Source organism: Streptomyces sp. TAA204 (assembly GCF_000424965.1).
The window spans coordinates 1-56,656 of record NZ_AUKW01000023.1; the positions used below are offsets into that span (position 1 = coordinate 1).

Below are 56,656 nucleotides of genomic sequence, written 5' to 3' on the forward strand. Positions count from 1 at the left end.
ACGAGGGCGGACGCGGCCTCTTCCTCGTCGCACAGTTCGCGGAACGCTGGGGCACCCGCTACACCGCCGAAGGCAAGGTCATCTGGACCGAACAGCCGCTTCCCGCCACGGCGGGCGTCTGACTCCGGCGGCCCGGGAGATGCCGGTGAGAGTGAGCGGCGTTCCGCTCAGCCCACATGGCCGAGGAACGCGCGCCACGCGGAGGGGCTGAACCGGAGCACGGGCCCGTCCGCGCGCTTGCTGTCCCGCACGGGAACGAGCCGGGGAACGTTGCGGGCGACCTCGACGCAGTTGCCTTGCCCTCCGCTGTAACTGCTTGCCTGCCACGCTGCGTTCGCGGAAGCGAGCGGTATGTACGGGTCACGTGTCATGTTCGTGCTCCTTGGCAATGCGACGGATCAGTGCGAGCGATTCCGTGGGCGGCAACGCCGAGGTGCGCGCGTCGTCGAAGAGTTCTCGGTAGTAGGCGACCTCGGGCTCCCGCTCCATCCAGATGTTGCCGGTGGGGGTTTCGGTCAGCACGAGATCGAGTGACGTCACCTGCGGGAAACTGAGCAGCACATACGGGCCGAACATACCGGAATGCGCTCCACGGGAGAACGGCAATACCTGGAGGGTGACATTGGGGAGATCCGCCATCGAGACCAAGTGATCGAGCTGCGCACCCATCACGGCAGGGCCACCGACTCGCTGTCGCAGCACACCCTCGGCAAGAACAGCCCAGAGGGACAGAGGCGCTTCACCGGTGAGCCGCTGCTGCCTGGTGATCCGCACCTGGACGAACTGATCGATCTGCTCAGGTGTTTGCCAGGCTCGGGACGCCACCGTCACTGCCCGTCCGTACTCCGCCGTTTGCAACAGCCCTGGTACAAGCTGTGACTCGTACGTCCGAACCCGGTCGCAGATCGCTTCCAGTTCGATCTGGTCGCGGTACGCGTCACCGAGTACAGAGCCGTAGTCGTGCCACCAGCCGTCCCGGCGACGACGGTTGGCGCGGCGCGCCAAGGCACTGAGACGTTCGCGCGTCTCGGTGTCCTCGATGCGGTACCTGTGCATCAGAGCAGTCAGATCCGGTGCCCGGACCGGCACATGACCGTTTTCGAGGCGGCTGATCTTGCCCTTGGTGCAGTCCAGCACGCCAGCGGCTTCCGTCATGGAGACCCCTGCCGCTTCGCGGAACCTCTTGAGTTCTTCGCCGAGTTGGCGGCCGAGCACAGTGGACGGTTTCACAGAAGGCATGTGCAACTGCCTACCAGGTGTCCGACGAAATGAGAGCGGCCAATACTCGAAAGGATGAAGCAGCCCGCGACAGCTCCATGCAATTTTGCATCGATGCCTATGCTGCGAGGAGCTGGCTGTGACGGGCACCCTCAAGTCCCGTCGCAGCAGCCGGTATTCGCATCTGTCACATGAACTTCAGGGGTCGCCATGACCACGCCACCCGAGCAGCCCGTTAATCACGAGTTCGCCTGTCGACTGCCCCGCCGCCGCGGCAGCGTGCCCAGGGCGCGGGCACTCCTGCACGCGGCTCTCGGATGGTGGGGAGCGGACCAAGACGTCATGGAGGCCGCAGAGTTGGTGCTCTCCGAGCTCGTGACCAACGCCCTCCGCGTACGCGTGCCGCACGACCGTCAGGTGGGGGTGCGGATCTCGCGTTCGGTGGGGGAGGGGGTGCTGCGTCTGGAGGTGAGCGACGCGGGCGGCGGCAGGCCCGAGATCCGAACGCCCGGTGACGAAGAGACCGGTGGGCGCGGACTGCTGCTCGTCGAGGCACTGGTCCAGCGCTGGGGCGTACAGGAACGGGACGGCGGGACCGGCAAGACGGTCTGGGCCGAACTCAAGGCCCCGGCCCTCTCTCCTGCCGCCGAGGAGGAGATCGCTGCGGTGGCCGTCCGTTCGGGACAGTACGTACGGGCCTGGGGTGCCTGGCACTTGGTCCGCAGCGTGCGTGGTGAGCACGACGCGTCGGAGGGCCCCGTGGTCGTGCTCGGTCTCGCCGAGGGGCCGCCGCTCCGTGTGCCCGCCTCCGACCCGCTGACGGTGTACTGCGGGGGGCCGGAGGACGGGCGGGAAGGTGGGCGGACGTGACATGCGCCGGTGCCTGGCATGGGGAACCGGCCGCGAGCGTGACCGCCTGCGTTCACGGGGAACCGGTCCCCGGACGGCTCAGAAGGCGAAGACGCTTCCTTCGGTCTTGTTCAGGGTGCAGGGGTTGGCGAAGGTGTGCTCGAACGAGACCCGCTTCCCCTCCCACACGCCGCTCGCGGTCACGACGACCGGGTCCCAGATCCTGGTGCACACCCGTCCCTGCGCATCCGTGGTCGCCACCAGCTGCTGGAACCGGCCGTCGACGGAGCGCAGTCGGTCGCAGGCCCGGCCGGCGGACGGGTGGGTGCCGCCGGGTCTCGGTGCGCAGGTCAGCACCACGGCCCGCTGGACGCCGGCGGTGGCCGCGTTCTCGCCCTTGCCGACGGTCATGACCAACGCCGACGGCGCGTACAGGCTCTTGGTCCCGGTGGAGTCGGCGTGCGCGACACCCGCTCCCAGGCCCGTCACACATCCGAGGACCAGCGCCGCCGATGTGCCCAACACCTTGACTGCGTACCGCATTTCGAACACTCCTTGCTCTGTCTTTTCAAATATCGGACAGGCAGGACTCTTGCGCAGATCGGGCGCGAACGCACGCCGAGCGGTCACTTCCGGTCGTGAAGTACTGACTCACCGTCGGCCGATTGGGGAAGTGCCAGTTCGGGGCGTGGGTCAGGTTGTCCGCAAGGATTTCGGAACGCGGACAAAATGGTTGTAGTTCAACCAGAAACCTCTTTCTGACCTGCGAAGACATGTCGCGCAGCGCGTCCCCGTCGCCCCATCTCGACCGGAAAGCGCCGGTTCGGACGGGAAGGCGGACGCCTCAAGGGGCTGCCCGCGCCCCTGTTGTGACGCGAGGTCGGCCGGGCCGGACGGATCAGACGGGGCTCCACTTCTGGCTGTCGTCCCCGGAGCACTGCTCCAGCACCAGCCAGACGCCGCTCTGGATGCGGCCGTCCTGCACCGAAACGCACTTGTCCGCCTGGGGGTTGACCAGATCGCTGCCCTCGCTCAGCCGGAACTGCTGGGCCGGGTTGCCGCTGCAGTGGGCAAGCTGGATCAGGGTGCCGTCCTTCGTCGAGCCGCCCGCCACGTCCATGCACAGTCCGAGGGCGCGTACGGTGCCGTCGCTCGCGAACTTCCACTGCTGCGACTGTGCGCCCGAGCACTTGAAGATCTGCAACGGCGTCCCGTCCCTGCCCTCGCCGCCGGGGACGTTGACGCACTGGTCCGAGTTGTGGTTCCAGATCCGGTCGGTGCCGGGGGAGCCGTTCCCGCCGTCGCCGGGCGGGCGTCCCTCCGGCGGGGCGTCGTCGTCGCCGTCCTGCGGCGGGCGTTCCTTCCCGTCGTCCTTGTCGTCCGACGGGCCGCTGTGCGAAGGGGGCTTGCTCTCGTCCTCGTCCTTGTCGTCCTCCTCGTCCGAGGACGACTCGCTCGGCGCCGGAAGGGCGGGCTCGGGCAGCGCGCCGCCCTGGGCGCCTTCCCACTCCGGTCCGGGGGTGGCGTCCGACCCGGCTCTCTCCGTCCCGCCCCCGCCGCCGAAGAGCATGAACGCCCCCACCAGCAGGGCGACGAGGGCCAGCGCGGTCACCGAGACGAGCATCGCCCTGCGGGTCGGGCCGGACGGCTCGCCGGACGCCGGTGTCCTCGAACCCGCCGGGACGATACGGGGGTTGACCACCGTGACGACCTCCCCGGCGCTGTCGCCGCCGGTGCCCGTGCCGCTGTCCCCGGTGTCGTCCGGGTCGCCGAACACGTCCGAGCCCGCGGGGAATCCCCGCTCCTCCTGGTCCTGCCCCGCGAAGGGAGCATGCGGCTCCTGGGCCGCATGCGCGGAACCGGCGGCTTCCCGGTCCTCGGAAGCGGCCTGAGGCTGCTGCTCGTCACGGGAGGCGGTCATCGAGTCCTCTCGGTGTGGACGTCCTGAAAGGAAGGGGCCGGGCGCCGGACTCCGCCGAGTCGGTCCGCACGTTCCGTTCTCCGCGCCCGTACGTCCCGCATGCCTGTGGCGTTCCGGGTCTTCCGGGCCTGTCAGGGGCGCAGGTCCCGGTGTCCCGGGGCATCGCGCCAACGGGGCGTGGGATCGCCCGCCCCGAGCCAGTCAACAGCGAACGGCCGTGCGTGTGGAACCACTTCACCGAAGAAACAGCCGGAACGAGGAGTCACTGTTGCTGAAATTCCGGGCGTCAACTGTGCATTCCGCGCACAGGGTTGTCTGCCCGTACATGTCCGGGAACTCCGGACGCGGTGCCGCCGACGTCACCGTCCGGCCCAGCCGTCTCCCGGGGGAAGCCCGAGACGAGGCCGGCCTCCCGGGGGCTCCGGAGCGGGCCAGAACGTGGTGGGCCCCGCGGGTACGGCCCGTGGCCCGTAACCGCCGGCGGGTGGTGCGGCACGGCTCGGGGCGAGCAGTGCGTAGAGGACGGTGTCCCGCCATGTACCGTCCGGGCGTCGCAGGTGCCTCCGCAGCAGCCCCTCGCGCACCGCCCCGATCTGGAGCATCGTGTCGTGGCCCGCGCGGTCGAGGTCGTCCAGCTCCCACTGCACCCGTGTGAAACCCAGGTCGTCGAAGGCGTGCTGCACCAGCAGCAGATGCATCTCGACCCTGGCGTACGTGCCGGACAGCGAGTCCCCGAGCCAGTGCCATCCGATGTCCAGCCGCTGGTCGATGACGCCGATGTCGAGGTAGGCGATCCAGCCCACGGGCCGGAAGGTACGGGCGTGCAGCACGGCGAAGAGGAAGGCCGCGCCCGCGGCCTGCTGGGCGAGACGCTGCTCCACGATCAGGCGCATCTCGGCCTGCGAGCGCGGTGCGAGGACCGGCAGCCAGCCCCAGTCGGTCTCCAGGCCGCCCTGGGCCGCGAAGAGGTCGGGGACGTGATCGATCCTGAGGGGCTCCAGCACGACGTACCGGCCTCGCAGGGCCACGGGAGCGGGGGGCCGCGCTGTCATGGCGGCACGGTAGCGGGCGTTCACCCTCCCGTGGGAGGGATACGCACCATCACGTCAATCCGGAAGCCGGCCCGGCACACCGGTCCGGCACATGGCCCGGCACACCGGCCCGGCACTCCGCTCCGGTTCAGCCGCGGCGACGGGCGAGGCGGCGCGCCCGCTTCCCGGGAGTACGCTCCGCCCCTCCTCTCTCGGCCGCGAGGGGGATCAGCGCGATGGCGGCGAAGGGGAAGAGCGCCGCCACGGCGAACGTGGTGCTGTACCCGACCGCGACGATCATGCTGCCCAGGACCGGCGGTACCGCGGCGGCGAAGGCGTTCTGCACGGTGTTCTGTATGCCCATGGCGCGCCCCGCCCACGAGTGGCCGGCGTGCTCGGCGACCGCGGTGAAGGCGAGGCCGTTGGGACTGACCGTCACCACCGCGGCTGTGAGCACGGCGAGCGCCGCCAGGCCCGGGCCGGCCGCCGAACTCGCAGCGACCGCCAGCAGGATCGTCCCGATCGCGAGCGTCACGAGGCGGAGCGGACGCAGCCGGCTCCGTACGCGGTCCGACCAGTAGCCGGCGGCGAGCCGGGCAGCGGCCCCGCCGACGGCGGCGATCGCCAGCGCGCGGCCTGCCGCGGCCGCGTTCCACCCCTGCTCGTCGACGAGGTGGGTGAGGCCGAACGTGGCGATGCCGAACTGCGGCACGACAAGCAGCGCGCTCACCGCGTGTATGCGCCACAGCGTGCCGGAACGGTAGGGAGAGCCGGTCAAGGCCGAGGTGCCGGCGGCCTCGCGCGCGGGATCGGTGACGGCGACGGCGACGAGCACGGCCGCGAAGAGGGACAGTGCGGCGAGAAAGCCGAACGCCGGCGCGAGCCCGCGCGTGGCGAGAGAGGGCAGCGTCAGAGCCGCGACGGCGATGCCGATCGGCTGTGACGTCTGCCTGACGGCCATCGCCAGGCCGCGCTCGTGCTCGGCGAACCAGCCGAGCACCAGCCGGCCGCTCGCCGCGTGCACCGAGGCGCTGCCCACTCCGGCCAGTACCAGCGCCACCCCGATCGTGCGGTAGTCCTGGGCGAAGACGGCCCCGGTCAGGGCCGTCCCGGACAGCGCCAGACCGCTGCCGAGGATGACGCGCTCCCCCCAGCGGTCCGCCGCCGCGCCCCATGCCACGAGGGTCAGCAGCAGACCCGCGACCGGTGCCGCGACGACCAGGCCGGCCTGCGAAAGGGTCAGGCCGTCCTCGCGCAGGGCCGGTATCAGGAAGGGCAGTCCGTACTGGGCGCTGCACGCGGTGGTCATCGCCACGAAGCCCACGACGAGTACGACCCAGCGCCGGCGGTTCGAGGGCGCGGCTGACGAATCCATCGAATGACCTCTCCCGTGGCCGAAGCCCTCGGCCGTCCAGCGTGTCGCGGCGGGCAACGGCCCCCTCAGGCCGGGAAGTTCCCCGCCCTGCCGAGAAGCGCCGGCACCTCCTTGCCGAGGTGCGTGCCGATCCAGGTGCCGGTACGCGCGGTCGCCTCCGGGTCGAGACCCGTGCCGACGCCCGTGCCGGTGAGCAGGTACGCGAGGTCCTCGGTGGCGATGTTGCCGGTCGCGGCGGGCGCGAACGGGCAGCCGCCGATACCGCCGCAGCTCGAATCCAGCGTGTACACACCCGAGTTCAGTGCCGCCGCGGCGTTCGCGTATCCGGTGTTGCGCGTGTTGTGGAAATGGAAGCGCAGGGACGCGTCCGTGACCTCCCGCGCTCTGCGGACCAGTTCGGTGACCTGGGTGGGCACGCCCACCCCGACGGTGTCGGCCAGCGCGATCTCGGCCGGCCCCGCCTCGGAGACCCGGCGCACCAGTTCCTGGACGTGATCCGCGCTCACCACGCCTTCGAAGGGACAGCCGAAGGCGACGGCGATCGTCACCGTCGCCCGGATTCCCGCCTCGTGGGCGAGCGAGGCGATTCCGGACCAGAGCCGCACACCCTCCTCGGTGGTGGTCCCCTGGTTGCGCTTGCTGAAGGTGTCGGTCGCGACGACGGCGACATTGACCTCGTCCACCCCCGCCTCGACGGCGCGTTCGAAGCCGCGGCGGTTGAGGACGAGACCCGAGTAGGAGACGCCCCCGCCGCGGGGCACGCTGCGCATCACCTCCTCCGCGTCCGCCATCTGCGGTACGCGCCGAGGATGCACGAACGAGACCGCCTCGATGCGCCGTGCACCGGCTGCGATCAGCCTTTCGACGAAGTCCACCTTCGTCGCGGCCGACAGCAGCGTGCTCTCGTTCTGCAGACCGTCGCGGGGGCCCACCTCGATGATGTCCGCACGGGGCTGCTCACTCATCGCCGACCACCTTTCGTACACAATCTTTCCGAGCAGCATTCTGCTGTCCTGGACTTTTGCTGTCCAGGCCCTTGTCCGGCCGTCCATCGATCTCTATGTTGTACACAATCTTGAGAGGAGTGAGGTTTGTGTCACAGGCAGCGGTGAGGGCGTACACCGATCTCCGGTCGGCGATCATGAACGGTGCGCACCCCGCCGGCACGCGGCTGACCGAGTCGCGGCTGGCGGAGACACTCGGCCTCAGCCGCACCCCGGTGCGGGACGCCCTGCGCCGCCTGGAGGCCGACGGACTGGTCAAGGTGACCCCGAACCGCGGGGCCGAAGTGGTGCTGCCGAGCGCGGCGGACTTCGACGAGATCTTCGACGTGCGCAGCGTGCTGGAGGGTCACGCCGCCCGGCGGGCCGCGGAGCGGGGCACCGCCGACGTGGAAGAACTCCGCGCGCTGTGCGAGGCGATGGAGCGGCAGCTGAACTCGCTGGACGAGGGCGGATACGACGAGATCACCCGGCTGAACCTGCGGTTCCACCGGGCCGTGCACCAGGTCGCCGGCCGTCTCATGCCCGACCTGCTGCAGCGGGTGATCGAAGTGCCGCTGGTGCGCCGCACCTTCCACCAGTACACCGCCGCCGAGTTCGAGCGCAGCTTCCTCCAGCACAGGGAGCTGGTGGACGCCGTCGAGGCGGGCGACGGCGACTGGGCGCAAGCCGTCATGCAGTCCCACGTACGTGCGGCGCGGGCCGCGCTGCACCGTGTCGTGCGGGCGCACACCCGGGAGCAGCCGCAGCACCCGCAGGAACTCCGGCACCCGTGAGACCTCCGGCACCACCCGCAAGACCCGCACCACCCGCACCACCCGCACGAGGAGGAATGACCGCTGTGAGTTCGCCGACTGCCCGCGGCCCGCTCTCGGACGTACGCGTCATCGAGACCGGGACGCTGATCGCCGGACCGTTCTGCGGCCAGCTGCTGGCCGACTTCGGAGCCGAAGTCATCAAGGTCGAGGACCCCGAAGCGGGCGACCCCATGCGCAAGTGGGGCCAGAAGCGCGACGGCGTGGCGATGTCCTGGCCGGTCATCGCGCGGAACAAGAAGTCGGTCACCTGCAATCTGCGCGGCGCGGAGGGGCAGGGCATCCTGCGTGAACTCGCCGCGTCCGCGGACGTGCTGGTGGAGAACTTCCGTCCGGGCACTCTCGAGCGGTGGGGGCTGGGCTACGAGTCACTGCGGGAGCTCAACCCCCGGCTCGTGCTCGTCCGCGTCACCGGCTACGGACAGGACGGCCCGTACTCGCAACGGGCCGGGTTCGGTTCGATCGGTGAGGCGATGGGCGGGGTCCGCCACGTGACCGGTGACCCCGACCGGCCGCCGAGCCGTGTGGGCGTCTCCCTCGGCGACTCGCTGGCGGGCACGTTCTCCGCGCTGGGCGCCGTGATGGCGCTGCACGCCCGGCACCGGACGGGCCGCGGCCAGGTCGTCGACACCGCGATCTACGAAGCGGTGCTGGCCCTCATGGAATCCCTGATCCCGGAGTGGGAGGTCGCCGGATTCCGCAGGGAGCGCAGCGGTTCGACGCTGCCGGGTGTGGCCCCGAGCAACTCCTACCCGACCGCCGACGACGCGGAGATCATCATCGGTGCGAACCGTGACACCGTCTTCGCCCGGCTGTGCGAGGTCATGGGGGAGCCGGAGCTGGCGTCCCCCGAGCGGTTCGGCACGCATGACGCCCGCGGCGAGCACCAGGAGGAGCTCGACAGGCTCATCTCCTCCTGGACGCGGCGCCACCCCTCCGAGGAGGTGCTCGGCAGGCTCCACGAGGGCGGTGTTCCCGCCGGGCGCGTGTACACCGCCCAGGACATGCTGCGGGACCCGCATTTCGCGGCGCGGCAGGCGATCGTCAGGCTGATGCATCCCGAACTCGGTGAGTTCCCCGTGCAGAACGTCGTTCCCAAGCTTTCCGACACCCCCGGCGACGTCCGGTCGCTCGGACCGTCTCTTGGCCAGCACAACGACGAGGTCTACGGGGAGATCCTGGGAGCCGACGGCGAACGGCTGCGCAAGTGGCGGGCGGAGGGGGTCATATGAGCCGGAACCTCTGCCGTCCGCGGCCGTGGAAGCCCACCCCGCCCTTATCGGCCGTGGTGTGAACGCTCTTCACCGATGACGCCCGGGCACGCCGCGACGCCGCGACGCCGCGACGCCGCGACACCGCGACACCGCGAGAGCCGCACCGGGCCGGTCGGTACTGCCTCGCGACCCGGGACAGCGGGTCGCCATACGGGTGCGGACGGAACTGGACGAATCCGTGCCCGCCAGGAAGGAACGTGCACCAACCGAACCGACTCTCTGGAGCCTCACCATGGTCCACCGGCCATACCGAAGCCGTCCCCTCAGGGAACCCGTACGCAGCCCCTGGGTGTGGGTGACGATGGTCCTGATCATCCTCGGCGGTGTTCCGCTCTATCTGCCCGCCGGAGCGATCGAGCCGCTCGTCCTCGGGATTCCCTACTGGATGGCGCTGTCCGTCCTCTTCACGCTCCTGTTCGCCGCCTTCACCAGCTGGCTGTGCCTGCGCTGGTGGAATCTGGTGGAGCCGGAGGAGGAGGGCGCCGCAGGCCCTTCCCCCGCTGACGCTCCCGCTCCCGCCGCCCGGCCGGCCGAGGGCGGTGCGCCATGGACGACCTGAAGTTCTCCGGCACCACCGGGATCGTCGTTCTGATCGCGTATGCGGTGATGATGCTCGCTCTGGGCTACCTCGCCGGACGGCAGCAGTCCGGCGCGACGAAGAGCCTGCGGGGCTACTTCCTCGCGGGGCGCGGCCTGGGCTTCGTCGCTCTGTTCTTCACGCTCTACGCCACCCAGTACAGCGGGAATTCGGTCGTCGGCTACGCGCCCGAGGCGTACCGCTCCGGCTTCGTGTGGTGGCAGTCGGTCATGTTCATGATCGCAGTGATCACCGTGTACCTGCTGTTCGCGCCCCGTCTGTACGTCATCGCCAAGCGGAACTCCTTCCTGACGCCGACCGACTGGGTCCGCCACCGCTTCAAGTCGACGCCGGTGTCCATGCTCGTCGCGGTGCTGATGCTCTGGGGCCTGGCCAACTACCTCCTCGAACAACTCGTGGCCATGGGGCAGGGCATCTCAGGACTGACCGGGAACACCGTCCCCTACCAGATCGGTGTCATCGCCTTCGTGCTCGTGATGCTCATCTACTCCTGGATGGGCGGGATGCGCGCCGTGGCCCTCACCGACGTCATGCAGGGCATCGCGCTCCTGGTCGGCATCGTCGTCCTTCTCATCGGCGCGCTGTACCTCGTCGGCGGTGACCTCTCAGGCATCACCGGGTACCTGGCGGCCAACGAACCGGAGAAGGTGGGAGTCCCCCAGGGCGCCGACTCCGTCAACTGGCTGTCCATGGTCCTTCTCGTCGGCTTCGGAGCCGCCGTGTACCCGCACGCGATCCAGCGCGTGTACGCGGCCAGGAGCGAGCGCACGCTCAAGCGTTCGCTGGGCATCATGGCCTGGATGCCGCTGGCGACGACTGGAGTGGTCTTCGTCGTCGGCATCGTGGGGATCAAGATGTTCCCGGGGCTGTCGGAGGCGGACTCCGAGCAGTTGGTGGGGATGATCGCCAACGAGGTGGCGGGCATCAACATCTTCTTCTACGTGCTGATGATCCTGCTGTTCGGCGGAGTCGTGGCCGCGATCGTCTCCACGGCCGACTCGGCCCTGCTGAGCCTCTCGTCCGTGGTCTCCCACGATCTCTACGGCCGCCACATCAACCCCCGGGCGTCCGAGGCGAAGCAGGTCCTCGTGGGGAAGATCGCCGGGATCGCGGTCGTCGCGGTGCTCCTGGTCATCGCCTGGAATCCGCCGACCACCCTGTACAACATCTTCGTGCTCAAGTTCGAGCTGATCGTGCAGATCGCGCCCGCGTTCATCCTGGGGCTCTACTGGCGGCGGCTGCACGCGAAACCGCTGTTCTGGGGCATGCTCGCCGGCGCGGTCCTCTCGGGCGGCTGGACGCTGGCCGGTGCCGAGGTGCTCTACGGCATACCCGCCGGTGTGCTGGGACTCGGCCTGAACCTCGTCGTCTGCGTGCTCGGCTCGCTGATGATCCCGGCGCGGGACGAGGACGAACAGCCGCCGGCCCCCCTCGTGGAGACGGGGGAGGCCCGGTCGGCGCAGTGAGCCGTCCCCGGTCGTTCCCGGTCGTCTCCGTCCGCCGCCGGACGGAGACGACCGGGAACCCTCGCCCCGGACCGTCCGCCCGGGAAGCCGGAACCCGGTGTGCTCCCCTCTCAGACACCCGCCAGCAGGCCAGCGAGGTGTGTGACCGTCCTGTCGCCCAGATAGGGGCCGATGAGCTGAACACCGAGCGGGAGGCCGCCGGCGGTGACACCCAGCGGGACGGTGGCGGCGGGCAGCCGTACCGGGCCGGCGAGGTTGAGCCACGTGGTCTGGTCCCAGTAGGAGCGCCGTTCGCCGTCCACGGTGATGTACCGCTCCGGCAGGGGCACGTCGGGCAGACTCTCGACGGCGGCGGACGGAGCCGCGGGCGTGATCAGGACGTCGACTCCGCGGAAGTACTCCGCCCACCGCCTGCGCATGCGCTGACGTTCCTCGTCGGCGAGCAGCCAGTCCCGGTGCCGGATCGTGCGGGCCAGCAGATAGTCCGCGCCCGGGGACCGCTCCCCGGACGTCAGGCCCCCGGCTGCCTCCACCTCCCCGGCGAACGCCTCCGCGGAGGCACCGGCGGAGGTCCCGGAGAACATCAGGGTGCGGAAGAGCTGGTCCGACGCGGCCATCTCCACCGGTCGGGCAGTGGCGTCCACGTCCGCACCGGCGTCGTGGAGCGCCTTGGTGACCCGTTCGAGCAGAGCGCCCGTGGCGGTGTCCACCGGGCAGTACGGGTCGTCCGCCCAGATGCCGATCCTGTAGTCCCCGAGGCTCTCCCGGCGGGGGGCGGGCAGCGCCAGGCGCCAGGCCGCGCCGTCCTCGGGCGAGGGCCCCGCCAGAACGCTCAGCGCGAGGTCGAGATCGGCCGCGCTGCGCGCGAGGGGTCCGATACTGAGCATGTCCGAGGTCGCCAGCCAGCCGGGCGGGCGGGGGATGTGCCCCCTCGCGGGGACGGTGCCGTGGCTGGGGCGCAGGGTGTGGACACCGCAGTAGTGGCCTGGCAGCCGCAGCGACCCCGCGAGGTCGCTGCCGATGTCCAGAGGGCTCAGACGGGCCGCCACCGCCGCGGCCGGCCCCCCGGAGGAACCGCCGGCCGTACGACGCGGATCGTGGGGGTTCGGGGTGGTGCCGAAGAGCGCGTTGCCGGTCTGGAGGTCCTGGCACATCGCCGGAGTGTTGGTCTTGCCGAGGAGAACGGCACCCGCCTCGCGAAGGCGCGCCACGGCGTCGGCGTCCTGATCCGGGACGTGCTCCGCGAGATGGTCGGCGCCGCACGTGGTGCGCAGGCACTCGGTCTCCAGCGCGTCCTTGACCGTGACCGGCAGCCCGAGAAGCGGTCCGGCGGCATCGCCGCGGGCTCGTCGTGCGTCCGCTTCACCGGCCGCGGCCAGCGCCCCCTCGCTGTCCAGGGTGACCACCGCGTTGTACTCGGGACGGCGCGTGATCCGGTCCAGATGTGCTTCGGTCAGCTCGCGGCTGGAGACCTCTCCCCGCTCCAGGGCGTGCAGTTGGCCGTTGGCCGTGAGGTCGGTCAGATCCATGGGGCCGGGGTGTCCTGTTCGGTCGGTGATGTGTCGAAGTGGGCGGCGACACGCACCAGTTCGCGGACATCGTCGTCCGGGGTGCGTACGGCCTCCCGCATGTGCGCGTCGGCGTACCGGGTGGGGAACCGCGCGGTCTCCCCGCCGCGCCGGAAGGCGGCGAGCGCCGCGCGGATCTGGTCGGCGGTGACGGCCGACGCCAGTTCGGAGCCCGTGAGGCCGACGCTGCGGTGGCGTTCCTCGGAAGCCTCGCGGACGGAGTCCTCCAGGCATGCCTGCAGGGCCCATTGGCCGTCCCGGATCTCCACAGCTCTGCGGTAGAGATGCCACGTGATGGCGCGGACACGCATCCGTGAACCGGTGACGGTACGGGTGGAGTGCAGTGCGATCGAGGGAACGGCCTCGTGCACCGCCTCCCAGAGCGGCGTGAGACTCCGGTAGTCGCGGTGCGCGCGCAGCCGGGACCGTACGTACGGAACGGCGTGCAGCGCCACGGTCGGCACGAAGAAACCGACCAGGCACAGGGCGGTACCGCCGTCGGCGCATATCCAGGCCAGCTCCTCGGCGGCGGCCGACGGTCGAGGCAGCCCCCACAGTGCGGCGCCGACATGCCCGAGCCGTACGGCGCTGTACCCGAAGGTGATCACCGCGCCGATGCCGACGATGCGCAGCCCACGGGCGATCCAGACCTCGCCGGTGCGGTGGGCGGCCTTCCAGCAGCCCACCGCGAGCACGGCCTCGCCGACCGTGTAGGCGACGATGTAGAGCGCCAGATACGCCTGATAGGCGCCGGTGTGCACATAGTTGACGGTGAAGCCCTGCGGTGTCGTCCGGCCGGTCGGGGTCAGCTGGAAGAACAGCAGGACCAGGGCGGCGACGACCACCGATCCCGCCGTCAGGCACAGGCGGGTCCGCTTCCGCGCCTGCCGCGGCGGCAGCGCCCAGTGGGCGAGTACGACCGGCTGCAGGGCCAGCAGCGCGACGACCGAGCCGAAGGCGGCGAGGATGCCCGTGGAGGGACGTCCGGTGGCTTCGTCGAGTGCCTTCCACACCGGTTCCAGCGACACCAGGAACGACAGTGCCGAAAAGCCGTACACACCGGCGAGTGCGGCCAGCGCGTGGTCCCGCCGCAGGTGCCGGGGCGGCCAGAGGAGCAGCAGGAAACCGGTCACAGCCAGCGCCAGGCATATCGGGTGGAGGAGCTGTTGCACGGTCCCTACTTCCTGTGACGCAGCAAGGTCTCGGCTATGCGGTCCCCGTCGGTGTGCCGGCGGGGGCGGTGGATGTGCCGCTGCAGATGAGAGGCGATCAACTCGGCCTCCCTCTCGTCCCGGTACTCGTAGTCGCTGCGGCCCAGCATCACCTTCACCACCTCCGGATCGAGGGTGGTGACCATGCGCTCGGTCACCGGGTTCACGTCGCCCAGCGCCCGGCCGCCACGGTGGTCGCGCAGAATATGGGCCGCCTCGTGCGCGATGATGTGGTCCTGATGCGCACGGCTGGTCTCCTGGTGGACGAATATGTAGTCGATGCCCTCGGCGGTGCGGATCCACATGCCGCACAGGCCCGGCCCGCTGTCCACCGGGGCGTTCTCCAGCCGGATCGAGTAGCCCGTCCGCGCCTCCACCACGGGCAGCAGCTCCCTGATGTTCCCGGCCGGGGGAAGACCGAGACCACGGACGAAGCGACGGCATTCCTGTCGCAGGCCGCGCCGTCGCATCAAGCGGACCCCTCGCCGCTCGAACCGGAGTCCAGACCCTCCTGCCGGCGTATGTGCTCGATGGTGGCCAGGAGCTGTTCGACGCTCTGCGGGGACAGTCCGACTGCGCGCGCGGCCACTCGCTGCACGCCGCTGTCGCGCATGCGCCTGATGATCTCCAGCTCCTCCGAGACCTTGGCGGCGGTCTCGTCGTCGAAGAAGTAGGCCACGGGGACGCCGAAGAACCCTGCCAGGCCCTCGAGATGGCGGCGGGTGGGGTTGTCGCGCCGGCCCGTTCGCAACTGCCACAGATAGACGTGGGAGAGAGTCGGTCCGCCGCGTTCGCGCAGCAGCGCGGCGACTTCCTGGTTCGTGTACGGACCCCGGTCAGGGGGGTGCACCACCTCGAAGAGCCTGTTCAGGCGTTCGCCGAAGGCGTCGGCCGGCATACGGTCCCCCAGGGTGCCGCGATTAACGTGAGTTGACACTGTGTTGCGGAGTGTGCCAGATTGCTCGTCAGTTCGATCAACTGAGGTTAATCGAACCTTGGTTGGCGTGCGTCCGCAGGAACACTACCGACACGTGCCGACCGGTGCGGAGCCGCCCGGCTCGCCGGGAGCACGCGCGCCTGAACGCCCGTCGGCGGACGCATGAGCCGACGCGGCACGGCACGGCGGCCGGACCGGAGCAACCGCGCGGAGGGGGCCGCGCGCGTCACCGGCCAGGTTCCCCGCACCTCATCTCTCCGGCCCGCTCGAGCGGCCCGGTGCGCCAGGTACGTCCCGGCCCGGGCCCGGGGGCCGTCCGCGATTCACGGGGGAATTCGCGGACGGCCCCCGGAGGGGAGAAGTTCAACAGCCCGTCGTGCGCGGGGTACTGACGAGTAAGCCGCTCTGCGCTGAAATACCCCGCATGACGACACACGACCACCCCCACACGCCCAGCCGGCGGTCCCTGCTCGCCGGTGCGAGCGGCCTCCTCGTGCTCGCCTCGGCCCCGGGCACCGCGAGTGCGGCGACCACCCGGACCGCGAGATCGTCCGACGTGCCGGTCAAGCGCACCGGAGCAGCCCGGGCCTCCCGCCTCACCCAGGGCACCACGCTCGTCCACGCGGACCTGCACAACCACACCGCCATGTCCGACGGCGACGGCGACCCCGAACTCGCCTTCGCCTCGATGCGCGACGCGGGCCTGGACGTCGCGGCCCTCACCGACCACGCCACACTGCTGTCGATCGGGGGTCTCAGTTCCGCCGAGTGGGACCGGACCGGGCAACTCGCGGACGCCGCCGACACCCCGGGGACCTACACCGCCATCCGCGGCTTCGAGTGGTCCCACCCTCTGCAGGGCCACGCCAACGTCTGGTTCACCGACGACTGGGTCGACCTCGGCGGCGCGGGCAGCCCGGACTCGCTCTACAGCTGGCTGCAGGGCCGCGAGGCCGTCGCCGGCTTCAACCATCCGGGGCGCGAGGCCGGGATGTTCGACAACTTCAGCTACTCCGCGGAGGCGTTGGAGAAGATGGTCGGCCTGGAGATGTTCAACCGCGGCGACGACTATCTCTTCGACGGCTGGGCCGGCACGGGCCTCTCGCCCCTCGTCGCCTGCCTCAACGCCGGCTGGCGCACCGGCCTGACGGGCGTGACCGACGAACACGGCACCGACTGGGGCTTCCCCGAGGGCAAGGGCCGCAGCGGACTGTGGGTCACCGAGAACACCCGTGCGGGCGTCTTCGAGGCGATGCGGGCCCGGCGGTTCTTCGCAACGCGCGTGTCGGGCCTGCGACTCGACGCGACGGCCGACGGCGTCCGGATGGGCGGCACCCTCGGTCTGGCATCGGGAGACGTCCAGTTCACCCTCGACCTCGACCGCGGCCCCGAGTGGGAGGGCAAACCCCTCAACGTCCAGGTACTGCGGCCGGGTTCACACGCGCCGACCGTCGTGGACGTCATAGAGACCCGGTCGAACCGGCTGACGAAGTTCACCGTGCCCCTGAACGCGGCCGACGGCGACTGGATCGTCCTGCGCATCTCCGACCCGGCCCGGGCCAACCCCTCCCCGGGCCCCGACGGCCACCCGTGCAACGACTGGGGCGTGGCGTACTCGAGCCCGTGGTGGCTCCAGGCGTGACCCGCACGCCGGGTGGCCGGCACTGACGGGGCCGGTCACCCGGCGAGGGCGGGGCGCCGGCCACTCGACCTCTCACCGGTACCTCGTTCATGCGCAAGAGGGCGGCGCACCGACGGTGCTGCCCTCGGGCCTGCGTCAGGGGACGCCGGTGCGGCCGAGCCGCCGATGTCCGCTGTACGGTGCCGGTCCCGCACAGCGGACGGGACGCTGGTTCCACTGCTCCAGAACAAGCCGGGCCCCGGGGCGAGGTGGGTCGGGCCCGTGCGTCGCCGTGCCTGTGAGCCGCCGCCCCCGGGCGGAAATTCCCTGGCCCGGTGGCCGCGGGGGGTGGAGACTCCAGTCATGGCCGACATGGGGGCGTTCCGGGAGGCGGTGACCGCGTGGGTTGCCGGCGGCACCGGAGACCCCGCGCGTGAGCTGGCCGCGCGGCTGCCCGTCCGGGCGGCCGTTCTGCTCGAAGGGCCGAGTGACGCCGCCGCGGTCAGCGCCCTGGCGGCGAGCCGCGGCCGGGACCTGGCGGCCGAAGGGGTCTGCGTCCTGCCGATGGGCGGTGCGATGAGCGTCGGGCGCTTCGCCCGGCTCCTCGGGCCACCCGGCCTCGGGCTCCGTCTCACGGGACTGTGCGACCAGGCGGAGCGTCCCTACTACGCTCGCGCGCTGGAGCGGACCGGTGCGGCGCAGGAAGGGATCTTCGTCTGCGCGGCGGATCTGGAGGACGAACTCATCCGCGCGCTGGGTGTGAGCCGCGTGGAGGAACTCGTACGGGCCGAGGGCGAACTGCGGGCCCTTCGGGCCTTCCTGAGCCAGCCCGCACAGCGGGACCGCACCTCGCAGCAGCAGCTGCGCCGCTTCCTCGGCACGAAGAAGGGCCGCAAGATCCACTACGGCCGCGTCCTCGTCGAGGCCCTCGACCCCGGCCGTACGCCCGCGCCACTCGACGGCCTGCTGGCCGGCCTCTGACGGAGCCTGGGAGAGGTGGTTCTCCGATTCGGCCTGCCTCGGCTCCTACAGCGACGCGGCTCCTTCGGGTCCGGCGCGTACCGATCGAGCGCCGGGCCGCAATGATCGTTGCGCGCCTCTTCCCCGGCCACGGCATCGGCGCACGGGCAACCGCTTCCAGCGGGTCACGTGTGCTACTGCCCCACCCGGCCGTCGATGCGTTCGCGCAGCAGGTCGGCGTGCCCGCAGTGGCGGGCGTACTCCTCGATCCGGTGAACCAGGAGCTCCCGGACGGCGATGTTGTCCCGACCCACCCGCGCGCCCGGATCCGGATACCCGGCCAGCACCGCGTCGGTCGCCGCCTGTTCGCGGGCGAGGTCGGCGAACGCGCCCTCGACCAGCGCTTCTTCCGCGGCGGCTCCCTCGAAGTCGGCATCATCCGCTCCGTACAGCTTCGGTGCGGGCTCTCCCGGCAGCACCCAGTTGCGCCAGTCCCGCTCCACCTCGGCGAGGTGGCGGACCAGGCCCAGCAGGGACATCGTCGACGGCGGCACCGACCGGCGCGCCAGACCCTCCGGGTCCAGTCCCTCGCACTTCATCCGCAGGGTCAGCCGGTAGCCACTCAGGTAGTCGTGCAGAGTCGCCAACTCGCCGTCCGGGCTGGGTCCGTCACTGTTACGGGGATCGTCGTCGGGGTCCGCCCACATGTCGGGGTGGACGTCGGCCCGGCTCCACCGCTCGGGTATGTCGCTCACCGTGTTCACGATGCTGAGCAGCGGCCCGGCACGCAAGCGAGTATTCAGGCGTGCGTGCGTGCGTGCGGGCGGTTGTGCGGGCCTGCGGGCGCGGGCCCGTTCTCAGCGTTCTCACAGGAATGGCACAGGAAGCTCTCAGGGAAGACGCACAGGCTGTGCACATGAACGATCACGCCGCCTCCCGGCACTCCGCCTGCCGGGTCCTCGTCGTCGACGACGAGGCTCCGCTGACCGATCTGCTGTCCATGGCGCTGCGCTATGAGGGATGGGAGACCCGCTCCGCGGGCGACGGGACTTCGGCGCTGCGCACGGCACGTGAGTGGCGTCCGGACGCGGTGGTCCTGGACGTGATGCTGCCCGACATGGACGGGCTGGCCGTGCTCGGGGCACTGCGACGTGAAGCGCCGCGGATTCCGGTGCTGTTCCTGACCGCCAAGGACGCGCTGGAGGAACGTCTCGCCGGGCTGACCGCGGGCGGCGACGACTACGTCACCAAGCCTTTCTCCCTCGAGGAGCTCGTCGCGCGCCTGCGTGGGCTGCTTCGCCGCTCGGGCGCGCTGACCGTCCGGCAGGAGTCCGTGCTCGTCGTCGGTGATCTCGCGCTGGACGAGGAGAGCCACGAAGTGACCAGGGGCGGCAGCGAGATCGAGCTGACGGCGACGGAGTTCGAGCTGCTGCGGTACCTGATGCGGAATCCGCGCCGGGTCCTGAGCAAGACGCAGATTCTGGACCGGGTCTGGAGCTACGACTTCGGGGGCCGGTCCAACGTCGTCGAGCTGTACATCTCGTATCTGCGCCGGAAGATCGACAACGGTCGCACCCCGATGATCCACACCCGTCGGGGCGCCGGATACTTCCTCAAGGCCCCGCCCGAAGACCGCGCCGGACACTCCGCATCCGGGGAGGGCCCGTGAGGTGGTGGCGGCGGCGCGGCCGACCGCCTCGGCGCTGGTCGCTGCGTACCCAGCTCGTCGTCTCGGCGGTCGCCCTGCTCGCAGTCGTCTGCGCGGTGATCGGCACGGTCACCGCGATAGCCGTGAGTTCCTCCCTCGAGTCCCGTCTGGACGAGGAGCTCGGTGCTTCCGTGCAGCGTTCGTACGGCCCTCCCCGCGGACCTGAACCGCGCGCGGACGACGTGCGGTTCGTCGCCGTACCCGGACAGCCGATCGGCACAGTCGGGGCCCGTACGGACGGCAGCGGCGAACTGACCGGAGCCGCACGCAGCACCGATGCGGACGGCGGTCCCGGCATGGATCTCTCCGACCGGCTGACGGGACTGACGGGCGCCCAGCGTCACGCGCTCGAGGCGGTGCCCCTCGACGGCCGTCCGCACACCGTGACGCTGCCGGGACTGGGCGACTACCGCGTCCAGTCCGGCTCCCTGCCCGGGGAGGCGGGGGGCCTTCTGGTCGGTCTGCCGATGAGCGGCGTCCAGTCCACGCTCGAGACGCTCATCGTGGTCGAGGTCTGCGTCTCCACCGCCGGTCTGGTGGCGGCGGGAATCGCGGGCACCGCGATGGTCCGGATCGCGCTGCGCCCGCTGCGGCGCGTCGCCGCGACCGCTGCGCGGGTGGCGCAACTTCCGCTGCACAGCGGCGATGTGGAGCTCCCGCACCGGGTGTCCGAGCGTGATACGGACGCGCGCACCGAGGTCGGCCAGGTGGGAGCGGCCCTGAACGGGATGCTGGGACACGTCGGTGCCGCACTGGCGGCACGGCAGGAGAGCGAGACGCGTGTGCGCCAGTTCGTGGCGGACGCCAGCCACGAACTGCGTACGCCCCTCGCGTCGATCCGCGGCTACGCGGAGCTGACCCGCCGGGCCCCCGGCGGCCCAGGGGGCGGGCTTCCGGACACCCGGTACGCCCTCGACCGGATCGAGGCGGAGGCGGCACGGATGACGGGACTGGTGGAGGATCTTCTCCTGCTGGCCCGGCTGGACGCGGGGAGACCGCTGGAGCGGGCGGAGGTGGAACTGTCCTCCCTCGTCGTGGACGCGGTGAGCGACGCACGCGCTGCCGGTCCCGGCCACATGTGGCGGCTGGAGGCACCCGCCGAGCCCGTCGAGGTGCGGGGCGACGGCAGGAGGCTGCACCAGGTGCTGGTGAACCTGCTCGCCAACGCCCGTACGCACACGCCGCGCGGTTCGACGGTGACGGCGCGGGTGCGGGACGAGCCCGCCGCGGGCCACATCGTCATCGAGATCGAGGACGACGGTCCGGGCATCCCGCCGGAAGTGCTGCCGCACATCTTCGAACGCTTCGCCCGCGGAGACGCCGCACGGTCACGCGCACACGGCAGCACCGGGCTCGGGCTGGCCATCGTGGAGGCCGTCGTCACCGCGCACGACGGCCGGGTCACGGTGGACAGCGTGCCGGGCCGTACGGTCGTCGCCGTGCGGCTTCCGACCGCGGCGCACCAGGGACGCAGGGCGCACACGGAACGCACGGCGCGGACGGCTCCGAAGACGCAGGAGGAACCGGTGCCGCAGAACGGTTCACAGGCCACGCACAGCCTCAGCAAACCCTCCTGACAGGGCAGTTGACGAGTGTTCGGCACATGCGAACACACTCCCCGCCGACAGAAGCCCTGCCCGCCCGGCGGCCGCTGCACACCGCGGCGCCGGACGAGGGCCCCGGGCCGGCCGTTCTCGACATCGTCGTGCCCGTGTACAACGAGGAGAGCACCCTCGAGACCTCGGTACGGCGACTGCACGAATACCTCGGGGACCATTTCCCGTACCCCTTCCGCATCACCGTCGCCGACAACGCCAGCACCGACCGGACGCAACGGATCGCCTCCCGGCTGGCCGTCGAACTGAGCGACGTCGTGGCCGTACGCCTGGAGAAGAAGGGACGCGGCCGTGCCCTGCACACGGTGTGGAGCCGCTCGGACGCCCCGGTACGCGCCTATCTGGACGTCGACCTCTCCACGGACCTCAACGCCCTGCTGCCGCTGGTGGCGCCGCTGGTCTCCGGGCACTCCGACATCGCCGTCGGAACACGGCTGGCGGGCGGTTCGAGGGTGGTGCGCGGCCCGAAGAGGGAGCTGATCTCCCGTGCGTACAACCTGATCCTGCGCGGCTCGCTCGCCGCACGCTTCTCCGACGCGCAGTGCGGATTCAAGGCGATCCGCGGCGAGGTGGCGGACCGGCTGCTGCCCATGGTGGAGGACACCGGGTGGTTCTTCGACACGGAGCTGCTCGTGCTCGCCGAGCGCGCCGGGCTGCGCATCCACGAGGTCCCTGTCGACTGGGTGGACGACCCCGACAGCCGGGTCGACCTCCTGCGTACGGCAGCGGCCGATCTGCGCGGCGTGTGGCGCGTGGGCAGGGCGCTGGCCACCGGTGCGCTGCCGCTCGCCCGCCTGCGGCGTCCCTTCGGTGACGACCCCCGCGACCGCCGGGTGCCCGGGGTGCCGACGGGACTGGCCCGCCAGTTGGCCGGCTTCTGCGTGGTCGGTGCCCTCAGTACGCTCGCATACCTCGCGCTCTACTCGCTGCTGCGCCTGGGACTGGGCCCGCAGTACGCCAACGCGCTGGCGCTGCTGCTCACCGCTCTCGGCAACACGGCCGCCAACCGCCGGCACACCTTCCGGGTCCGCGGGCGTGCGGGCATCGTCCGGCATCAGGCTCAGGGGCTGGTCGTCTTCGCCATCGGGCTCGCACTGACCAGCGGTTCACTCGCTGCCCTCGAAGCCGCCGGCCCGCATCCCGCGCACAGTGCCGAACTCGCGGTGCTCATCGTCGCCAACCTGGCCGCGACCCTGCTGCGCTTCCTGCTCTTCCGCACCTGGGTCTTCGCCGCGGAAGGCGAGGACCCGTCCCCGCAGGCGCAGGAGCAGGAGCACGCGCACGCGTTGGCCCGGACGGGCGGTGCCGACGGTCCGCCCGGCCACGCCCCACAGAGCGAAGGCGCCGCCGACGGCCGCGACAGCCGGAACCACCACGACGAGCCCTCCACCGAACGGACCACGGCATGACCGCCTTCACCCGCTCCCTGTCCTTCCGCCCGCTCGCCCGGCCCACGGCCCCCGGCGCGGATTCCGGCCGTCCCCGCTGGGAGCGGCCCTCCTACTGGGCGCTGCTGGCGCTCACGGCCGTCCTCTTCCTGTACGGACTGGGCGCTTCGGGCTACGCCAACTCCTTCTACTCCGCCGCGGCCCAGGCGGGCAGCGAGAGCTGGAAGGCGTTCCTCTTCGGCTCACTGGACGCGGCCAACGTGATCACCGTCGACAAGCCGCCGGCTGCCCTGTGGCCGATGGCCCTGTCCGTGCGGCTGTTCGGCCTGGGCGGCTGGCAGATCCTGGTGCCGCAGGCCCTGATGGGCGTCGGAACCGTCGCTGTGCTGTACGCGTCCGTGCGGCGCTGGTTCGGACCGGCTGCCGGACTGCTGGCGGGCGGCCTGATGGCTGTGACTCCGGTCGCGGCGCTGATGTTCCGCTTCAACAACCCGGACGCGCTGCTGTGCCTGCTGACGGTGTGCGCGGTGTACTGCCTGCTGCGCGCCGTCGAGGACACCGGCAGCAGGTGGCTGCTTCTGTGCGGGGTCTGCCTCGGATTCGCCTTTCTCGCCAAGACACTTCAGGCGTGGCTGATCGTCCCGCCGCTGGCGTCGGTCCATCTCGTGTGCGCCCGGCCGCCGTTGCTGCGCCGGGTCGGGCAACTGCTGCTCGGGGGAGTCGCGATGGTGGCAAGCTGCGGCTGGTGGGTCGCGCTCGCCGAGCTGTGGCCTGCCGGATCGCGCCCGTACATCGGGGGCTCGCAGAACAACAGCTTTCTGGAACTGACCCTCGGTTACAACGGGTTGGGCCGCATCACCGGCGACGAGCCCGGAAGCGTCGGGCCTGGGGCCGGCCGCGGCGGCGGTCCGGGAGGCGCGGGAGGCGGCCCGTTCGGCGGCAGCGGCATCGGCCGGATGTTCGACCAGGCGGTCGGCGGTCAGATCTCCTGGCTGCTGCCCGCCGCGCTCGTCCTCCTCGTCGCAGGGCTGGTCGTGACGCGCAAGGCCGCCCGTACGGACGTACAGCGCGCGGCACTTCTGGCATGGGGCGGCTCGCTGCTGATCACCGGCGCGGTCTTCAGCCTGATGTCCGGGATCTTCCACGAGTACTACACCGTTGCCCTCGCCCCTTACCTGTGTGCGGTCGTCGCCATGGGCACCGTGCTGCTGTGGCGGCGGCGTACGCAGCGGGCGGCGTCGGTGGCACTGGCAGGTGTCGTGGCGATCACGGCTGTGTGGTCGTACGTGCTTCTGGGGCGCGCCGCGGAGTGGCTGCCGTGGCTCAAGTGGGCCGTCCTCGCGACGGGGTCGGCGGCGGCGCTGGGACTCGTGCTGAGGTCCGTCCTGCCGCGCCGGGCTGTACTCGGGCTGGCAGGACTGGGTCTCGCGGCGTCGGTGGCCGGGCCCGTGGCCTACACCCTGAGCACCGTGCACACACCGCACTCCGGCGCCATCGTGACGGCCGGCCCGGCAGTGGCACGCTCCGGTCCGGGCGGCGGGCCTGGCGGCACAGAAGGCCGGCCCGGCGGGCCGGAACGGACGGACGGCCCGGGGCAACAGGACGGCCGCCGGGGGCAGTTCCCTCCAGGGATGCCCGCACCCGGCGGGCAGGGCGGCCAGGGCGGGCAGGGCGGGCAGGGCGGCCAGGGCGGCCGGGGCGGGCAAGGGATGCCCGGCGGTCCCCCACCCGGAGACGGCGCCGGCACCGAGGGGGCGGGGCGAACGCTCCCCGGCGGCGGCCCCATGTCAGGACTCCTCAACGGCCGGCAGGTCGGCGACGCCGCCAGGGCAAAGCTGACGGAGGACGCTGAGGACTACACGTGGACGGCTGCCACCGTCGGTGCGATGAACGGCGCCGGCTACCAGCTCGCCACCCGGCAGCCCGTGATGTCCATCGGCGGCTTCAACGGCACCGACCCGGCTCCCACCCTCGCGCAGTTCAAGCAGTACGTGCGCGAGGGCCGGATCCACTACTTCATCGACGGCGGCAGCATGCCCGGCCGCGACGGCAGGGGCGGCTCCTCCGGCATCGCTGCCTGGGTCGAAGAGCACTTCACCAAGACGACGGTCGGCAGGACCACCCTCTATGACCTGACGGAGAAGAAGCGGTAGCGGCACACTCGCGGCGTCCCGGCGTCCCGGCGCCGGCGCGGCGCCGGTCCCCTCTCACCGGTCATCCGTCCCCTGCCGGCCAGAACTGCAGAAGATACTGCTCGACGCCGTGGGGAACGCCCTCAGGCGCCAGACGGGCAACCTGCCGGCGGCCCGCGCTGCAGATCCGCAAGCCCCAGCGCCGACCGGGAACACCCAGTTCCAGTGTTTCGGGCTGGGGCCCGCCGACGACGACGAAGGACAACGTCCCGGAGCCCGAGCAGATCTCCGTCTCCCCCTGCTCCTCCCAGGCGATGCCGGTGTCCTCGGCAGGCCGCTCGTCCCATATCTGCGCTGTCAGCGTGGCCGTGTGGGTGTGGCCTGCGCTACTCACATCGACGCGGCACTCGTGAGCCGTCAGGAACCGGCCGTCCGGTGCCGTGCCGTCCGGGTACGGCACCGGAACCAGATCATCGTCGGCTTCCTGAACACAGAAGTGGTGGAACTCCACTCGCACATCCATCGTGTGCTCCGCCAGCATTTCCGGCATCACGCCCTCGCCTCTCGACATGCGTCCCACAGCCGGATCACCTGTTGCCTCCCCGTGCCGGTGAAGAGCTGAGCAGCGTCGCCATGGACACCGTGACACTGTGGCGCCATGACCATAGACATCCGCCCGGCCTCCGACTTCGGGGACGTCCGTACCCTGCTCGGCCCGAAGTCACCGACGGCCAACGTCTGCTGGTGTCTGAGCTACCGGATCCCGTCCAAGCTCAACAAGGAGCTTCGCGGGCCGTCCCGGGGTGAGTACGTGGCCGAGCTGTGCCGTACGGAACCCCCGCCGGGGGTGCTGGCCTACGACGCCGACGAGCCGGTCGGCTGGGCCGCCGTGGCACCGCGCTCGGACACCTCCTTCGCGCGCAACCGTAAGATCCCGCACGTCGACGACCTGCCGGTCTGGTCCCTGTGGTGCATCCGTGTACGCCCCGGCCACCGGAAGACGGGGATCTCGCACGCTCTCATCGCCGGGGCGGCCGAGTTCGCCCGCGCCCACGGCGCCCCGGCCATCGAGGCGTATCCCCTCGACAACGGTGACGCGAAGGTCGACCTGACGATGGCCTACGCCGGGCTCCGGATGAACTTCGAGCGTGCCGGATTCACTCACGCAGCCGACACCACCTCCGTGCTGGCCGGCCATCCACGCGTCCTGATGCGGCTCGACCTGCACTGACACGGCTCCGGGGCCTCGGCATCGGGTGCGTCGGCACGACCTCGGGGCCGTGGTCCGGCGACGCCGGAGAGGCCTCCGGTGATCACCGCTGTCGTGGTGGAGGGCCGCTTCGGGGCCGAGGCCGCGTGGGGACGCTTCGGGCCCGAGCTCTTCACGGGCTGACGGCCTGGCCGGCCCCGTCCGGGCTGCCGGACGCTCCCTGGCCGGACGTCCCCTGGCCGGACGAACCGATCGCCGCGTCCGGTCCGCTCGGAACCCCTGGTCCGCCGGGTGCCTCCGGACCGCCGGGCCGGTCCGGCGATGACGTCCGCCCCTCCGCTGCCAGGGCCTTCATCCGCTTGCTCGCGCGCCGGCCTGCCCACAGGACCACCAGCAGCGCCAGCGCGAGGAGCGGGTAGCCCATCACGATCCGGGCGACGGCGAGCCAGCCGGTGCGGTCGTCGTCGTAGAGCCACTGCCAGACGGTCCACCGGGCGGCGAACACGCCGACCAGCGTGAGCGTGGCGATGTCGTAGTAGCGCCGTGCGGTCTTGTCCCGCAGCCACGCGGTGCCGGTGCCGTCGAGCGCGCCCCAGACGATCCCGGCCAGCGGTCGGCGGACGAGGACCGAGAGCAGGAAGAGGACGCCGAGGGCCAGGTTGCTCCAGATCCCCGTGAGGAAGAAGCCCTTGGCCGATCCGGTCTGCCAGGCGACGAACGAGGCGACCGCGACACCGAACACGCCGGAGAGCGCGGGCTGGAGCGACTCCTTGCGCAGCAGCCGCAGCCCGGCCGTCGCCAGCGCGACGGCGAGGGCGGCGCCGATGGCCGCCGTCAGTCCGAACGTGGCGTTGACGATCACGAAAGCCGTGATCGGCAGCATCGTGTACACGAGCCCCGTGGTGCCGCCCATGTGGTCCAGCGGTGTCTGCTTCGCGGGGCGTGCGGGGGCCGCGGGCTCCTCCGTCCGGCCGGTGCCGGCCGTGGTGCCGGAGGGATGCAGGGGTTCCGTCATGCGGATCAACCCATCAGGTAGTCGGTGCTGTTGCGAGTGCGAGTGCGAGTGCGAGTGCGACTGTGTGTATGAGCGCGGGCGGGTGCGGGTCGTGGTGTGCCGGGCCGCCCGGCTATCGCGGGGCTGCGCCCGGGGCCCGGGGCGGTTCCGGTTCCGGTCCCGGTCCCGGTTCCGGTTCCGGTTCCGGTTCCGGTCCCGGGCCCGCCCGCAGGCCCAGGTGGCGGGTGAGGAAGCGGTCGGCCGCGCGGTAGACATCGAGGATGTTCTCCGGGTTCACGAAGCCGTGGCCCTCGTCGTCCTTGACCAGGTACTCGACCTCGACGTCGCGTTCACGCAGCGCCTCGACGATCCGGTCGGACTCGGCCTTGACGACGCGTACGTCGTTGCCGCCCTGGACAACCATCAGCGGCGCGCGGATGCTCTCGACGCGGCTGATCGGCGACCGCGCCCGCAGCTCGGCCTCCTGCTCCGGGTCGTCGGGATCGCCCGCGTACAGATGCCAGTTGGAGGTCAGGTGCCGGCGCGTGAACTCCGGGACGGACCGCAGGAACGTGACGAGATCGGAGACGCCGCAGAAATCGACGGCGGCGGCGAAGACCTGGGGGGTGAAGCTGACGCCGACCAGGGCGGCGTAACCCCCGTACGAGCCGCCGAAGACGGCGACGCGGCCGCGGTCGGCGTACCCCTCTGCGACCGCCCACTCCACGGCGTCGACGAGGTCGTCGTGCATCTTCCCGGCCAGCTGACCGATCCCGGCCTTCATCAGCGCCTTGCCGAAGCCGGACGAGCCGCGGAAGTTGACCTGGAGCACCGCGCAGCCGCGGTTGGCCAGCAGTTGCACCAGCGGATTGCAGCCCCAGCTGTCGCGTGACCAGGGCCCGCCGTGCACGAGCAGCACCAGCGGCAGCCCGGCCGGTTCCGTCCCGACGGGGAGTGTCAGGTACGAGGGAAGGGCCAGCCCGTCGCGTGCGGTGACGGTGACCGGCGTCATCGGGGCCAGGTCCTCGGGATCCAGGTGCGGGAACGGGCGGAAGAGCAGCCGTCCCGCTCCGGTGGAGTGGTCGTAGAACCAGGTGTGTCCCGGTGCGCGGTCGTGGGTGAAGGAGACCACCCAGCGCTGCCCGCTCGCGTCGCCGGAGACGGCGGCGAGATCACCGTCCGAGAGCCGCTCCAGGTTCTTCAGCACCTCGGCGAAGTGCGCGTCCAGCGGGTGGATCACCTGGCGCTCACCGAGGTAGCGGACGCCGAGCAGTTCACCGGTGCGCCGGTGGCGGATCAGCGGCGAGGGCAGCATGGGGAAGACCGTGGAACGTGTGTCCAGGTCGTACTCCGGGTGACCGTCGACGGTGGTCTCCGCCCCGGTGGCCAGGTCGAGCCGGGCCAGCCGCGTCCGGTCGCAGTCCCGGTTGGACCCGTACCACACGCCGGTGCCGTCCGGTGTGAGCTGGAACGGCTGGACGCCGAGCGGGTAGTCGGAGCCGTCGAACACCGTGACCGGGCGCCGTTCGCCCGACTCCGCGTGCCACTCGGCGAGTTCGATGTCGCCGTCGGCTGTCGGGGTGTGGACGTAGAGGCGGCCGTCGGGGGTGCGAAGCCAGTCGGCGACCTCGCCGGGGTTCTGCGCCAGCATCGTCAACCCGCCCGTGGCGATGTCCAGTTCGTACAGATCGAACTCGGCGCGCACGCGGTGGTTCAGACGCAGCAGTACAGTGCCCGGCCGTGCGCCCGCCGTCTCCAGACCGGTGGCGGTGACCCCGGGGAAGGGAGTGAGATCGACCGCGCGGGCCTCCGGGTCCTCCAGGTCGACCCGGAGGACGTGCCAGTTCTCGTCGCCGTCGCCGTCCTGCTCGTAGAGCAGCCAGCGGGGGTCGTCCGTCCAGTGGTACATGTGCACGCTGCGATTGCCGTCTGCGGTGACGCAGCGCGGCTCGCCCGGCGAACCGACGCTCTCCACCCAGACGTTGAGGCGGTCTTTCCGGGGAGCCAGGTACGCGATCCTGGTGCCGTCGGGCGAGATCGACGCGGCCGTGCGGACGGGTGGGCCGAAGAAGTCCTCGATGGGTATGTACGGGGCCCCGCCCGGAACAACAGCGGACGCGGACATAGGAAACCTCCTCTGCGGTACGGAAGTTGCGGGGACGGGCGTCAGCGGGGTCACTCGGCGGGGTCACCGACGGCGCCGCCGGTGGCGGTGCGGATCGCCTGCGCGTAGCGGCGGGAGACGGACGCCACGTCCCCGAACTCCCCGCGTCCGGCGCCGGCGAGGAGGGCCGCGCCGATGTGCTCGTCCAGCACCCGTACGACCGCTGCCGCCGCGGCGGCGTGCATGCGCACCTCCACATCGCTCTCGGGGCGTCTGAGGCGGTCGGCGATGATGGTGCGCATCTGCTGCTCGGTCCGGTCGCAGGCCATCAACCAGGCCGTGCGCAGGGCCGGTTCGGAGTCGGCGAGCCGGATCATCTTCACCCCGAGCATCTCGTCGGCGAGATCGACGGGCGGCGGCTCGTGCCGGAACCTGCTCAGCTCCCCGGTGAGGTGGTCCTCCAGGGAACTTGTCCGCGGCCAGGCGCCCAGCACGCTCATCAGGGTGGCCACGCCGCGCATGACGACCGGCTCGGCGCAGCTTTCCTTGCTGCGGAAGTGGCGCCAGATCGTGCGCGTCGAGAGGCCGACTGCCTCGGCGATCTGGTCGCCGCTCGTGGCCGCCACCCCCTGCTCCCAGAACAGCCGTGCCGCCTCCCGGGAGATCTCCAGCCGCAGCCGCTCCCGCCGCTGCTCGCTCATGCCTCCTCCGCTGCGCTTCTCCGCCGCCACGGGCACCTCTCCGACCAGTCGCCACTCGATGTCGCCAAGCGACACTATGTCACTTAGTGACGGAGTGTGCCACCCCGGTACGCCTCGGCCCGCGCCTCTCCCCGGTCGCCCGCCTGGGGGACGTGGGCCGTTCGGCCAGGCGCTGCTGGAACTACTGGCCGCGCTGGGCGGTACGGCGATGGCGGTCAGCTGCATCTTCGAGTACGTACGCGGGACGCACGGGACGCACGGGACGCACGGGACGCACGGGGCGGCCACGCGGCGCCGTACCGGCTCACATCCGTGAGCGGATTGCGACTGCCAGCAGCGCCACCAGGAAGGCGAGAACCACAAGCCAGGTGCCATCCCCGTCGAGCTTGTCGACGGGGATGTAGATGCCGGTGTGCGGCATGGTTGAAGACCTCTTCATTTTCGCATCCTCTTCAGGCGGATCACGAGAAGGATGTCGATGCCCGCGAGGACTGCGGCAACGGTGTGGAGCAACAGTGACGCCCCGGGATTGCTCACCCCGAGAATGACGAGGCCGCATGCGCAGCAGAGAGAAATGATGATGCCCGCTCTTACGGTGGTCGGCACGAAATCTCCTCGGACGGGCGCGGCGGCAGCTGTGTACGGCGCTGCCCGCGCCCTCGGACGTTCACCCATCTCGCCTCGATCAGCGCCGCGTTCGGCCTCGACCGCACCCTGGGCTGACGGTCTCGGGGGCTCCAACGCTCAGGACGCCCGGGCCGGACGCACTGGCCCTCGCCCCGTGCAGCGGTGCTGCTCACCGGCCACCCGGGCGACGTCAGGCCGCCAAGTGCGCCATGACACCTCTTCGCATTTCAGCGGGGAGTGCCGCCGCCAGTTCGGTGAAGCTCCGGGCCGGGAGGGGCCTCAGGGGGAGAATCGCGCAAGGAGAGGCGAGGATAGTTCTACTGTTTTCGCCGTTCAGAGCGATTGAATGGAAGAAGAGCAATTCGCGGAGCAGGAATTAGTCAGTCCCTCCGCGAATCCATCCAGATATCGCAGGAGTCATGTCATGAAGACCGTTCTGATCACCGGTACCTCGTCCGGATACGGCCGGGAGACCGCCCGCTACTTCCACGAGCAGGGGTGGAACGTCATCGCGACGATGCGCACCCCGCGTCCCGGAATCCTTCCCGAGTCGGACCGGCTCCGAGTCCTCGAACTCGATGTGACCAAGCCCGAAACCATCACCGGCGCGATCGAGGCGGCAGGGCCCGTCGACGTCCTCGTCAACAACGCCGGCATCCCCTCGATCGGCGTGTTCGAAGCGACCCCGATGGCCCGGGTACGGGAGGTCTTCGAGACCAACACATTCGGCGTGATGGCGATGACCCAAGCCGTGCTGCCCCAGTTCCGCGAGCGCGGCTCAGGCGTGGTCGTCAATGTGACCTCCAGCGTGGTGCTGGGCCACATGCCGCTCACCGCCGTCTACAAGGCGAGCAAGGCGGCCATCGAGGGCTTCACCGCCTCCCTCGCGCTCGAACTCGCGGACTTCGGAGTGCAGGCCAAGACCGTCGAGCCGGGTGCCTGTCTGACCACGAACTTCGGCGAGACCGCGCTGGACGGGGGGTCTCTGGAAGAGGCCATTCCGGAGCCCTACCTCTCGTGGGCGGAGAAGGTCATGGGCGGTTTCATGAACCAGGATCTGTACACCGAGGAGAGCGACGTCGCCGAGACCGTGTGGCGTGCCGTGCACGACACGACCGGCCAGCTCCGGTTCCCCGCCGGCCCCGACGCGGTCTCGCTCGCCCAGGCCAAGTGACGGAACGGAGACTTCACAGTCCACGCGGCGCGCTGTCCGTCGTCGCAGCCGCCGCCTTGATCCTCAACGGCCGGCGTGCCGACAACCTTTCGGCAGTCCTCGGCTTCCTCATGAGCGCACTTGCTCTGGTGTCTGCCATTCACGGATGGGTCGCGCTACGCCCGGATCACAAGGCGACTGCGGCCTTGCCGGGACGTGCATTCCTTGACAGCTGACGGCCGCCTCGATCTTTCGTGACCGTCTGCCGATCGTCGGCGGACGGTCACGCTTTCTGTGTTCGACGGCCTGGGCAGGGTGTGGGCTCGGGCGGGGTGCCGGGCGGGGTGCCGGGCGGGGTGTCGGGTACCACCGCTCCGGCCTGGGCCTGTCCTGCCTCGCTCGTCGTCGCCGACAAGTGCCCCCGTCGGCCTGCCCCATGAGAAGGCCGCCCGCGGTCGGGGAGGCGCCGACGCCATTCTTGTCAATCTGACAGTAGTCGGATACGGTCAATCCGTGAACGATGAGTCCTGGTCGCCGCCGCAGGTCCTGCTCACGGTTGATCTCGTGATCCTGACGTTGCGTCAGGGGCGGCTGTGTGTCCTGCTCGTGGAGCGGGGCGAGGAGCCCTTTCCGGGAATGCAGGCGCTTCCGGGTGGCTTCCTCAACCACGACGGTGAGGCGATCCTGGACGCTGCGCGCCGTGAGCTGGGGGAGGAGACCGCCCTGGACGCCGGCCGGTTGCACCTGGAGCAGCTGGCCACCTACGGAGACGCGGGACGTGATCCGCGGGGGCGGGTCGTCTCCGTGGCACATCTGGCGATCGCGCCGGGCCTCCCCGAGCCGGTCGCCGGAACGGATGCCGCGGATGCCTCGTGGGTCCCCGTGGACGGCCTCCTGTCCGGACATCGGCGACTGGCTTTCGATCACACCCGCATCGTGACGGATGGGGTCGAACGGGCACGTACGAAGCTCGAGTTCTCGGCGCTGGCCACGGCGTTCTGCGGGGATCTGTTCACCATCGCCGAACTGCAGCAGGTGTACGAGGCGGTGTGGGGGGTCGAGCTCGACACCCGGAATTTCTACCGGAAAGTCCAAGCCGTGAAGGGGTTCATCGTCCCGGCCGGATCGGGCCGCAAGGCCGCGGTGGGGCGCCCGGCGAGGTTGTTCCGCGCCGGGCCGAGGGCGGTGCTGTCTCCGCCGCTGGTCCGGCCCTTGCCGCCGCCGGCGGAAGAATAGGGGGAAACAGATGACGAAAGACCTGGTGGTGATTCTCACCGCCCTCAACCTGGAATATGAGGCCGTGCGCCGGAAGCTGACCGGCCCGCGGGTGCACCGTCATGAGCGGGGCACGCGGTTCGAGGTCGGGACCGTGCGGGGCACGTCGTGCCGCGTGGCGCTCGGTCTGACAAGCAAGGGAAATCATCCCGCCGCGGTGCTCGCGGAGCGCGCGATCCAGCATTTCTCACCGGCGGCCGTGATGTTCGTGGGTGTGGCAGGCGCGTTATGGGACGGCACCCCGCTGGGGGATGTGGTGATGGCCACTCATGTGTACGCGTACCAGGGCGGGACCAGCGAGGACGACGGACTCAAGTCGCGTCCCCGAGTGTGGGAGGCGGGGCACGGCATCAGCCAGCTCGGCTTCCATCTGGCACGCGTGAACGACTGGGCCGACGACGAGCCCGGTGAAACGGACGCGCCACAGGTGCATTTCGGTGCCGTCGCCGCCGGTGAGGTGGTGCAGAATTCGCGGATCTCAGCCGAGGCGACGTGGATCCGGCAGCACTACAACGACGCGCTCGCGATCGAGATGGAAGCCGCCGGTGTGGCGCAGGCCGGTCATCTCAACGGCTCACCGGTTGCCGTCATCCGCGGCATCAGCGACCGGGCGGACGGCACGAAAAGCAGCGCGGAGGACCGCAACTGGCAGCCACGGGCCGCAGCGAACGCGGCGGCCTTCGCCACGCGACTGGCCGCGGAACTGATCGACGAACAGGAACAGGTCGCGATGTCCCAGGAAAGCAGCTCCGGTACGCCCTTAGGAAATGTCAGCAACACCGCCAGTTCCAGCACTGTGGGAATCATGGCCGGCTCGGTCTCCGGCAGCACCGTCCACATGAGCGCGGTTCCGAAGGCATCCGGCCCGGCGGGCCTGGTTCCGGAACTGGAGCGCTTCCGTGAGCAGTTGCAGCGCCACCACGCCGAGGGCGTCCTCGACGAGGACATCTGCAGTGCGGCGCAGGCTGAACTGGACGTGGCAGTCCGAGCGGTGAAGGAGGAAACGCAGGAATCACCGAAAGGGGCCACTCTGGCACTCAAGAGGTTACGCGGCCTGATCGCCGACGTTCCCGGGCTGACGGCCGGGCTCGCGCCTCTGATCGTGGCGGCGGGTGAGTTGCCGTGACTGAAGGCCTCGGTTTCACACACAACTCGGCCGCACACGGCTCCACCGTCGGTATCCAGGCCGAAGCCGTGCACAACTCGAACGTGTACATCGTCCCTCCGGAAGCATCGCCCGAGGACAAGTACAAGATCGGTCTGCGATTCCTGAAGAACGGCGTGCCGAGCCGTGCCCGCGACCTGATCACCGAAGCGATAGCCAACGGACACGTCGACGACGCGGAGGTTCGTTTCCACTGGGCGCTCGCCGTGCTCAGCAAACGCACCCATCACGACCTCGGTGCCGAGGAACGCGAGCAACTGCGCCAGGTCTCGGAAGCGTTGGGAAGCTACGGGGACGGCGTGTGGAAAACCGCCCTGCAGGTCGTCTTCGACCTGCTGGAGCCTCTCGGCGAGCCGGACGGCGCAGCCGGGTCAGCGCTCAAGCGGTTGCAGGACCTGCCGCGGTCGCAGCGTGACCTGATCATCCGCCACCTCGACCTCGTGCTCACCGGCGGAGTGAAAGACAGCTTGTGGGCCCAGACCCGCGAGCAGGCCGAGAACGACCGTCACAGCAACGATCGCGCTCAGCGTGTCTGGGCCTACTTCGAGCCCGTACCCATCGGCCCACGGTCCGAGCTGCCCCGGGCGAACGACGCCTACGGCGCCCGGGACCGCATCGGCGCCCTGATCGCTGTGTTCGTCGTCACCGCCGGGTTCCTCTGGATCCCGGCCGTCATGGCGCAACCGGTGGCATCGGTGGTCGAGTTGCTGACAGCGCTCGGTGCCGGAGCCACCGCCGCACACCACGGCCGGCAATGGTGGTATCAGGAACACCGGCTGAGGACCAAGGACGAGTACTTCTCCTGGTACGCGAATAATCCACCCTCAGCGGGAGACGGGTTCACCAACCGGGTTCACCTTTCCTTCCTCTTCCATTTCAGTGCCTTCCTGCCTGCCGGGTACGACGCCCAGCATTGGCTCGCCCACACCGCGGGCATCCGTAACAGCCTCGTGGCCGAGATCGCGTTTCTCTACCGCGAGAGCAGAATCAACGTGGGCCGGGTCGACTGGCTGATCCGGTACCTGGCCGAAGACGTACGGGACCGCCACAACAACGGCACCTTGTTCGCCTACCGCCGGCAGCACCGGACATCGGCGAAGACCAAGGCCATATGCGTGATCGCCCTCACTGTCCTGGGCATTACCGCCATCGGTGCGGTCATTTCCGCAGTCGGCAACTCGCCCAACGTTCTGCTCTCCCTCTTCGCCGTGTTCGGAGCCTTCTGGAGCGGACGCAAAGCCACGTCCGTATGGCTGCACATGCGCGGCGAAGAGCAACGAGTCGCCGAAGATACCCAGGAGCACAAGGAGCGTCTGAGCGCGAGGCAGGCGGAGTACCAGCGCTGGAAGACCTTCCTGGACACCATGCGGCCCAGCGAAACTCAAATGGAGACGTGGCTCACCTGTGACAAGACCTTGTTCGTCGACGAGGTGCTCCGTCACTACCAGCTCTCCTGGCGCGACATCATCACCCACACCATGCTGATGACGCCGGCACGTCCCTACGATCGAGCGCGGGAGAGGGGAGGCCCCTGGCGCTACTCGCGTTACAGCCTGCGTCTGTTCCTGGTGACACGGGACGGTGTCCGGGAAGTGAACGCCGTGTTCGACTTCACCGAATCCACACGTACGAACGAGCAACGGAGCAACTACCGTTTCGACGCGCTCTCCTCCGTGCAGGTCACCGAACGCGACAACGTCGGATACGACCTGGAACTGGTTCTCTCCAACGGGCCTGCCAGAGAGATCCGTGTCAAGGACGCCGACACGCATCAGCTCGCTCCGGACGAGAATGCCCAGGAACTGACCGACATCAACCTCGACGCGGCTGGTTTCGTTCACGCCTTCCGTCTCCTGGAAGGCATCGCGGCCGACGGAAAGGGCTGGGTCGAACGGAACAATCCCAACCGTCCGCCACACTTCACCGACCCCGACTGATGGCAGCATGCCGGGCTTCGCAGCCCTCCCGGGGCGTGCGGGCGCGCGCACCGGGGCATGCCGGCCGGTCCCCGTGCGTGCCGCGAAACGGAGGTGGTGTTCATGACCGCTGGTGACGCAGAAGCCGGTGCGAGCACCGTACTGCTCGCTGAGTACGCACAACTCAAGGAGGAACAGCGAGCACGTATCGGGTTCCGGGACAATCTGCTGTACGTGACACTCGGAGCGGTGACAGCCGTGACGGCCGTCGCCGCGCAGACGAAACTCGTGCAACTGATCCTGGCCCTGCCAGTGGTCTGTGTCGTGCTCGGATGGACCTATCTGGTCAACGACGAGAAGATCTCAGCCATCGGACGTTACACGCGCACCGAACTCGCAACCCGCCTCGCAAACGCCACAAGCGTTCACGAGCCGCTCTTCGGATGGGAGACCTACCACCGCAGCGATGCCAAGCGGGTCTCCCGCAAGACCACACAGGCGATCGTCGACCTCGTGGCCTTCCTCGCGGCGCCCTTCGCCGCACTCATCGGTTTCTGGTGCTACGGCACGAACAGCGCACTCTTGGTCTCGGTCTCGATCGTGGAAGCCGCCGGACTCGTCGTCCTTGGCGGCCTGTTCCTGTGGTACGCCGAGAGATGACGTCCGTTCCCGGAACGCTCAGGGGGTGCGACGCGGCTCAGTCCAGCGGCGGAAGCCGCAGCGCCCCCCGCCCTTCCCGTACGTTCTCGACCACCGCCGGTTCGCCCGTCAGACGCCCCTTCGCGTCGACCGTCACCGCCAGCGCGTGGTTCCCCAGGCAGCGCTTCTCCTGCTCCTCGGGGCCCTTGCAGAACAGCACCCAACCGCGCATGCGGTCCACTCTGCCGGGCCGCAGAGTCCATGCGCCGCCGTAGACCCGGGACACCTTCGCGTCCGGGTGCTTGCTCCTCAGCCACTCCGAAGTGGACGCATGCACCCGGTCGTTGAACTTCTGGCGCTCTTCGAAAGGCAGCACGATCCGCGCCGTCCCGGTCTCCGGCCGCACCACGCCCTCGCGCCACGCGTACGTCACCGCGTAGGAGGCACGGCCCGCGAGGGCCGCGCCCAGTTTGCGACGGGTCTTGCGTACGAGCGTCGGTTCGTCCTCCCGGCCGGCCGGGAGGCCACGGACCGTGGACGGGTGCGCGATGTGCACCGTCATGCTCGTGCGACCTGCCGTCTGCCCGGCCGGCAGTGAGCGCGAGTAGCTCTCCAGGCAGTCGCCGATGCGTGCGAGGACGTCCGTCACGTTGTCGTCGGTCAGCGCATGGGCGATCCACGGATCGGTGACCGCGCCGCGTGAGACGGTCGCGGCGTGCACCTCGTACCCGCAGTCTGCGAACTCGGCCTTCATCGCCCGCCACTCGGCCGCCGCGGCTTCGCCCTGTCTTCTGGCGTCCCGCAGCGCCTGTGCGCACGGCAGGCCGCCGCACCGGTCGTCTCCCGCGTCCACGCGCAGGCGCACGAACGCGTCGGGATCGCCGCGGAGCGCGAAGGTGACCTCTGATCCCGTGGTCTCGGGGAAGAGCTTCCGCGCGCCGACGACCCTCAGCTCCCCCGGGTGGACTGCGTCGGCCAGTTCCTGCGCCCGCTGCCGGTCCGCCTTCGACGACAGCACACCGCAGCCGCTCACCAGCAGAGCGAGCACCGTCACCACCGTGCCGCGTTTCCACGTCATGTCGCCCCCCACCCCCGGGTACCTCTCCTCCGAGTGAGAGTAGGGAGCGCGGGACGGCCCGGGATGAGTACGCGTACCCGAGCCGCCTACTCAGCTGTCGCGCCCCGCCACGCGCGCACCGTGCGCAACCCCGTGCCGGCCGTCCCGCCCTCGGCGTTCATTCCGCGGCGGCCACGCCCCTGCCGCGAGCGGGTTTGCGGTCGTGGACGTAGAGCTTGCGGCGGTCGCCGACGTCGGTGCGCGGCGGCAGGGGCAGCTCGTACCGGACCGGCCGGTAATGGTCCGCGAGCTGACGCTCGGGGTTGTAGACGGTGTTGAATCGCCACAGCATGCGCGCGAAATTGGTCTGGCCCCGCATCAGGTTGCCGCCCAGTACGCGCAGCGCGCCGAACGCGGTGCGCAGGCCCAGGTGTTTGCGATTGATGACGGCCTGGGTGCGGACGAGTTCCCTGTAGAAGACATCCAGCGGCAGGGTGGTCGGCACGACGGCGTGCTGGATGTCGAACAACCGGTAGTCCCGGCTGGTCAGCCGCCGCGACTCGGTGTGCCACACCTCGGTGCCCGGGTAGGGCGTCATGACCGTGAGGTGCACGATCTCCGGCACCGAGAGGGCGAACTCGCGGACCACGCGGAACCGTTCCTCGTCCCAGGCCGGATCGACGATCAGGTTGATCGCAACGCTGATGCCCATCTTCCGGGCGAGTTCCAGAGCCTTGAAGTTGTCGTCGGGGCTGACGCGTTTGCGGTACAGATCCAGACCCTCGGCGTCCAGCGCTTCCATCCCGAGGAACATGTACTGGAGTCCCAGTCGCGCCCAGCGCTCGAAGATCTCCGGGTGGCGCAGGAGGACGTCCGCGCGGGTCTCCAGGTAGTAGCGCTTCCGGATGCGGCGGCGTTCGATCTCGGCGGCGATGGCGTCACCGTGCTCGGGGCGGATGAAGGCCACGTCGTCGACGATGAAGACGTTGCGTTCGCGGATGCTCGCCATCTCCTCGCCCGCCGCCTCAGGAGACGCCTTGCGGTAGCTGCGTCCGTAGAAGGTCCAGGCCGAGCAGAAGGAGCAGTCCCACGGGCATCCCCTTGTGAACTCGATCGATGCGCAGGGGTCGAGCTCGCCGATGAAGTAGCGCCGCCGATGGGAGAGCAGGTCACGGGCCGGACGCGGGGTGTCGATGCTGTGCATCATCGTCGGGCCGGGCCCGCGGCCGTCCGCGGTGACGATGCCGGGGACGCCGTCGACGCCGCCGTGCGCCAGCCCGTCCAGCAGCGGACCGACGGCGGGTTCGCCCTCACCCCGGACGACCGAGTCGACGGCACCTTCGGCCTGCTCCAGCACGTCCTCCGCCACGAAGGACACGCTGTGACCGCCGAAGAAGACGTGGGCGGAGGGCACGATCGCCTTGGCCCTGTGAGCGAGGTCGATCGCCTCGGGGATGTTGGCCAGGTAGTTGAGGGAGAAGCCGACCGCGTGAGGCTCGAACCGCGTCATCGTCCGCTCGGCGTCGGCATGCGTGGAGACCTGAAGGTCGATCACACGGACCTCGTGCCCGGCATCCCGGGCGGCGCCGGCAACGCGCTCCAGACCGAGGGGTTCCAGGCGCAGGAAGATCTCCGAGTACATCAGCGCACTCGGATGGATGAGGAGCAGACGCACGGTTGCCTCCGGGACTCGCGGACTCCTTCGTCAACCCGTCTCAGGGACGCCGCTTCGTCAAACGGAGCCCGCCCGGTATCCCTCGTTCGGCGGGCCGCCGCGCCTGCACGTCCCGCACCTCCACACTCGTACGGCCCGCCGGGAGGAGGGCTCGAAGCGGCGGGCCGGCCACTACGCTGACCGGGCGCGCCACGCGAACCGCGCCGGGAGAGGGGTGGGAGCGATGAACCGGGTCGACACGATCGTGGTGGGTGCGGGAATCGCGGGGCTGACCGCGGCACGGCTGCTCGCCCGGAGCGGACGCCGGGTCGTCGTGCTCGAAGCCCGCGACCGCGTCGGCGGACGGGTGTGGAGCGACCGGGAGGCCGGCGGCGGGGCCGTCACCGATCTCGGCGCCTCCTGGATCCACGGGGTGTCCGACAGCCCGGTCGCCGCGGCGGCGTCCGCGTTCGGGCTGCGGACCGTGGAGTTCACCGTCGGCGGGTACCAGCCCCACAGCAGGCCCATCGCGTACTACGGCCCCTCGGGCGCACGCCTCACCGACGACGAAGTGCGGCGCTTCGTGGCCGACATCGGCGCGGTGGACGCCGAACTCGCCCGCGTCGTGGCCGACCTCCCGCCGGGGCACTCCTACGCCGAGGCGGCCGAGACCGCCCTGGCCGCCCAGGGGTGGGAGGCGGAACGCGCCGAGCGCGTCCGGGAGTTCCTGCGCCATCGCACCGAGGAGCAGTACGGCGTCAGCAGCGGCGAACTCGATGCGCACGGGCTCGACGACGACTGGATCGACGGCGACGAGGTCGTCTTCCCCGACGGCTACGACGCCCTCGCGACGCACCTCGCGGCGGGACTCGACGTCCGGCTCGGGCACGTCGTCACCTCGGTCCGCTGGTCGTCCGGCGGGGTCGAAGTCACCACCGGCCAGGGCGTGTTCACGGCGAACCGCGCCGTGGTCACCGTCCCCGTCGGAGTGCTGAAGTCCGCGGAGTTCACCATCGAACCCCCGCTGCCCGAACCGGTGGCCGGCGCGCTGTCCCGCCTCGAGATGAACGCCTTCGAGAAGGTCTTCCTCAGCTTCCCCTCGAAGTTCTGGGACGAGAAGGTGTACGCCGTCCGCCAGCAGGGCGCCAACGGTGCCTGGTGGCACTCCTGGTACGACCTCACCGCCGTGCACGGCGTCCCGACGCTCCTCACGTTCGCCGCCGGTCCGGCCGCGCGGGAGACGCGGGGCTGGGAGCCGTCGCGGATCGTCGAATCGGTCCTCGGCGAGCTCCGCCGCCTCTACGGCGCCCGCGTCGAGACCCCCGTCGGCGTCCACGTGACCTCGTGGCAGGACGACCCCTACGCGCGCGGCTCGTACGCGTACATGACCGTGGGCTCCGCACCCGAGGACCACGACCTCCTCGCCACCCCGGTGGGCGGGGTGCTGCATCTGGCGGGCGAGGCGACGTGGACCGACGATCCGGCCACGGTCACCGCCGCACTCCACTCCGGCCACCGCGCGGCGTGCGACGTCCTGGGCCGTCCCGTCCCGGTCGAGGAAGCCTGGACCGCCGGCTGAGGAGGTCCCGCCGGCCTCCAGCGACCCTGACGGTGCCGGACGAGGTCCCCGGCCGGACCTGCTCCGGCCCTTCTTCCCCGGTACGGCTCCGCTCCGCGTCGTCCGGTGACCTTCGCCGTACCTTGCGGCCCTTCGGTTTCCGTGGCCCAGGGCGGACACTGGAGACATGGTGTGGTGGACGACCGGCGTCTCAGCGGTGCGGGAACGGCTGGGCAGCAGCCTCTTCGAGAGAGTGGCCGGCCCGGGAGGGGCGGAGAACCGGGCCAGAATCCACGGGACGCCCGGACCGAGGTGGTTCGCCGAGGGCAGCCCGATCCGGACTGTGCACGGTGACGCGTCCATGTTCATCGGCGGGCTCAGCGCACTGCTGCTCCAGTCTCTGCATCCGCTCGCCATGGCAGCCGTCGCGGGGCACTCCGGATACAAGGGCGACCCGTGGGGGCGGCTGCAGCGGACCAGCACCTTCCTCGCCATGACGACCTACGGCGCGGCGGACGACGCACAACAGGCGGTCGACAGCGTCAGGAGCGTGCACCAGCGCGTGAGGGGACGTAACGGTGGGGGAGCGGAGTACCACGCCGCCGACCCCCATCTGCTGACCTGGGTGCACGTCGCCGAGGTCGACAGCTTTCAGCGGGCCCACCAGCGCTACGGCGCGCGGCGGTTGACGGCGGCCGAGTACGACGACTACATAGCCGACACCGCCCGCGTCGCCGCCGCGCTCGGCGCACTCGACCCGCCACGCTGCCGCAGGGAGCTGGACGAGCGAATCGCCGCCTACCGGCACGAACTGCACGCCACACCGGAGGCCGAGGACGCCGCCCGCTTCCTGCTGCGGCATCCGCCGCTGCCCTTGAGCGCCCGCGCTCCCTATGCCGTACTCGCCGCCAACGCGACGGCGCTGCTGCCGTCCTGGGCCCGCGCACCGCTGGGGCTGCCCTCTCTCCCCCTTGTGGAGAGGACCGGAGTGCGCTGGGCGGGCCTCGGTCTGACACGTACGATCCGCTGGGCCATGAACCACCGTCCGGCTGTCGAGGAAGTCCCCGCGCACAGAGCCGGCTGACACCGGTCACGCGATGCCTCTGCCGAGGAGTCCCGGACGGCGATGTCCACGTCGAACCCGGGCTTTCCCTTCGCTTCGAGGTCCGCGCGTGGCCTCTGGTCAGCCTTGCTTCCGAGGTCACCTGCCCGTGCGTCAGCCCGCCATTTCGAACACGGCAAGACCAACTGGAAGTTGGTGAGATCACCCCACTCGCGTCAGCTCAGGCTTTCCGCCACCGACAGGTAGTCGGTGTAGATCTGCGGTGAGCCGGAGAACGAAGCCAGTTGCTTCCATTCCTCGTACATCTGCTTCGTGTCCCGATAGTCCTTGGCGAATGCAGCAGCCTCGGCAGTCGCGATGTCCGCATCAGGATAGAACGCGTGGAGTGCCGCGAGGCTGGCAATCTCCATCAGCACTACATACTGATCCAGCCGGTTTCCGCGCTCGCCTTTCAGCAGGCGGAATTTCCAGTCGGGATAGTCCTCGATGCGATGATGATTTTCAGCGATGAAGCTTTCGAAGGTATCTGCCCGGACATCGGGGCGCAGTGCGAGATTGTGGATGCCGATCACCCGGGCGAGAGGTTCTTCTCCCGGGCCGCGCTCCTGATAGCGCGGCCCATCGGGGACGGTGCTTTTCTTGTTTTCCGCCAGCAAGCGGTAGTCGGTATAGATCGTGGGCAATTCGCTGAATGTGCCGTATTTCTTCCATTCGCGTATGAGCTCCCGGGCCTCGCGACGATCGCGCCAGAACTGACGTGCCAATTCTGTTTGATTGCCGTCAGCCGCCAGGTAGCGGTCGCGCTGCCCGGCGTCATCGATTTCGAACAGCATCATGTATTGGCCGGCTCGTTCGCCACGCAGGCCGCGCAGCAGCGTCCAGCGCCACCCGGGGTAGCAGGGAATGTGCACGCCTTTGTTGCGAACAAAGGCTTCGAATTGCTCCGGCGTCACGCCGGCCTCGGTGTCGATAGCGATGTAGTACAGACTGAAGACCGGCGTGTTTGACGTGTCATGGCGTGGCATTCAATGCTCCATGGGACTCGACTGCTGTTGCCCGAGGTGGGGCGGGGGCCGCCTTGCTGAATACGCTAAAATGACGGGGGTGGTGACGAAAGAATTTGATCACGCGTCCGAAGTGTCGACTCTCAAGTGCCGCGCGCAATTCGTCGGTCAATTCGTCGGTGTCGCAGAAGCCGCCGGTGGAGTACACAGGTGGATCATGAAGTTGATCGGACCGGTCCCGGCGGCATCGTGCGCAGCGTTGAGCAGTGTTGTCAGTCGCCGGCGCAGCGGAACAAGTGACGCAGCAGCGTTGGGGCCGGTCACTGTTCGATCGGGCTCCTTGCCTGACATTGCCGCTGCGCAACCCCCACCTCCGCTCTGCGGCTCAGGATAGCCCGGCGGAGCGACTCAACACTGCGCGGCCTTCACCGCTGGAGAACTACCAGCACCTTGGCGCTGGCCTCGAACTTTCGCGGGGCCCGCCAGTTTGCTGACGGCCTCTCTTGCGGTTGGTCGTGTCCGGGTTTTGGGGTCTGCCCGGGCAGGCAGCTGCATCCGCCTGCACACGCAACAACGCCCCGCACTCAGCATCGTGGCTGGTGGCGGGGCGTTTGAGTACCTTCTGCGAGGTACCCCCGGCAGGATTCGAACCTGCGCACACGGCTCCGGAGGCCGTTCGAGTCCCAGGAGTTTTCGCAGGTCAGAGCGTTAGGTGATGGGGTGTCAGTCCCTCTAGCCCACAAATAGCCCACGGGCTACAAGACCGCTCGTTTCGCGCCGCACTCGGAGCAGAGAGCGTGGCTGGGAGGGCCACTTGCAGACGGGCCGGTGTGGGCGGTGAGTACGGTGCCGGTCAGCCACCTTGCCTGTGCTCATCGCGGGCCGGCGGCTCCGACGATGGTATGGGGCGCAGCGCACTGATGGCTGTGGCGATATCCGCCTGCCCGTACCGGTCGGTGAGTGCGGCGAGTGTGTCTATCAGGTGAGCCTTGTCCTCATCATGCAGTCGTGCGGCGAACTCCATCAGTAGGCGGGCGAGTGGGGCCCAGAGGCCCTGCGGTGCGTAAGTGGAGGCGGTGAGAAGAAGTTCTTCCAGTCGGGCCAATGTGTCCTTGTCGATGGTTTCCGGTGCGGTGGCAAACCAGTAGGCCAAGCCCAGGGAGGGATCGGAGAGCAAGCTATCGCGCAAAACGCGTGCTTCATCGAGGCGCCGGGTCTGCTCTGTGCGGCGCAGTTCATGCTCGTGCAGGTGGCGTTGGTGGTCTATCGCGGCCTGAACGGTGTTGGATTCTGCGCTGAGATGGACCTTCGCCCAAACGAGTCTCACCGGAATGTGGTGAATTTCGGTGGGGCGACCGAGAAGAGTGTTAATGCGTGCGGCGGCCGGAACGGCATCGGTGATGGGAAGGGCAGAGGTGATGTTGCGGGCAATGGTCAGTGCGTGGTCGGTGGCGGTCGCTTCGGGGCTGTGGTGCGGTTGAGGTGAAGGGAGTTCTTCCCATTCTCCAGTGAGAGTGAGGGTGAAGAATGCGCCGGGGATGGAGCTGGGTGCTGAGCAGGTGATATCGAGCGTGCCTGTCCGGGGCGTGGGCCAGGCATTGTTTCTAGCGCCTGGGCGGGGCATGGCGTTGGTGGTCGGGGGCGGTGGGGTCTGCTGCTCGGAGTTCGGTCAGAAGTTCGTCGCGTAGGCGTGTGCGGTCGGTGGGCTGTTGTCCCGCATGAGCAGGCTCCCAGCCGTTGGCTGCATGGTTGAGGACAATGAAGCGTGGCGCGAGGTAGATGCGGTCGGCTTCGGAACGCATAAGCGCTTCAGTGAAGATGTTGCGGATCGCGGGGCGCAGTTCAGCGTCTGTGAGGGCGGCTTCCATCCAGGTGTTGAAGACCTCCTGGATGTAGGGGTTTGGGTCGTCGAGGGCACAGCGCCAGCCGGTGATGGTCCAGGTATCGAGTTCGGTATTGGACCTTGCCAGGAACACAGGGGTTCCGCCAGCCGTGGTCCGGTCGGCGAGTTGGAGGAAGGCGCGGCCTGCGGTGGACCTGTAGTGGTGTTGGGAGGCACTGAACCAGGAGGTGAGGGTGGTGCGGATCGTGTCTTGGAGGCGTGGCTGGTCCCAGAGGGCTGTGAGTGCGTCGCCGACGGCGTCCGCGACGGCGGGGTCGCTGGTGTTGACAGCGAGCTCGGACAGACGCTTGAGGGCGATCTGAGGGTAGGCGGGGCCGAGTTGGGCTAGGGCGTTGGCGAGAGCCTGTTTGAGGACGGTGGGCGAGTGCTTGCGGTGGGTGAGTTCCTCCGTGTCGGGGGCTTTGGCCCAGGCGAGGTATTGCTCGCGGGCACGCCTGCCGGTTGTCGGGTCGACGGCTGCCGCGACTAGGAGGTCCTTGGCGTGATCGCGGAGGTGTTGGGTGCTGGCCCAGTGGGTGGCGACCGCGCGCAGGATGGTGAAGCTCGGTTTGGTGACGGTGTAGCGAATAGCCCACTGGGTGACTCGGTTTGCTAGAGGGATTGCGAGATCGCGAGGGAGTGAAGCGGCCTGTTCTGCGGTCCACCGGGTGAAGGCCGCGACATGGTGGGGGCGGTCGACCCAGAAGTAGTCGACGACCGCTTCGGCGTAGCCGGGCTTCAGGAAGCGGATGCGGTCCTCGGCGCTGAGTTCTGCCCCGCTTTCGTGGGTGAGTTCGATGATGCCGGGCCCCTGTTGCCCCCTGCTTGGCTGAGTTGTGTCCTCGAGCGCTGTGCCGAGGGTTGTGTGGGCTTCGTAGATGACCTCGGCGGGTGCCCCGTCGAGGGCGGCTGCAGCCAACAGGTAGTTCCGGTGTGCGCTGACCGTGTTCTTGGTGTGCCATATGCGCAACTCGCGGCGCCAGTTCTGAGCGGATTGGATGACGGATTCGACGAGGTCGTCGAAGCTCACGTCCTCTGCGCTGGTGCGGTTGAGGGCGGTGGCGGCTGTGATAATGCGGGCCCAGCGGACGGCGTCGGCCGGTGAGGCGCCGGTTAGCCGCTCGATGATCTTGGTTGAGCGGAGCCACTCCTCCGGCTCGTCGACGGCGAGCGGTGGTCGGCTTAGGTGTGCGCGGAGCACGTCGAGGGTGCGTGGCGGAACAAGTGGGTGTGCCAGGCGGGGAGCCTCGTGGGCCACGTCCTTCCAGGTTTTGGAATGGGTGACCACGGCCACGAACGAACGGGTCTCGCGCAGGTGGCCGGGAACCTCGCGGAGATGGAGTCCGAACCCGGGGCGGAGAGTCTCTTCCTCGTCCCTCAGGTCCAAGATCCAGCCTGTGTCCTCGTCTTTGAGGCCTTCGAGGTCCACCTGTTCGTTGGGTTCACGCCGAACCTGGCGAATAGCGCCCACCCCTTGGCGGGTGAGCGCGTGAAGGGCCGTGGTGTATCGGCCGGTCCCGGCTTCGGCGTGCAGAGCGGCGATCCGGTGGTTGGCGAAGAGCTCGCTGAGGGCTTTCGTTGTGCCGTCGTCGGGCAGATAGGTGTGAAGCTGCGCATCGATCCACTCCTGGGGCAGAGGGGTGCCGCGTAGGCGGTGGATTTCGCTGATGTTCTGGATGCCGATGACGGTTCCGCTGTTCTGGCCAACGTTCTGGCGGACGTTCGCGTCGGTCCCGTCATCGGAATCGTTCTCGTTTTCGGGGTTGCGAACTGTATCCGTCGAGGCGGGTTCGTATGGCTTCTGCACCCCGTCCGAGGGCTGTGCATTGACTGCAGGTTCTGAACTGGGCTGTTCCGGAAGTGGTGCCTCCTTCGTCTCGGAGCTTTGGGTCGCTTGGATTTCGTCCTCCGGGGGCGGGACCTCCTTGCGGAATGCAGACTGCTCGGCCGTCGGCTCGGGAAGGTCGCCTGACGGCGGGGAAGTCAGGGGCACAGGGTTCGGATCGCTCGACACATTCAGGGGCAATGCCTGGTCCTTCGGGTTAGGAGTTGCTACAAGAGGGCTGTGCGGAGGAGTCAGCCGGCGCATAGCTACTGCGTGTCGATCCGACGGGCCTTCATGCCCGTCAGGGTCCCGCCGGAGTCGACGGTCGATACGTCTTGGACCACTCGGGTACTTCCAGCAATCTCCTCGGCGTCCATGCCCGTGGCCTCCCCGGCCACCGTCGTGAGCTTTTGGTGTACGAACGGACCGGAGGCTGGCCTGTCTTCTCCGTCGAAGGTCAGGTGCTGGCCGTAGATGTCCTCCAGGGCTCCACGCAACCGGGTCAGGTTGCGCAGGAGCGCCTGATCCGAAGTGCGGGCGGGGGCCTCTCCGCGTGCATAGATCGCGAGGGCGTCCCTCAGCACTTCGAGTTCGCCACGCCGGGTCTGCAGTTGGTTCTGGGCGGGCTGCAGCGGCATATCAAGGGCACCGACCAAGCCATCGGGCAGGGCAATGTCTCCCTCTGGCTCGGAGCCGCGGGAACTGAGCAGGTGTTCCAAGCGCTGGAAGAGGAAGGAGAACGTGGCGGGTAGGACAGAGCTGATCACGGCGATCTCAGTGGGATCAGGCATGTGTTCGCTCCCCGTTGTGAGGTTGAAGGACCGCCTTATTCTTTCCGATGCACGTACGTGAAACGCTTGTTCTCGTAAGGTGGCGAAAAATCCCCTCCTCTCTTGATCTCTACATTTAGGCCGAAACAGTAGGGTGCGAATTCAGCCACTTGACCGGTCAATCACGGCACCTTTGTTCGCTACCAGCACCCGGGGGAGCCATGTGACCATGCCGCTGGTATGGGGCTTCGTTGGGAAAACGTTCCACGCGGGCTCGCCGCCAGGCCACGTCGAACGAGACCCGACCGCGGCTTCGCCTGGACAGCCAATAAGCCTTCAAACTCGTGACCGGGTCGAGAACCCACCGCAGCAGATGTAGGCGCATGGCCTTAGCGTCCCCGTGGTCCTGGCCGTCGAGGGGAATTTGCCAATACTCGAGAGACCCTCATCGTGCGGGTGCGTGTTTTTTCGCCACCGGCCTATCGAACTGCAGTGAAATAGGTGACTGATGTTTCCAGTGATGTTCAAAGAGCTTCAATTCTCAGGACAGGTACATACTCGTCTCGGCCACTGCTTCGTCCGCTGGCATCGTGTGCGCCAGAAGCGATCGACGACGCCAGAACGGAGCCCACGGTGGCTCGAGGGGCTGTCCGCGATGCCACTTTGCGCTCCTCGTGCTCCCGCACGCCCTCGAGTCACCCCTTCGTGACGCAGCCTGAGCGGACAGACCGGGCAGCAATACCACCAGCACCTCGGTCGCGCTGGGAGGTAGGCCCATGGACGGACGCCCACGTCGAGACGGAACGGGGCCGCCACGGCCCGGCCGGTGCCGGGCCCAGGCAGCTGGTAGTCGAAGCCGCGCGCAGCACAGCGGTGTGGTGGCGGATGTGGCGGGGGAGTTCGGCGCGGAGTTGGTGCGTGCCCTGCGCGCGGGGCTGGCTCCCTCCGATGACCGCGCCTACGGCCTGTCGGGGATCAGTTGGTTCGACTTCGCCCTTGGCTACATGCAGGCGCAGTGGCCCGGAAGGGCGGCCAACACACGCAATGAGACCAGTGAGGCCCTGACAGAGATCACGCGGGCGATGCTCTGGGACATCCCGGGGAGGCCCAGCGAGGACGTACTGCATCAGGCGCTACGCGGCTGGGCGTTCGTCGGGCCCAGGGCCCAGGAGGCTGAGATGCCGGTGGAGGCCCGGCTGTCTCTGCAGTGGGTGGCGAAGGCATCCCGGCCGCTGATCGACCTGGACGATCCCGCTGTGGCGCGTGGGGTGTTGGAGGCGCTGCGCCGTAAACGCGACGGCACGAGCGCGGCACCCGAGACCATGCGCCGCAAACGGAAGGTGCTGGTGCATGCCCTGCACTACGCCATCGAGCAGGGCGAGTTGCACAGTCACCCGCTGGAGCGGATCCGGTGGCGTGTTCCCAAGCAGGTGGTCGCGGTGGACCCGCGGGTGGTGGCCAACCCTCATCAAGCGCAGTGTCTGCTGGCCGCGGTCTCCTACGTGGGCGGCTACCGGCGGGCCCGCGGCCGCCGGTTGGTCGGCTTGTTCGCCGGCATGTACTACGCAGGCCTGCGCCCCGAGGAAGTCATCGCCGTGACCCTGCCGGACTGTCACCTGCCCGCCTCGGGTTGGGGACGCCTGGTTGCCTACCGCACCCTCCCCCAAGCCGGCAAGAAATGGACCGACACCGGCCGCCTCCACGACGAACGCGGCCTGAAGAACCGCCCGCCGGGCGAGGTACGCATCGTGCCGCTCCCACCGCACCTGGTGGCCATGTGGCGGGAGAGCATCGACACCCACGGCACCGCGGAGGACGGTCGACTCTTCTTCACCGAACGCGGAAACATCGTCGGCTACACCGCCTACTACCGGGTCTGGAAACAAGCCCGGGCCCTCGCACTCCCGCCCGCACTTGCCACCACACCACTAGCGGCTCGCCCCTACGACCTGCGCCATTCCGCCCTGTCCACCTGGCTGTGCGCGGGCGCGGACCCGGCAGAGGTCGCCCAACGCGCCGGCAACAGTGTCGAAGTACTCCTGACCCGCTACGCCAAGTGCCTCTACGACCGCCAATCCATCAACAACCAACGCATCGAACACCTACTGCACGCCTACGACCAGCCACAGCAACCGGAGCAGTAGCGAACGAGGCCACTCCCATCCTGGGACGTCAGAAGGGTCAGGGACAGGGGATGGCCAAGCCCATCGGCTCCCTGAGTTGTACCCGGGCAGCAGCTCAGTGAATGGAAGCGCTAGCTGGCTGCGCGTGTGTTTGGAGTTCTCATGCGTGGAGTTCAGTTGCAGCACTCGCATCCGGGCCGGCAGCCGCACTTGTCGTCCTGGGCGTCGAGGGCCCGGGCTGCTGCGGCGGCAGGAACCGTGCAGCAGCCCTTGCCGCGCCAGGCGTCGCGTCCTTCCTTGACGGCGATGGCGGCGATGACGAGGGCGGCGATCGGGTCGGCCCAGGCCCACCCGAGGGTGGCGTTGAGGACCAGGCCGACCAGGAGCACGGCGGACAGGTAGGTGCACAGCAGGGTCTGCTTGGAGTCGGCGACTGCGGAGGCAGAGCCGAGTTCGCTGCCGGCGCGGCGCTGGGCAGCGGACAGGAACGGCATCACCGCGAGGGACAGGGCGGCCAGCACGATGCCAGGGATGGAGTGTTCGGCCTCGCCGGGTCCGGTCAGGGCGCGTACCGCGTCCAGGGTGACGTAGGCGGCGAGCGCGAAGAAGGAGGCGGCGATGATGCGCAGCGTGGTCTTCTCGCGGGACTCGCGTACGGCGTGGTCACGGGCGGAGAACTGCCAGGCGACCGCGGCGGCGGAGGAAACCTCGATGAAGGAGTCCAGGCCGAAGCCGATCAGTGCGGTGGACGAGGCGAGGGTTCCCACCGTGAGGGCGACGATCGCCTCGATCACGTTGTAGGCGATGGTCACTGCGACCAGGAACCGAATCCGGCGGGCGAGCGCGTCGCGGCGGACAGGGCCGGGGCCGAAGGATACGGGTGTCTCGGCGGTCATGGTCAGCAGCACCCGTCGGCGTCGGCGCAGGTCCGATCGGTCTCGACGGCGACGACTGCGGTGCGCAGGTCGTCCAGCGCGTGCCCGAGTCGTTCATCCGCGAGCTCGTAGCGGGTGCGCCGTCCGTCGGGAACGGCAACGACCAGGCCGCAGTCGCGCAGGCACGCAAGGTGGTTCGACAGCCGCGTGCGCGAGATGCCGAGGGCGTCGGCGAGGTCGGCCGGGTAGGCCGGGGCCTCACGCAGGGCGAGCAGGATGCGGCAGCGGATCGGGTCGGCAAGCGCGCGGCCGAACCTGGCCAGCACCTCGACATCGGAAGCGAGTATCAGCACACGCCGAGAGTACAAGCAATGCTGAATTCAGAAAATGGTGGACGGGCGGGCGGCGATCCTGGCTCCGAGCGGGCCTCTCACGAAGAGCGAAACATCTACTGTCGAAGCTAGTAAACAGAATCACGACGGGGCGACGGCCACCCGGGCACCGGTCAGGCCAGGGGTTCGGCGGTCCAGATGATGCGAGGCGGTGTGACCCGTGCGCACAGCGGCATACTGCATCCGTCCGTCAGTCCGAGTCTCCCGACCAGCAGTCCGTCGCGGGCTGCAGCGGCCAGGACGTCGTCTGGGACAGCGTCGAGCATCAGCTTGGCGCGGCGGAACATCTCGAATCCGCCGGTCTTGTCGACGGTGCCCCATGACAGGTACACGAAGCGGGCTCCGGGGCGGCCTTGGACGTAGGGGCCCTTCACGTCGATACCGGACTCGGTGGGCGAGGCGGTGGCTTCCAGCGTCCACGACGCTCGGTCTGCGTTGCCCGGGTGCATGTCGAGTAGTTCGCCGGGTCGGTTGCGGCGCTGCACGGCTACGTGAATGTTGCGGTACGACGGTCGGTCCGTGCCCGGTGGGCATTCAAGACCGGGCAGGTCGACGGCCTCTATGCGAAGTTGCATGCCCCCATCATCTCCCCCTGGCCGAGGGCCAGGGTTTTGGACGACAGGGCCCGCCGGTCCGGGACACGCTCGCCCAGCGCGTGGAGACCCCTCGCCGAGGGACAGGGGTCACGGGCGACCGCCTGACCCAGTGGCAGATGCGTTCGCTTCCGAAGAGGTTCACCTGCGAGCCAACGCGCTGATGGTGATCACGCCCAGGCGTACCAGCATCTTCGATGCAGGCATTCGGGCGGAGCGCTGGTCGGTACGCCCAGTCCAGAGGTCCCACTCGTACCGTCATTGCAGACAGGTTCAAGCTGACGGCACCCGCGTTGGCCGTGACCGGGGGCGCGCCCTTACTCAAGAGCGAACGAGCCGGGCAATGGCTTCGTTGGCCTCTTTGAGCTTGACCGTTGCTTCTTCGCCGCCCTCGGCCACGGCCCCGCTGACGCAGGTCGCGAGGTGTTCATCCAGCAGTTGCAAGGCGAAAGACTGCAGGGCTCGAGTGGTGGCCGAGACCTGGGTGAGGACGTCGATGCAGTAGGTGTCCGACTCAACCATGCGCTCCAGCCCGCGGACTTGGCCCTCGATTCGGCGGAGCCGTTTGAGGACCTCGTCCTTGTGGTTGCTGTAGCTGACCATCGCCCTCCACCTTCCTCCAGCTTGCTCGCCCATCCAGAAGCCGTGCCAAGTCGTGCCGACCAACAACGAGCCAGGTCTGCTTTTCGGGTGCAGGTTCCCCGCATGGTCCGACTCGAGAGCCCGTGGCTATCGCCGGGCGGGGACGAGCTGGGAGCCGGCCGCACTGCTCGCCCAGTCTGGGCTCACCTCAGAAATATACCCTGGGGCCGTACCCGAACCCCGGGGCGGAATCTGCACGAGCGGGAATCACCGGGAACTCTTACCTCATTCGGGGCAGTGCCTGCCGCTTCTCTTCCACGGCCGAAGGCGTTCCGACGTAGTCCAGCGGCAGTGCGCAAGTCGTGGGCCTCGGCGAAGACGTTGATCCGCGGATGGATACGTGCGAACAACGGATGCGACACCGCCTTGATCATGCTGCTCTGCTCACCGATCAGTCAACGAATCCGGTACCGCGCCCGCATACGGCCGACCTCCGGCCGTGAGGCCCTTCTTGCACGTCGACCAGACTCAACCTGTGGTTGCTGGCCATGTGCTGGTCGCCCACCCGTTGCGCACGGCGGCCGAGTGGTCTCCAAGTCACTGCTTCGCACCGCCCCTTTCGACCGCGGCGTTGTCCGGCGTCTCCTGCTGCCCAGGCTCCGGCGTCGCAGTCGTGACGCCGGTTGGCGGGACGTGCCGGAGCGCTACGGCCGCGAGGACGGCTCCTGCGAGGGTGATTCCGGCGGACACAGCGGCAGCGACGTTGAACCCGCTGGCGAACGCGTCGCGTGCAGCTCGCAGGAGGGACGAGCCAAGTTCGGCCGGGAGCTGACCCGCGCCGGCAACGGCGCCGTCGATGTTCTCCCTCGCGGCCTTCTCGACCTCACCGGGCAGGCCCGACGGGAGGTTGCTGTCGATCTCGCTGCGGTACTTGGCGACCCCGATGCTGCCGACGACTGCGACGCCGAGTGAGATGCCGAGGTCGTTCACGGTGGAGCTCAGCCCGCTGGCAGCTCCTGCCTTCTCCGGCGGCACGGAGCTGACGACGAGGTCGGTGGTGAGCGCCATGGACGGTGCCACGGCCGGGTAGACGACGACGAAGCTCGCGATGAGCAGAGGCAGGCCGGTGGAGCTCCCGACCTGGGTGAGCAGCAGGTAGCCCACCACCTGAACGGCCAGGCCCACGGCGATGACGTACCCGGGCCGCACCCGACGCGCCATGACGGGGGAGAGCGTTGCCACCGCGATCAGTCCGACTGCTGGGGGCAGGATCGCGAGCCCGGTCTGCAGCGGTGAGAGGTCGGTGACGAGCTGCAGGAACTGGGTGAACATCAGGTAGACGCCGCCAAGTCCGGTCGCGGCGAGGATGAACACGCCGAGTGCGCCGCCGACAGTGCGGTTGCCGAACAGTCGTACGTCCAGCAGGGGTTCCGAGGAACGCAGCTGCCGTACGACGAACAGCAGACCGAAGACCACGCCTACGCCCACTGCCAGGAGTGATTCACCGAGCGGCTTGTCCGCCGCGACTGCCTTGATGCCGTAGATGAACGGCAGCAGGGCTGCCAGCAGAAGGAACGCGCTGAAGATGTCGAGACGTCCCTGCCCTGCGCCCTGGTGCTTGGGCAGCAGCAGAGGTGAGCCGATCAGCACCACCACCATGACCGGAACCGCGACGAGGAAGGTCGCCCGCCAGGAGAAGGCCTCCAGCAGGAGCCCACTGAGCAGCGGACCGAGTGCCACACCGGCCGAGATCCCGGCAGCCCAGGCGCCGATCGCAACGCCCCGCTGCTTGGCGTCATGGAACATCGTGAAGATCAGCCCGAGCGTGGCTGGAGTCTGCGCGGCGCCTGCCAGCCCGAGTACCGCGCGCCAGACGATCAGCATTCCCGGATCGTCGGTGTAGGCGGCGGCGATCGAGCCCACAGCGAAGACCGCGGCACCTGCCATCAGCAGAGTCCGGTGACCGACGCGGTCGGCGACAGTCCCCATCAGGACGAGGAACCCCGCCATGAGGAAGCCGTAGATGTCCAGGATCCACAACGCCTGCGTACCGCTCGGCCTCAAGTCCGCGGCCAGAGAAGGAATCGCCAGGAACAAGATCGTGAGCATCATGAACAGGAGCATCGCGGGCAGCACCAGCAGCCCCAGCGCGATCCACTCCCTGAGCCCGGCAGTCGGTGCTTCGGGCGAGCTATTCGCCTCGGACATCGCTTCTCCTCCCTCGGAGGCACCGTCAGACGTCGCCTCTGGCGGCTGACGCCGCATCAATATACCCCTACGGGGTACAAGTATAGGAAACTAAAAGTGCGCCGCCTCCTCGTCAAGGCCACACATCAAGGAGGCCCGGCGGCGGGGTCAGGGGCGGATCATCTGATGGAGTACTTGCTGCACTACAAGGTTGGTTGGGGGCAGCCGCGGCCGGAGTCGCCGATCAATAAGCCAGGCCTCAGAGTGATGTCGACTGGGCCCGAGGCGCGGCACTGTGAGGCGCCCCTCTTAGGGGGTAGGGGTATACCACCCGTCGGTGATCAAGATCCGGTCAGGGGTGGCTGCGTGCCGTGCTGGACGCGCCGTGAGAGTGCTCCTAAACTCCTTAGGAGTCACTGACGGGGTATCCCGTCGTCTGATCGACGAGGAGAGCAGCATGGCCAAGAAGGTGTCGCATCCGTTGTTCGCGCGCCTCTACCCACGGATCAACGCCTTCGCGGAGGCGCACGGGTCGATCGAGCACCGCCAGGAACTCCTCGCGGGGGTCCACGGCGTGGTGGTGGAGATCGGCGCTGGTACGGGCGCGAACTTCCGGCACTATCCGCCGGAGGTGGAGCGGGTCGTCGCAGTGGAACCGGAACCGAGGCTTCGGGCGCACGCCGAGCGGGCCGTAAAGGATGCCGCTGTGCCGGTGGAAGTCCTTGACGGCCAGGCCGAAATGCTGCCGGTCGAGGACGCCACTGCCGATGTGGCCGTGGTCTCGCTCGTCTTGTGCACGATCGCCGATGTCCCCGGGGCGCTCGCCGAAACCCAGCGCGTGCTCAAGCCGAGCGGCGAACTGCGGTTCTACGAGCATGTCCGCTCGCAGGAGCCCAGGTCATTCCGGCGGCAGCGGGCCCTGAACCCGCTGTGGCGGCTGATCGGAGGCGGGTGCAATCTCACGAGGGACTCCGAACACGCCATTCAGGAAGCCGGGTTCACCGTCTCGACGGTGCGTCATTTCGACTTCCTCCCCGGAGGCCGGCCCAATCCGGCCGCCCCGTCGATCATCGGAGCCGCCCGTCCGTCGGCAGCTGACGGGCGTTAGCGGCGAACGAACGGGCCGGAAGCACCGACCCCCAGTTTCCTAGGCGGCTTAGGATTACGGTCACGTGCCAGACCGGAAGGAGGGTTCATGCCGCAGTTCGGTGACCTGGAGGCCGCGATCATGGACGCGGTGTGGGAGGCGGGCGAACCGCTGCGCGTACGTGAGGTGCTGGAGCGCCTCGACCGGAACCCGGTGCCGGCGTACAACACCGTGCACACGGTGACCGAGATCCTCCACCGCAAGGGCTGGTTGTCGAAGGAGCGCGACGGGCGAGCCTTCCGCTACGGCGCGACCGCCACCCGTGACAAGTACATCGCCGGACTGATGGGCGAGGCGCTGGCCGGCAGTGAGAACCGTGCGGCAGCCCTGATGAGCCTTGTCGAAGACATGGAGCCTGCCGAGGCGGAGGAGCTGCGCGGTCTGCTGGACGCCGCTCGCAAGAAGAAGAGCCGGCCTTGATCATCGCGTTGGTGCTCTTCGTGTACGCGGCCTTGCTGTGCACGGCGGGGAGCCGGGTGGTGCGCCGGAGCCGTTGGGCGGACCGGGCACCCCGATTGGGGATCACCGTCTGGCTGGCGATGGGTGTCTCGGTGCTCGCCTCGGCGGTGATCTCGAGCCTTGCCCTGACCGTGGTGACCGTCCGCGTCAGCTCCGATCTGGTAGCCCTTCTGCAGTCGTGCCTGATGACGCTCCGCGCGCAGTACACCTCTGCCCCATGGGGTGCTGCTGCCGCGGCGAGTGGTGCCGTGCTCGCGCTGGCAGTGCTGGTGCGAGCGGGGTACTGCCTGGCGGTTGTCGCGCGGACCGCAATCCGGGAGCGGGACAGGCATGGCCAAGTCCTGGACCTGGTCGGTCGAACGGACGCCGGGCGCGGGCTGGTTGTACTCGACCACGACGGAGCAGCCGCCTACTGCCTGCCTGGCCCGCAGCCTCGCACCGTGGTGACAACAGGCGCGCTGCGCGTCCTTGACGATGCTCAGCTCGCTGCAGTGGTCGCGCATGAGCGTGCCCATCTCGCCGAACACCACGACGTGGCCCTGGCCTGGTCCGCCGCACTGGCCCGGGCCTTCCCCCGCATCCCGCTCTTCCGTGACGCGCAGGCCGAGGTGGCCCGGCTGGTGGAACTACGGGCCGACGACGTCGCCGCCGACCAGTCCGGCCGCCTGACCGTCGCCGGGGCGCTGCTCGAGGTGGCGACCGGCCGTGGCTCTGCAGTCGTGCCCGGGGTAGCGCTCGGGGCGGGCGGCAGCACCACCGCCCAGCGGGTGCGCCGGCTCATCGCCCCGCACCGGCCGCTCGGCCACGTCGGTGTCGCCGCGGGCTCGCTCACCGCTGCCGTGTCGCTCGCTCTCCCAGTGCTGATGCTCGGTGGGCCCGCCGCTGCGGCCATGGGCCTGAGCTGCTGCTCTCACCTCGCCCCGTCGTCCAAGGTCACCGCGACACACTGAGCTCCCTCTTCCCATGACACCTGATCCGCCGGACAGTGCCTTGGGTCGGGGCGTGCACGAAT

Annotated in this window: 53 protein-coding genes and 1 tRNA gene; 24 read left to right on the forward strand and 30 right to left on the reverse strand. The window is 69.4% G+C overall.

Features of this window, described 5'->3' with window-relative positions:
• Positions 1–122 (forward strand): ATP-binding protein (locus tag H343_RS35670; protein ID WP_199778980.1); only part of this gene is annotated, 122 nt, incomplete at its 5' end.
• A 45-nt stretch (positions 123–167) separates the two neighbouring features.
• Here the strand turns inward: H343_RS35670 and H343_RS0122830 are convergent.
• Both H343_RS0122830 and H343_RS0122835 read right to left on the reverse strand, forming a co-directional pair.
• Entirely contained in the window at positions 168–371 is a 204-nt protein-coding gene (locus H343_RS0122830) for a DUF397 domain-containing protein (protein WP_037904790.1), read from the reverse strand.
• A complete protein-coding gene (locus tag H343_RS0122835; RefSeq protein WP_028433038.1) occupies positions 361–1,239 on the reverse strand; it encodes a Scr1 family TA system antitoxin-like transcriptional regulator in 879 nt (292 codons plus the stop codon). The genes H343_RS0122830 and H343_RS0122835 overlap by 11 nt, the downstream gene beginning before the upstream one ends.
• Positions 1,240–1,428: 189 nt before the next feature.
• On the opposite strand from H343_RS0122835, the gene H343_RS32290 reads away from it, so the two are divergent.
• Positions 1,429–2,088: an ATP-binding protein gene (locus tag H343_RS32290; RefSeq protein WP_037904792.1), complete on the forward strand. Its 660-nt coding sequence runs from the start codon at positions 1,429–1,431 to the stop codon at positions 2,086–2,088.
• A 78-nt stretch (positions 2,089–2,166) separates the two neighbouring features.
• On the opposite strand, the gene H343_RS0122845 is transcribed toward H343_RS32290, so the two are convergent.
• The 5 genes from H343_RS0122845 to H343_RS0122870 form a co-directional block, all read right to left on the reverse strand.
• Entirely contained in the window at positions 2,167–2,610 is a 444-nt protein-coding gene (locus H343_RS0122845) for a subtilase-type protease inhibitor (RefSeq protein ID WP_028433039.1), read from the reverse strand.
• 355 nt (positions 2,611–2,965) lie between these two features.
• Positions 2,966–3,988: a ricin-type beta-trefoil lectin domain protein gene (locus H343_RS36105; RefSeq protein ID WP_051265813.1), complete on the reverse strand. Its 1,023-nt coding sequence runs from the start codon at positions 3,986–3,988 to the stop codon at positions 2,966–2,968.
• Positions 3,989–4,347: 359 nt separating this feature from the next.
• Positions 4,348–5,040, reverse strand: a complete 693-nt coding sequence (locus tag H343_RS32300; protein WP_158679601.1) for a GNAT family N-acetyltransferase — start codon at positions 5,038–5,040, stop codon at positions 4,348–4,350.
• A gap of 127 nt (positions 5,041–5,167) precedes the next feature.
• Complete coding sequence (locus H343_RS32305) at positions 5,168–6,394, reverse strand: MFS transporter (RefSeq protein WP_051265819.1); 1,227 nt, start codon at positions 6,392–6,394, stop codon at positions 5,168–5,170.
• 65 nt (positions 6,395–6,459) lie between these two features.
• The gene (locus tag H343_RS0122870) at positions 6,460–7,359 is read right to left on the reverse strand and encodes a hydroxymethylglutaryl-CoA lyase (protein WP_028433040.1); all 900 of its coding nucleotides are present in this window, start codon (positions 7,357–7,359) and stop codon (positions 6,460–6,462) included.
• Positions 7,360–7,487: 128 nt separating this feature from the next.
• Between H343_RS0122870 and H343_RS32310 the strand changes: the two genes are divergently transcribed.
• The 4 genes from H343_RS32310 (at position 7,488) to H343_RS32320 (ending at position 11,548) form a co-directional block, all read left to right on the forward strand.
• Positions 7,488–8,171, forward strand: a complete 684-nt coding sequence (locus tag H343_RS32310; RefSeq protein ID WP_037904794.1) for an FCD domain-containing protein — start codon at positions 7,488–7,490, stop codon at positions 8,169–8,171.
• 65 nt (positions 8,172–8,236) lie between these two features.
• Positions 8,237–9,442: a CoA transferase gene (locus H343_RS0122880; RefSeq protein ID WP_028433041.1), complete on the forward strand. Its 1,206-nt coding sequence runs from the start codon at positions 8,237–8,239 to the stop codon at positions 9,440–9,442.
• 274 nt (positions 9,443–9,716) lie between these two features.
• Positions 9,717–10,043: a hypothetical protein gene (locus H343_RS32315; protein ID WP_199778981.1), complete on the forward strand. Its 327-nt coding sequence runs from the start codon at positions 9,717–9,719 to the stop codon at positions 10,041–10,043.
• Positions 10,031–11,548, forward strand: a complete 1,518-nt coding sequence (locus H343_RS32320) for a sodium:solute symporter family protein (protein ID WP_051265826.1) — start codon at positions 10,031–10,033, stop codon at positions 11,546–11,548. Before H343_RS32315 ends, H343_RS32320 begins: the two co-directional genes overlap by 13 nt.
• Positions 11,549–11,658: 110 nt before the next feature.
• Here H343_RS32320 and H343_RS0122895 read toward each other — a convergent pair whose 3' ends face one another.
• The 4 genes from H343_RS0122895 to H343_RS0122910 all read right to left on the reverse strand — a co-directional run bounded on the left by H343_RS0122895 (position 11,659) and on the right by H343_RS0122910 (position 15,225).
• A complete protein-coding gene (locus H343_RS0122895) occupies positions 11,659–13,077 on the reverse strand; it encodes an amidase (RefSeq protein ID WP_028433042.1) in 1,419 nt (472 codons plus the stop codon).
• A complete protein-coding gene (locus H343_RS0122900; RefSeq protein ID WP_028433043.1) occupies positions 13,068–14,288 on the reverse strand; it encodes an MAB_1171c family putative transporter in 1,221 nt (406 codons plus the stop codon). Before H343_RS0122900 ends, H343_RS0122895 begins: the two co-directional genes overlap by 10 nt.
• A 5-nt stretch (positions 14,289–14,293) precedes the next feature.
• The gene (locus H343_RS33655) at positions 14,294–14,707 is read right to left on the reverse strand and encodes a hypothetical protein (RefSeq protein ID WP_051265829.1); all 414 of its coding nucleotides are present in this window, start codon (positions 14,705–14,707) and stop codon (positions 14,294–14,296) included.
• Between the two features lie 89 nt (positions 14,708–14,796).
• Complete coding sequence (locus H343_RS0122910; protein ID WP_028433044.1) at positions 14,797–15,225, reverse strand: helix-turn-helix domain-containing protein; 429 nt, start codon at positions 15,223–15,225, stop codon at positions 14,797–14,799.
• A 463-nt stretch (positions 15,226–15,688) separates the two neighbouring features.
• On the opposite strand from H343_RS0122910, the gene H343_RS0122915 reads away from it, so the two are divergent.
• Complete coding sequence (locus H343_RS0122915) at positions 15,689–16,906, forward strand: CehA/McbA family metallohydrolase (RefSeq protein ID WP_028433045.1); 1,218 nt, start codon at positions 15,689–15,691, stop codon at positions 16,904–16,906.
• Positions 16,907–17,248: 342 nt separating this feature from the next.
• Positions 17,249–17,866: a TOPRIM nucleotidyl transferase/hydrolase domain-containing protein gene (locus H343_RS0122920; RefSeq protein WP_028433046.1), complete on the forward strand. Its 618-nt coding sequence runs from the start codon at positions 17,249–17,251 to the stop codon at positions 17,864–17,866.
• 173 nt (positions 17,867–18,039) lie between these two features.
• On the opposite strand, the gene H343_RS0122925 is transcribed toward H343_RS0122920, so the two are convergent.
• Positions 18,040–18,600 carry a DinB family protein gene (locus H343_RS0122925; protein WP_028433047.1) on the reverse strand — a complete coding sequence of 187 codons (561 nt, stop codon included), beginning with the start codon at positions 18,598–18,600 and terminating at the stop codon, positions 18,040–18,042.
• 161 nt (positions 18,601–18,761) lie between these two features.
• Here H343_RS0122925 and H343_RS32330 point away from each other — a divergent pair, with 161 nt between their 5' ends.
• The 4 genes from H343_RS32330 to H343_RS32345 are packed head-to-tail and all read left to right on the forward strand — an operon-like array spanning position 18,762 to position 24,710.
• On the forward strand, positions 18,762–19,514 hold the full coding sequence (locus H343_RS32330) for a response regulator transcription factor (protein ID WP_051265832.1): 753 nt from the start codon (positions 18,762–18,764) through the stop codon (positions 19,512–19,514).
• Positions 19,511–21,130: a sensor histidine kinase gene (locus tag H343_RS32335; protein WP_078506044.1), complete on the forward strand. Its 1,620-nt coding sequence runs from the start codon at positions 19,511–19,513 to the stop codon at positions 21,128–21,130. The genes H343_RS32330 and H343_RS32335 overlap by 4 nt, the downstream gene beginning before the upstream one ends.
• 26 nt (positions 21,131–21,156) lie before the next feature.
• On the forward strand, positions 21,157–22,578 hold the full coding sequence (locus H343_RS32340) for a bifunctional glycosyltransferase family 2/GtrA family protein (protein WP_051265837.1): 1,422 nt from the start codon (positions 21,157–21,159) through the stop codon (positions 22,576–22,578).
• Positions 22,575–24,710 (forward strand): glycosyltransferase family 39 protein, encoded by a 2,136-nt coding sequence (locus H343_RS32345; RefSeq protein WP_078506045.1) that lies wholly within the window; start codon positions 22,575–22,577, stop codon positions 24,708–24,710. The genes H343_RS32340 and H343_RS32345 overlap by 4 nt, the downstream gene beginning before the upstream one ends.
• Positions 24,711–24,771: 61 nt before the next feature.
• Here the strand turns inward: H343_RS32345 and H343_RS32350 are convergent, their stop codons facing one another.
• Positions 24,772–25,260 (reverse strand): hypothetical protein, encoded by a 489-nt coding sequence (locus tag H343_RS32350; RefSeq protein WP_051265841.1) that lies wholly within the window; start codon positions 25,258–25,260, stop codon positions 24,772–24,774.
• An 87-nt stretch (positions 25,261–25,347) separates the two neighbouring features.
• On the opposite strand from H343_RS32350, the gene H343_RS0122955 reads away from it, so the two are divergent.
• Entirely contained in the window at positions 25,348–25,920 is a 573-nt protein-coding gene (locus tag H343_RS0122955) for a GNAT family N-acetyltransferase (protein ID WP_028433048.1), read from the forward strand.
• A 151-nt stretch (positions 25,921–26,071) separates the two neighbouring features.
• Here H343_RS0122955 and H343_RS32355 read toward each other — a convergent pair whose 3' ends face one another.
• The 5 genes from H343_RS32355 to H343_RS35370 form a co-directional block, all read right to left on the reverse strand.
• The gene (locus tag H343_RS32355; protein ID WP_078506046.1) at positions 26,072–26,914 is read right to left on the reverse strand and encodes a DUF3159 domain-containing protein; all 843 of its coding nucleotides are present in this window, start codon (positions 26,912–26,914) and stop codon (positions 26,072–26,074) included.
• Positions 26,915–27,026: 112 nt separating this feature from the next.
• Complete coding sequence (locus tag H343_RS32360) at positions 27,027–29,018, reverse strand: alpha/beta hydrolase family protein (protein WP_078506047.1); 1,992 nt, start codon at positions 29,016–29,018, stop codon at positions 27,027–27,029.
• 50 nt (positions 29,019–29,068) lie between these two features.
• A complete protein-coding gene (locus H343_RS0122975; protein WP_486587017.1) occupies positions 29,069–29,773 on the reverse strand; it encodes a TetR/AcrR family transcriptional regulator in 705 nt (234 codons plus the stop codon).
• A gap of 229 nt (positions 29,774–30,002) precedes the next feature.
• Complete coding sequence (locus tag H343_RS36110; RefSeq protein WP_486587018.1) at positions 30,003–30,137, reverse strand: hypothetical protein; 135 nt, start codon at positions 30,135–30,137, stop codon at positions 30,003–30,005.
• On the reverse strand, positions 30,134–30,304 hold the full coding sequence (locus H343_RS35370) for a hypothetical protein (protein WP_158679603.1): 171 nt from the start codon (positions 30,302–30,304) through the stop codon (positions 30,134–30,136). The genes H343_RS36110 and H343_RS35370 overlap by 4 nt, the downstream gene beginning before the upstream one ends.
• Positions 30,305–30,749: 445 nt before the next feature.
• Here H343_RS35370 and H343_RS0122990 point away from each other — a divergent pair, with 445 nt between their 5' ends.
• From H343_RS0122990 to H343_RS0123010, 5 genes are all read left to right on the forward strand, one after another.
• Positions 30,750–31,499, forward strand: coding sequence for an SDR family oxidoreductase (locus tag H343_RS0122990; RefSeq protein ID WP_028433050.1), 750 nt, complete (start codon positions 30,750–30,752; stop codon positions 31,497–31,499).
• 492 nt (positions 31,500–31,991) lie between these two features.
• A complete protein-coding gene (locus tag H343_RS0122995) occupies positions 31,992–32,714 on the forward strand; it encodes an NUDIX hydrolase (protein WP_028433051.1) in 723 nt (240 codons plus the stop codon).
• Between the two features lie 10 nt (positions 32,715–32,724).
• A complete protein-coding gene (locus tag H343_RS0123000; RefSeq protein ID WP_028433052.1) occupies positions 32,725–33,879 on the forward strand; it encodes a 5'-methylthioadenosine/S-adenosylhomocysteine nucleosidase in 1,155 nt (384 codons plus the stop codon).
• Positions 33,876–35,855, forward strand: a complete 1,980-nt coding sequence (locus H343_RS0123005; protein WP_028433053.1) for a hypothetical protein — start codon at positions 33,876–33,878, stop codon at positions 35,853–35,855. Before H343_RS0123000 ends, H343_RS0123005 begins: the two co-directional genes overlap by 4 nt.
• Before the next feature lie 102 nt (positions 35,856–35,957).
• Entirely contained in the window at positions 35,958–36,494 is a 537-nt protein-coding gene (locus H343_RS0123010) for a hypothetical protein (RefSeq protein WP_051265880.1), read from the forward strand.
• A 37-nt stretch (positions 36,495–36,531) separates the two neighbouring features.
• Here H343_RS0123010 and H343_RS0123015 read toward each other — a convergent pair whose 3' ends face one another.
• Both H343_RS0123015 and hpnR read right to left on the reverse strand, forming a co-directional pair.
• Entirely contained in the window at positions 36,532–37,551 is a 1,020-nt protein-coding gene (locus tag H343_RS0123015) for an SCO7460 family lipoprotein (protein WP_037904799.1), read from the reverse strand.
• 157 nt (positions 37,552–37,708) lie between these two features.
• Positions 37,709–39,205, reverse strand: a complete 1,497-nt coding sequence (hpnR, locus tag H343_RS0123020; RefSeq protein ID WP_028433056.1) for a hopanoid C-3 methylase HpnR — start codon at positions 39,203–39,205, stop codon at positions 37,709–37,711.
• 223 nt (positions 39,206–39,428) lie between these two features.
• On the opposite strand from hpnR, the gene H343_RS0123025 reads away from it, so the two are divergent.
• Together H343_RS0123025 and H343_RS0123030 are read left to right on the forward strand one after the other, a co-directional pair.
• The gene (locus H343_RS0123025) at positions 39,429–40,763 is read left to right on the forward strand and encodes an NAD(P)/FAD-dependent oxidoreductase (protein ID WP_028433057.1); all 1,335 of its coding nucleotides are present in this window, start codon (positions 39,429–39,431) and stop codon (positions 40,761–40,763) included.
• Between the two features lie 166 nt (positions 40,764–40,929).
• Positions 40,930–41,826, forward strand: a complete 897-nt coding sequence (locus tag H343_RS0123030) for an oxygenase MpaB family protein (RefSeq protein ID WP_028433058.1) — start codon at positions 40,930–40,932, stop codon at positions 41,824–41,826.
• 194 nt (positions 41,827–42,020) lie between these two features.
• Here the strand turns inward: H343_RS0123030 and H343_RS0123035 are convergent, their stop codons facing one another.
• From H343_RS0123035 to H343_RS0123050, 5 genes are all read right to left on the reverse strand, one after another.
• Positions 42,021–42,830, reverse strand: a complete 810-nt coding sequence (locus H343_RS0123035) for a hypothetical protein (RefSeq protein WP_028433059.1) — start codon at positions 42,828–42,830, stop codon at positions 42,021–42,023.
• Between the two features lie 609 nt (positions 42,831–43,439).
• A tRNA-Arg gene (locus H343_RS35375) sits at positions 43,440–43,510 on the reverse strand.
• Positions 43,511–43,662: 152 nt separating this feature from the next.
• The gene (locus H343_RS32365; protein WP_051265844.1) at positions 43,663–44,433 is read right to left on the reverse strand and encodes a hypothetical protein; all 771 of its coding nucleotides are present in this window, start codon (positions 44,431–44,433) and stop codon (positions 43,663–43,665) included.
• Complete coding sequence (locus H343_RS32370) at positions 44,414–46,717, reverse strand: hypothetical protein (RefSeq protein ID WP_486587019.1); 2,304 nt, start codon at positions 46,715–46,717, stop codon at positions 44,414–44,416. The genes H343_RS32365 and H343_RS32370 overlap by 20 nt, the downstream gene beginning before the upstream one ends.
• A gap of 65 nt (positions 46,718–46,782) precedes the next feature.
• Positions 46,783–47,307: a hypothetical protein gene (locus H343_RS0123050; RefSeq protein ID WP_028433060.1), complete on the reverse strand. Its 525-nt coding sequence runs from the start codon at positions 47,305–47,307 to the stop codon at positions 46,783–46,785.
• Positions 47,308–48,161: 854 nt separating this feature from the next.
• Here H343_RS0123050 and H343_RS0123055 point away from each other — a divergent pair.
• Complete coding sequence (locus H343_RS0123055) at positions 48,162–49,430, forward strand: tyrosine-type recombinase/integrase (RefSeq protein ID WP_486587020.1); 1,269 nt, start codon at positions 48,162–48,164, stop codon at positions 49,428–49,430.
• 152 nt (positions 49,431–49,582) lie between these two features.
• Here H343_RS0123055 and H343_RS0123060 read toward each other — a convergent pair whose 3' ends face one another.
• From H343_RS0123060 to H343_RS32375, 5 genes are all read right to left on the reverse strand, one after another.
• Positions 49,583–50,305 carry a cation efflux transmembrane domain-containing protein gene (locus H343_RS0123060; RefSeq protein ID WP_028433062.1) on the reverse strand — a complete coding sequence of 241 codons (723 nt, stop codon included), beginning with the start codon at positions 50,303–50,305 and terminating at the stop codon, positions 49,583–49,585.
• Between the two features lie 2 nt (positions 50,306–50,307).
• Complete coding sequence (locus tag H343_RS0123065) at positions 50,308–50,637, reverse strand: metalloregulator ArsR/SmtB family transcription factor (protein WP_028433063.1); 330 nt, start codon at positions 50,635–50,637, stop codon at positions 50,308–50,310.
• A 152-nt stretch (positions 50,638–50,789) separates the two neighbouring features.
• Complete coding sequence (locus tag H343_RS0123070; RefSeq protein ID WP_028433064.1) at positions 50,790–51,251, reverse strand: DUF5990 family protein; 462 nt, start codon at positions 51,249–51,251, stop codon at positions 50,790–50,792.
• A 339-nt stretch (positions 51,252–51,590) separates the two neighbouring features.
• Positions 51,591–51,905, reverse strand: a complete 315-nt coding sequence (locus H343_RS0123075; RefSeq protein WP_486587021.1) for a metal-sensitive transcriptional regulator — start codon at positions 51,903–51,905, stop codon at positions 51,591–51,593.
• A 543-nt stretch (positions 51,906–52,448) separates the two neighbouring features.
• A complete protein-coding gene (locus tag H343_RS32375) occupies positions 52,449–54,059 on the reverse strand; it encodes an MFS transporter (protein WP_051265847.1) in 1,611 nt (536 codons plus the stop codon).
• A 436-nt stretch (positions 54,060–54,495) separates the two neighbouring features.
• Here H343_RS32375 and H343_RS0123085 point away from each other — a divergent pair, with 436 nt between their 5' ends.
• The 3 genes from H343_RS0123085 (at position 54,496) to H343_RS32380 (ending at position 56,594) form a co-directional block, all read left to right on the forward strand.
• Positions 54,496–55,146 (forward strand): class I SAM-dependent methyltransferase, encoded by a 651-nt coding sequence (locus H343_RS0123085; protein ID WP_028433066.1) that lies wholly within the window; start codon positions 54,496–54,498, stop codon positions 55,144–55,146.
• A gap of 87 nt (positions 55,147–55,233) precedes the next feature.
• Positions 55,234–55,605, forward strand: coding sequence for a BlaI/MecI/CopY family transcriptional regulator (locus H343_RS0123090; protein ID WP_028433067.1), 372 nt, complete (start codon positions 55,234–55,236; stop codon positions 55,603–55,605).
• Entirely contained in the window at positions 55,602–56,594 is a 993-nt protein-coding gene (locus H343_RS32380) for a M56 family metallopeptidase (protein ID WP_078506049.1), read from the forward strand. The genes H343_RS0123090 and H343_RS32380 overlap by 4 nt, the downstream gene beginning before the upstream one ends.
• Positions 56,595–56,656 lie beyond the last annotated feature (62 nt).

Coding starts and splice junctions, on each gene's coding strand:
- H343_RS0122830 (WP_037904790.1), bottom strand. CDS start 371: ATGACACGTGACCCGTACATACCGCTCGCTTCCGCGAACGCAGCGTGG.
- H343_RS0122835 (WP_028433038.1), bottom strand. CDS start 1,239: ATGCCTTCTGTGAAACCGTCCACTGTGCTCGGCCGCCAACTCGGCGAA.
- H343_RS32290 (WP_037904792.1), top strand. CDS start 1,429: ATGACCACGCCACCCGAGCAGCCCGTTAATCACGAGTTCGCCTGTCGA.
- H343_RS0122845 (WP_028433039.1), bottom strand. CDS start 2,610: ATGCGGTACGCAGTCAAGGTGTTGGGCACATCGGCGGCGCTGGTCCTC.
- H343_RS36105 (WP_051265813.1), bottom strand. CDS start 3,988: ATGACCGCCTCCCGTGACGAGCAGCAGCCTCAGGCCGCTTCCGAGGAC.
- H343_RS32300 (WP_158679601.1), bottom strand. CDS start 5,040: ATGACAGCGCGGCCCCCCGCTCCCGTGGCCCTGCGAGGCCGGTACGTC.
- H343_RS32305 (WP_051265819.1), bottom strand. CDS start 6,394: ATGGATTCGTCAGCCGCGCCCTCGAACCGCCGGCGCTGGGTCGTACTC.
- H343_RS0122870 (WP_028433040.1), bottom strand. CDS start 7,359: ATGAGTGAGCAGCCCCGTGCGGACATCATCGAGGTGGGCCCCCGCGAC.
- H343_RS32315 (WP_199778981.1), top strand. CDS start 9,717: ATGGTCCACCGGCCATACCGAAGCCGTCCCCTCAGGGAACCCGTACGC.
- H343_RS32320 (WP_051265826.1), top strand. CDS start 10,031: ATGGACGACCTGAAGTTCTCCGGCACCACCGGGATCGTCGTTCTGATC.
- H343_RS0122895 (WP_028433042.1), bottom strand. CDS start 13,077: ATGGATCTGACCGACCTCACGGCCAACGGCCAACTGCACGCCCTGGAG.
- H343_RS0122910 (WP_028433044.1), bottom strand. CDS start 15,225: ATGCCGGCCGACGCCTTCGGCGAACGCCTGAACAGGCTCTTCGAGGTG.
- H343_RS0122915 (WP_028433045.1), top strand. CDS start 15,689: ATGACGACACACGACCACCCCCACACGCCCAGCCGGCGGTCCCTGCTC.
- H343_RS0122920 (WP_028433046.1), top strand. CDS start 17,249: ATGGCCGACATGGGGGCGTTCCGGGAGGCGGTGACCGCGTGGGTTGCC.
- H343_RS32330 (WP_051265832.1), top strand. CDS start 18,762: ATGAACGATCACGCCGCCTCCCGGCACTCCGCCTGCCGGGTCCTCGTC.
- H343_RS32340 (WP_051265837.1), top strand. CDS start 21,157: ATGCGAACACACTCCCCGCCGACAGAAGCCCTGCCCGCCCGGCGGCCG.
- H343_RS32345 (WP_078506045.1), top strand. CDS start 22,575: ATGACCGCCTTCACCCGCTCCCTGTCCTTCCGCCCGCTCGCCCGGCCC.
- H343_RS32350 (WP_051265841.1), bottom strand. CDS start 25,260: ATGTCGAGAGGCGAGGGCGTGATGCCGGAAATGCTGGCGGAGCACACG.
- H343_RS0122955 (WP_028433048.1), top strand. CDS start 25,348: ATGACCATAGACATCCGCCCGGCCTCCGACTTCGGGGACGTCCGTACC.
- H343_RS32355 (WP_078506046.1), bottom strand. CDS start 26,914: ATGACGGAACCCCTGCATCCCTCCGGCACCACGGCCGGCACCGGCCGG.
- H343_RS32360 (WP_078506047.1), bottom strand. CDS start 29,018: ATGTCCGCGTCCGCTGTTGTTCCGGGCGGGGCCCCGTACATACCCATC.
- H343_RS36110 (WP_486587018.1), bottom strand. CDS start 30,137: ATGAAGAGGTCTTCAACCATGCCGCACACCGGCATCTACATCCCCGTC.
- H343_RS0122990 (WP_028433050.1), top strand. CDS start 30,750: ATGAAGACCGTTCTGATCACCGGTACCTCGTCCGGATACGGCCGGGAG.
- H343_RS0123000 (WP_028433052.1), top strand. CDS start 32,725: ATGACGAAAGACCTGGTGGTGATTCTCACCGCCCTCAACCTGGAATAT.
- H343_RS0123010 (WP_051265880.1), top strand. CDS start 35,958: ATGACCGCTGGTGACGCAGAAGCCGGTGCGAGCACCGTACTGCTCGCT.
- H343_RS0123015 (WP_037904799.1), bottom strand. CDS start 37,551: ATGACGTGGAAACGCGGCACGGTGGTGACGGTGCTCGCTCTGCTGGTG.
- H343_RS0123025 (WP_028433057.1), top strand. CDS start 39,429: ATGAACCGGGTCGACACGATCGTGGTGGGTGCGGGAATCGCGGGGCTG.
- H343_RS0123030 (WP_028433058.1), top strand. CDS start 40,930: ATGGTGTGGTGGACGACCGGCGTCTCAGCGGTGCGGGAACGGCTGGGC.
- H343_RS0123035 (WP_028433059.1), bottom strand. CDS start 42,830: ATGCCACGCCATGACACGTCAAACACGCCGGTCTTCAGTCTGTACTAC.
- H343_RS32365 (WP_051265844.1), bottom strand. CDS start 44,433: ATGCCCCGCCCAGGCGCTAGAAACAATGCCTGGCCCACGCCCCGGACA.
- H343_RS0123050 (WP_028433060.1), bottom strand. CDS start 47,307: ATGCCTGATCCCACTGAGATCGCCGTGATCAGCTCTGTCCTACCCGCC.
- H343_RS0123060 (WP_028433062.1), bottom strand. CDS start 50,305: ATGACCGCCGAGACACCCGTATCCTTCGGCCCCGGCCCTGTCCGCCGC.
- H343_RS0123070 (WP_028433064.1), bottom strand. CDS start 51,251: ATGCAACTTCGCATAGAGGCCGTCGACCTGCCCGGTCTTGAATGCCCA.
- H343_RS0123075 (WP_486587021.1), bottom strand. CDS start 51,905: ATGGGCGAGCAAGCTGGAGGAAGGTGGAGGGCGATGGTCAGCTACAGC.
- H343_RS32375 (WP_051265847.1), bottom strand. CDS start 54,059: ATGTCCGAGGCGAATAGCTCGCCCGAAGCACCGACTGCCGGGCTCAGG.
- H343_RS0123085 (WP_028433066.1), top strand. CDS start 54,496: ATGGCCAAGAAGGTGTCGCATCCGTTGTTCGCGCGCCTCTACCCACGG.
- H343_RS0123090 (WP_028433067.1), top strand. CDS start 55,234: ATGCCGCAGTTCGGTGACCTGGAGGCCGCGATCATGGACGCGGTGTGG.